We start from the raw sequence: 57,671 nt of genomic DNA, 5'->3' as shown, positions 1-57,671 counted from the left end.
TTCGTTGCTGGCCACGGGCGATGAGGTCGTCCTGCCCGGCGCACCGATCGCCGCAGGGCAAATTTATGACTCCAATTTGGCTGCGCTCGAGGCGGCGGTGCAATTGCTGGGATTGAAATTGGAGCATGCGTTTCACTGCAAGGACGACTTAAGCGAGATAGTGGAAAAAATCAACGGATTTACGGATACTTCGCAAATTATTCTTAGCGCGGGCGGAGTTTCGGCTGGAGACAGGGATTTCGTGCGGGAAGCCTGCATGCGGCTCGGAATGCGCATCGTGTTCCACGGCGTCGCCATAAAGCCGGGCAAGCCGACGTTGTTCGCGACCTATCGGTGCAGTGATGGCAACACGGGGCTGTTTTTCGGACTGCCCGGCAACCCCGTTGCTGCATTGCTGTCATTCGTTAAGCTGGTCTGTCCCGCGATCGAGCGTCTAACCGGAGCAATCCCTAAGTCGCACCGCCGCGGCTTTGCACGGTTGACCGGCGGCATCGCCAGGCAGGCCCAAAGACTGGAATTTGTCCGCGGAATCGCGGGGTACTCCGAAAACGGAATTGAAGTGCGGCCCATGGCTGGACGCGATTCGCATTTGCTGCGCGGGCTGTTTCAAGCGAACTGCCTGATTGCTTTTCCACGGGAGCGCGACATTCTGCAGGAGGGCGAGGTTGTGGAAATCGAGTGGTTGCCATGGAACTAAATATGAATCGAAAAGAAAATCGGCAAGGCAAAGTGGTTGCGGTTTCGATTAGCGAGAGGAAGGGAACGCGAAAACGCAACGTGGATTGGGCGTTGCTGGTGCCGGATTGGGGCATAGAAGGCGACGCCCATGCGGCAGACTGGAACCGGCAAGTAAGCTTTTTGGCCGTTGAGAGCATTGATAAGATACGCAAAATGGGGTTGGAAGTCGGACCGGGCGATTTCGCCGAGAACATAACGACCGAGGACATAGACCTGCCGGGTTTGCAAATAGGAGACAGGTTGAGGATAGGCGACGCGGAATTGGAAGTGACGCAAATTGGAAAGGAATGCCATTCGCGATGCGAGATATTCAGACAGGCGGGCGATTGCGTGATGCCGCGAGAGGGAATATTCGCCCGCGTTCTAAGCGGCGGAATTGTGCGCAAGGGTGATGCGGTTTTCATAAGAAGTGCGGAGTCGTCACATCGACCCGAATGACATAAAGAAGCGATTCAAAGTGGAATTAACAGGATTCAACCTATTTTTGCTGGCGGCGCTGGTTTTTGTTGCGGCCGCGCTGTATTCCTCCGTCGGCCACGGAGGAGCATCGGCGTACTTGGCCGTAATGGCGTTGTTGTCCGTTCCGGTCAACCAGGCCGCAACAGCCTCGCTCGTTTTGAATATATTGGTGGCGGGCGTGGCTGCCCTCACTTACATCAAATCCGGGAACTTGAAAGCATCGCTACTATTGCCCGTTCTGGCGGCATCGTTCCCCTTCGCATTAATCGGAGGATGGCTCGATGTTCAAACCGGCCATTTGGAGCTGCTTTTGGGGGCGGCGCTTGCTTTCGCCGCCTTTCGAATCGCCTTTCTCCATTATTTCGGTGGGGAAGACATATTGAAACCGGTGCGTTGGCCGGTTTTAACGGCGTCCGCGGGAGTTGTCGGCTTGATTTCGGGCATAATCGGCATAGGCGGAGGAATTTTTCTTAGTCCCCTGCTTGTTCTCACATGCTGGGCGCGGGTAAATCAGGCGGCGGCCATATCCTCCGTTTTCATCGTCGTCAATTCAATGGCGGGTTTGTTGGGGCGCGTATTCGCTTCCAGGCTTGATTTCGGCACATTTTGGCCGCTTCTTCCGTTTGCAATGCTGGGAGCGATTTTGGGAGCAAGATTCGGCGCAAAAGTGGCGGGTGTGAAAACCTTGCGGCTGTTGCTTGCCGCGGTAATGCTCGCATCGGCGGTTAAGCTTCTGCTTCCTTGAAAGTCGGGTAGGTTGTCGTTCGAAATCGTCAAGATGGCTGCAAAACGCCGGAGAGTGATCGGGGATGAAACTAATGACAGCCTTTCCCGGTTGTACAATAGCTTTGGCGGTCACAACTGGAGCGGAACTTTTCCCAATAATGTCTCATTCGGCTTTCCGCGCGATATTTGAGCTTTTTGTCTAAAAACATACCACCGATGAGCTTTTGAATGTGGCATATAGGTTGTTTCCGGCTTCGATTGCCAATTCATCAAATGCCCCATAGGTTATCAGCGCGCGCAATTCCAGCCTGCCGGCCCGAAGCTGCACGGCCACCAGTGTTCCCGTAGGAGACCATTCCGCAACCCTGCACGCGATTTGATTGCGAGCGCTCGATTCAAAGGGCACTCTCGACAGGATTATTTCTTCCGGCCTGATCCAGATATGGCTGAATGATACATTCCGCTTGCCGATATGAATTCGCAGTCCCGCCGCGAGGCAATATTCCTCATCGAGGCTTTCTACCGCTATCACATTGCGCATGCCGAGAAATTCCGCAACGGTTGGATCCTTCGGCGACCGGAACGCATCCGCAGGCGCGTCAACCGCGCGCAATTTGCCGTCCAGCAATACGCCGATTCTGTCTCCAAGCTCCATCGCCTCGTCCACGTCGTGCGTGACATGCAGGAACGTCCTGCCGGTGGTCAGGTGGATTTTTTTTAGTTCCCTGCGCAGCTCGCGCCGAAGGCGCATGTCCACCGCCGAAAGCGGCTCGTCCAAAAGCAGCAATTCCGGCGATACCGCGACAGCGCGCGCCAGCGCGACGCGCTGGGCTTCACCTCCCGAAAGTGTTCCGGGCATCCGTTCGAGAAGCGGCGCAATTCCCGCCAGTTCCGCAGCGTGCCTTGCGCGCTCGGCGATTTCATGCCTTCGCAGACCATTCGCCCTCGGCCCGAACTCGATGTTCGCCCGAACGCACATGTGCGGAAAAAGCGCGTAATCCTGATAGACGACGGCAAATCCGCGCGAATTCGGCGGAAGTCCGGTTACGTCAGTGCCTTTCCAAAGAATCCGTCCCGAGTCGGGAGGCAGCAGTCCCGCAATCGTTTCCAGCAACACCGATTTACCCACGCCGGACGGGCCGAGAAGCACGAAGTACTCCCCCTCCCCGACAGTCAGCGAGAAATCCCGCAGCTCGAACCCGCCGAGCCGCTTCGTTACATTCCGCAACTCCAGCGTCATCGCGGCTCGCCTCCATTGGCTCGGCCGATTGCGCGTAGAATCGCGAACACGGCCAGCGCCGCGACAACGAGCACTGCTGCCGCGCTGCGCGACGCGTTCAGCCCGAAGTCGCTGAAGCGCTGGAACACCAGCACCGGTGCGGTGGCAGGATGGTAAGCGATTATTATCACCGCGCCGAATTCGCTTATTCCGCGCCCCCACATCAAAGCCGCGCCGCCCAGAATCGAGCGCCACGCGAGGGGAAGGGAAATCGAGAAGAAAACTCGCGCAGGCGCCGCGCCGAGCGAGCGGGCCGCGTTCTCAAGCCGCACCGGAACGGCCTCGAATCCGGCTCGCGCCGCGTTCACCAGAAACGGGACGGAGACGAATGTCATCGCGAGCGCGATTCCCGCCTCGGTTCCGGCGAATTCGATACCCAGCGGCGCGGCGGCCTTTTGCGCCAGCGAATGCCTCCCCAGCACTCCAAGAAGCGCGATTCCCGCAGCGGAATGCGGAACCATGACGGGCAAATCAACGATGCCCTGTATAAGCGAGGAGCATCGGAAGCGCGAACGCGCGAGCACGTATGCAAGAGGAACTCCGAACAGAATGCCGAGAATTGCGGCCGCGGCCGCACACCTGAATGTCAGAGCGATGGAAGTCCAAAGCTCGCGGTCGCGGAAAATATCGGCAATCCCGCCCGCGGATATTCCCAATACAAGCCGGACAAGCGGCGCTGCGATGAATAAGATAAGCAGCGCGCCCGCGAATTCGACCGCAAGTTCAAATCCCGATATTTTGCGCAAGCCGATTGTCATTCTCGCCCTCCTATCCGCCAATCGGCGCTGTAAACGGCCAGCCTGCGGCCGCGCGCGAATCCGCAAAGTGCAATATTCGCAAGTGCCGCGATTTCAATGGCGCGGGACGTCGCGCACGACGGAGAGACGAGCAGGGGAACTCCAAGCCGCCAGCATTTTCCGACTATTTCGGAAGACAATCTCCCCGTCGTCACCGCGAACAGCGCCGAAGGATTTAGCTTGCAAAGCAGGCATGCTCCCGCGATCTTGTCGAATGCGTTGTGCCTGCCTACGTCGTCCGCACGCGCGACAAGCCGCCCGTCTGAATCGAACAGTGCGACGCTGTGCACCCCCCCCGTTTCCCGAAACAAGGCGGATTCCGCCCTCACTGTTTTCAGCGCATCGAGTATGTCGCTGGGCCGTACGCGTAAATCGGATACGAGCGCCGGCAATCCCGCTGTGGAAATCGCCTGCGGCTCGGCTCCGCAAGCGGTTCCCGGAGTTAAAGGCAGTCTGGCTTTGTAAAGGTATTCGTCGAATGTCTTCCCGTCGGTACTGACAAACGCGGCAGCCCCATCCCCTGCAATCTGCAAATCGGTCACATCTTCTGCTCGGGAAATCGCTCCGGAAGTATAAAGAAATCCGTAAACGAATTCCCTTTCCATGCCCGGAAGGATGCTTGCCGCCGCGTACTCCTCTCCGTTGAGCATGATGCGGAAAAGCCTTTCCACTATCACCCGCTCGTCGATGGCGATGGGCTGCGCCGAGTCGCCGAATCTGAGGGCAGGCAATGAAATAGTCGGATTTTCGCTTTCTTTGGTCATGTTCATTCGGCCGCGATGCAAAGCGGCTTCAGGGATTCAGGCAGCGCCTCGTACTGCGCGCACACTGCGGGCGAAATCGGCGGCTGCCCGCATTTTTCGATGATCGCCCCCCCTTCTGGCGACAGCAGGAATTCGAGATAAGCTGCGGCAGCCCTTGGATTTGAAGAGTTTTTGGGAATCGTCACGGCATAAACAATCGGCGCGCCGTAAAGAGTCGTGAATTCGCCCGGGGATTTTCCGACGACCTCGACGGAAGCGGATTTGTATTCCTGCGAGCGATCCACATCTCCCAGGTTCACCTCGCCGGGGAGATCGAGGTATTTAAGATTATGCTGGACGGCCACCGAGTAGTAAATGAAAAGGTAGTCGATCTCGCCGGATTCCAAGAGCGCAAGCAGGTCGGTCTCCTTGGGCCTTATGTATTTATCCCCGTCCTTTTTCGTGAGCGCGTCGGCGAGCCCCGGTTTCGCGTATAGCTTTTCCGCGAGCTGGAAAACCATGAGCGTGCGATATCCGCATGGATCGCGGTCCGGGTCGGCGCGGCCGAATTTTACTTCGTCCAAAAGTAGCAGCTCGTGCCAGTTGGTGGTCGTCAACTCCTGCGCGCGAAGCGATTTGTCGGTATAGGCGATAATTATCCTGTTTCGAGCGAATCTTATGTTGAACGATGCGTGATCGGGAATGAGCAGCTCGTCTATGACCTCGTAATCCGCGCAGGCGACTATGTCGCAGGTCTGTCCCAGATCGCTGACTTTGCGCGCGGTGTCGCGGCTTCCCGCTGCTTCGGCGAGCACCTTAACCTTTGGATGCTTCGCTTCGAACGCCTTCGAAACTTCGGCGAGCGGCACCGAGAGGCTTCCCGCATGAAAAATCGTTAATCTCCCGGAAAGCTCGTCAGCTGGCATCGCCGCTTGCGGTTGCTTGGGCGGGGGGGATTCCTTTTCTGGCGCGGGGCAAGACGTTGCAAGCGCCATCGCCGCCTGGAAAAGAAACGCCAACACAATACTTAAATTCCGGTTTACCATAAATGCACATCCTTTTACATCAACACTCGGCGTGTGTATCCACGCCGCGCACCATGAAAATCGCATGTTCGAGCGTGCAGAGAATTTCAGACGCGTACTCCGTCGCGGCGCGGGGGCTTCCGGGAATCGCGTAAAACAGGCGCGTGCCCGACGCTCCCGCGACGGCGCGGCTTAGCAGCGCGTTCGGATTGCCCGCGCCGAACTTCGCCCGCATCGCATCAACCACGCCGGTCATGGGCTTATCTATGAATTCAGCAACAACCTCTGGTGTTACATCTCGCGGGCCTATCCCGGTTCCGCCCACCGCGAATACGACGTCCGCACCAATGGAAATCGCCTCGTTCAGGGCCGCGCGGATATCCTTTGCGTCGTCGGGTACGACCCCGGCTGCAATATCGCATCGCCACCCAGCCACCTCGAAATGCTTCTTAAGCAACTCGCATACGGCAGGGCCGCTTTTGTCAACGTACTCGCCGCGCGATGCGCGGTCGCTTACCGTGATCACGGAAATGCGCAATCGCCGCGGCAGGTGAACGCCGCGGTCTCCCGCGCTGACGCGGCCTGTCCGCACAACGCGCGCGAACACACCATCATTGGGCATCACACACTTTCCTACATCGCGGAAAATCGCGCCCCCGCCGCCATGGCAGGGCTTTCCGATTTGCGTCACTTCCAGAAGCACGTCGCCGATTGAAATCTCGTCCAGCACGCGGACGTCTCCGAACAAAAACCCGCGCGTAGTCAGGTTTTCCGCGAACTCGCCGGGCGAGAACTCGCGCCCCTCTTCCCGCCCGAAGCGCTCGATGCTTTCGATCGCGAGCAGGCTGACCTGCCGCGCGCCCGCGCCCGCGTGCGCGTCGCCAACCACTCCGGCCGCGCCGATTTCGATTTCCCCTGCCGGATGCTTGCTTGTGCCCTTCTCGGTCGAGAGATTGACCGACAGTATTTCAAATTCACGCGATGTCATGCTTTGACTTCTCCACGAGCGAGATTTCGCCGATGCGCATGTTCTTGTCCGCGGCCTTGCACATGTCGTAGACGGTCAAAAGCGCGACGGCTGCGGCGGTCAGAGCTTCCATCTCCGCGCCCGTCCGATCCACGCATCGCACTTCGGTTTCCACCACCACTCCGTCAGATTCGGGCGACGCCTTCACCTTGACATCGGTCAGCCGAAGCGGATGGCAGAGCGGGATCAATTCAGACGCGCGCTTTGCGGCCTGAATTCCCGCGATTTCCGCGACACACAGCACGTCGCCCTTCTTGATTGCGTTTTCCGCGATGAGAGGAAGCGTCGAGGACGCAAGGCTTATTTTCCCCGTGGCGCGCGCGATCCTCAACTGGGGTTCCTTGCCGCTTACGTCCACCATCGCCGCCTTGCCGCCTTCGTCCACGTGCGAAAGTTTTGTCATCTTAGCCTCCGATCATGCTCATCGACGCGGTGACGCACCTGCGCCCCGATTCCGGCTTGCCCTCGATCGCGCGCATAATCGCCTCGCGCGCGCCCAGTGATTTTGCATCGAACGTGACGTCCGAAAAAAGGCAGGAGCGCACCGTGCCGTCCGGCCCGAGGCGCAGCCTGCTGCAAGTTCTGCAGTCGCCTCCGGAGCCGCCTTCGACCTTCGAAAATTCACCCGCTTCAAGGTTCATCCTTTTGATGAAGCGAACTTCCAGACCGCGGTCGTACGCGTATCTCGCGACCGCGCGCGCGTCCTCCTCGTAAGGCGAGCTTTGAACGACGCAGTTGATTTTCACAGGCGAAAGACCCGCATCTAGCGCCGCGTCGATTCCTTCCAAAACCGCACGGACGTCGCCTCCGCGCGTCAAGTGCGAAAAGCGCTCCGGGTCGACAGCGTCCAGGCTCACGTTCACGCGCATCAATCCTGCGCGCGCGAGATCGCGCGCGTATCGCGCAAGCAGAACGCCATTCGTCGTCATAGATAGATCGCGAATTCCGGTAATGCCTGCGAGCATCGAGACAAGCGCTGCGATTCCTGACCTTACAAGCGGTTCACCCCCCGTCAGTCGAACTTTGTGGAATCCCAAGTCCGCGGCGGAGCGCGCGAATTCCGCGATTTCTTCGAGCGAAAGCATCGCTTTACGCGGCATGAGAGGAACGCCCTCCTCCGGCATGCAATACCGGCAGCGCAGGTTGCAGCGGTCGGTGACCGAAATCCTCAAGTAGTAAATTTCGCGGCCGAAGCTATCGAGCATTACATCCCCCTCCCGCGGAAAATATAAAAATCCGCGAGGTCGCCCGCCTCAATCGGTCGTGAGCCGGACGGAATGAACACGAAACCGTCGGCCTTCGCGACCGCGCCTATGTGGGCGGAGCCGTGATAAGGCAGCGGCGCGACCGCGCCGGTGTCATCAATGCAGGCCGGAAGGAACGCGGCTCGCGACGCGGACGCGCCCGCGATCCGCGCGGCGGCAGGGACGCGCATCCGCGATTCGCGGTGAGGGATTCCGAGCATCCGCGCGGCTGCGCGCAACGCCATGAGTTGGAACATCAGATAAACAGCGACGGGGTTTCCCGGCAGGCCGAAAATGGCTTTTCCTTCACATGCCGCAAACGTCGTAGGCTTGCCCGGCTTCACGGCTACCCTTCTGAAGTGTCTTTGCAGCCCCAGACTTTCCATCGCCGCGGGTACAAAATCGCGTTCGCCCGCGGATACCCCGCCGGAAATAAGAATGATGTCCGCGCATTCCATCCCGCGCCCGATCGCTTCCCGCGTGTCGCGTTCGTCATCCCGAACGCTCTCGTCAAGTGCAACGGCGATGCCGTTTTCCCGGCACAGCGCCGCGAGCATTGAACCGTTCGTATTCATTATCCTCCCGGGGCGCAGGCTTGCCGGATCATCCGCGATTTCATCTCCGGTCGAAACGATTGCCGCGCGTAACGGCTTAAACACTTCCGCCTCGGTTATTCCGCATCCGGTCAGGTGCGCGATAACCGCCGCGTCGAGCCTTTGCCCGGCTTTTGCCACAACGTCCCCGGCGCGAGCATCCTCGCCCTTTGCGCAAATGTTTCGCGATTCGCCGAATTCCATGCGTTCAATATGAACGATTTCGTCAAGCCTGGCCGCGTCCTCGACCATCACCACCCGCCGCGTCCCCGGCGGCGCGGGCGCGCCGGTCATGACAAGCGCGGCGCAATCCGCGTCGAGGCAATACGAAGGCTCCTCCCCGGCATACATTGTTTTCAAAAGGCGGTATTCACCTCGTTCTCCGTCGTCCGGAATCGCGTAGCCGTCCACCGCGGACTTGTCAAACGGAGGTACGTCGAGCGCCGAAACAGCATCGGACGCAAGAATTCTTCCGAACGCCGATGGCAGATTCAGACGTTCGATTTGCCGCGGTCTCGCGGGCGTTCGCTCATCAATAATCCGGAGCGCTTTATCGAGCGGAACAATAGTGTCAGCCATCCGAATCCCTCTCTTCAGCGAGATAGAGACTCGCGAATTCCCGGTCGGCGTAATCCGCTACGCGCTCCGATAGCAGCCGGAATCTCGCGAGCACACGCTTTGCATCAACGGTGATTGACGAACGCCCTCCGCCAGGCCCGCCGGAACTCGCGGTCACGAGCGCGATTCCGAAGTGCTTTTCCGCGTTTCGAATCGCTCCCCATGCATGCCTGTACGAAACATTGTTTCGCATCGCTGCCGCCTTGAGCGATCCCAGATGCTCGATATCAGTCAAAAGGTCTGCCAGACCCGGCCCGAAAACGTGCTCCATTTCCCGGTTGACCAGCCATACTTTGCTGTGCACGGCCACCGCCGTGCGTTCCAGCCAGCGTTTCTGGGCAAGCAACTCGGCCAGCACAGCGTCCACGATGGGACCATCGTCGAGCTTCGCGGAAAGCACAGCGCGCCACGAATCGGCAGCCCCTCCCGCAACAACGCGGATATCCGCTCGAGTGAAAAGTTCGAAGGCGTCCAGCCTAGGCTCCCCCGGCCCGCCGTTGTCCCCGACAAAAATCCTCAAGCACGCGGCTTCCGGAAAAAGCGTCAAGTTGGTTTCGACCACGACATGCGAAAGCGCGGTTGTGCATTGCTCAATGAATCTAAGCAAATCCTCCGGCTGGGTGAAGTAATTGCGCGATTTTCCTGCGGCACGCGCGCCGTGCCCCAGCTTCGCGTAAGCAGAGTCCGGCAATACCGCGCAAAGCCGCTTGGCGAGATGCGTTTTGCCGACTTTTCTGTGCGCGCCGCTTATCATCCACAGAAGCATCAGAAACACCCCAGCTCGCAATCCCTGACCTTAATGTCGAGATGGTTCAACAGTTTCCCCATCTCGCCGCGGCCGATTCCGATCCTTTCGGCAAGCGCGCGGGCGGTGGCGCACTTGACGAACCCGCCTTCGAACAGCGAATCGAGCGTAGACTCCTTCCGTCCGTTCGCGGCCAGCGCCGCGACCGCCGCTTTGCCTGGAGGCGCGACGCGCAGCTCAATCTGCTCAGCCGCTGCGAAAGCGGCAATCTTCGCCGATAATTCGCCCGATGCCGAAATTAATCCCGCCATTTAAGATTGCTCCTTTCAAACTTGATTGCACGAAATAGACCGAATACTCTTCGGGAGTATCCTCTTCCGCCTACGCGCGATGCCCCTGAATTCAACATGCCGCGCGCCCGCCCGCGTCCAAATGTCAATCGCGGAGCGCAGGTTTTCCGCAGGCGCCGATTCGACTTCGCACATCGCGTCGATATGTACAACTGAACATAACGGAAGACAAAATAAGCGGCCCGTCTGCGGACGCCGCCCATCCTGAATCCCAGTCCTCCTGCAATAATGGCGCCGGAGATGCGCGTCATGTCACTCCCCTCCCGATACATGCCGCGCGGGAAAAGCCGCGGCGAGAGGTTGGTTGCGCCTAAGTCCTTCCTTTTCGGCAAGCAGGTCAAGATAAAGCGTGGCTGTTTCCTCGACGAACGGCAGAACGGTTTCGCCTTCCGGAAGCCGCCTTTCGTCGATCGTCTTAATGTAGAGCTCGCACTTTGCGCAGCTCTCGGCGAACCGCGGGCTTTCCCTTGATACGAAAAGCACTTTCAACGCAGCTGGATCGTCGTTGCCGCAATCCGGGCAGACGAGCCGCGGATGCTCCCAGTCCGCTCCGCATAGCGAGCAATATAGAACGCGCTTGCCGTCCCCCCGACGCAGCTTTGCCAGCGCGGGGCCGGAACCGCAACGAGGGCATCTTCCCGCGGATGCAGCCTTGCCGTTGGGAACCATTGCGACCGCAAACGGGGAGGCCAAAAGATGTGCGACAAATGCGAGAGCGGGTTCCGGAATTCCGATTTTTTCCGCGAGACGAGCGATTAATCCATCTTCCGCGCCGATAATTCCGCGCGCGGCAGCATCCTCAAGCAACGAGCGATCCTGCGCGGCAGCCTTTGCGATTTTGCGCAATTCCGCACTCTCCCCTCCGCAGGCGTTGGACGCAGACCGGATCGCATCGAAGTACTCTGCAACCAATTCTATATCGATCGAAGGCGGATCGCGGCCGCGGAGCTTTTCAAGCACATCGGCCTGCGCTCGCGCGACCGCGATCCTGAACGCGACGTAATCGTCAGCGACGTACTCCAGTCCCGCCAGCGCTTCGAGCTTTTCGACAAGCCCGGCAAGAGCGGCGTGATATTTGCCTGCAAGCGCTGCATCCTCGTCAGACATGCTTTATCGCGCTCCGATGCTACTGCTTCTTTCCTTCCGGCTCGATCCGCTCGAACACGGGGAAAGTCTTGACCGCGATGTTGTAAAAGAAAATCACCGCGGCGATGATTCCGGCCGTGATCAGTATCTCCATGAGGCTGGGGAAATAGCCTCCTCGGACCGCTCCCGCGGGAAGGCCCATTCCGCCCAGTACCACGTTGAACCGGTTGAAAATCACGCCGAAAATAACGAGCGAGGCTGCAGTGAACAACAGCCAGGTGCTTTTGCGCGTAACTTCGCTCGAAAGCATTATTGCCGGAATAAGCACTCCGGCAAGCAGCTCGAGGAAGAACAGGAGCCCTTTTGCGGAAAGCAAGTCGGCCGCGACTCCGCCCTGCATTGTTGCGTCGATAATCCGGACGACCAGGTAAATCCATAGTACCCAGGCGCACATTCTGCCCAGTCCCGCAAGAGGCTCCTTTTCCACCGGCCTTCCGAATGCCTTCGCGGCGAGCGTTCCCTCGAAAATGACCATCGCGAAGCCGACTGCTACGGCCGTGAGGAAGAAATTCACCGGAAGCATGGGCGACCACCAAAGCTTGGAAAGCCTGTCCTGCATAAGAAGGAACAACGTGCCAAGCGATGACTGGTGCGCGGTGGAGAAAAGAACGCCCGCTATTATCAAAATCACGGGTGTTCCCGGTCTTGACGTCGCCGCCGCGGGCAGCGCGATAGCGATCGCCGTCAATACAACGAGTGCGATCGCAGTCCAAATCACGCTGTGCGACATTATGTAGGTGAAAAAGGACAAAGCCAGCACCGTGTATACCGGAACCAGCTTGGCCCAAAGCGAGTGCGCAGCCTTCCATCCGAATTTTTCGAATACGGGCGGAGCGAACTCAAGCACCAGCACGGACAGATATAGCATTACGCACCACGCCACCTCGAACATCGCGGAGTGCTCCGGCCAGTATATGATCGGGTGCCAGATGTTCCACGGAAGCCCCAGGTCCGCCAAAAGCGCGATCGCGACGAACACGTAGCCCAACAGCGCGGTCAACACCGCGGGCCGCACGAGGGCATGGTATTTTTCGCCGCCGAAAAGATATGCCACAGCCGCTGTCGTAAAACCGCCGGCCGCCAGCGCGACTCCGCAGAGGACGTCGAAAGCGATCCAGATTCCCCAAGGATGATCGTCCGTAAGATTCGTCGCGGCACCCAGACCCGCGGCGAAACGGTAAACGGCGGACAAAAGTCCAAGCCCCATGAGAACCATCAAGAGCATGGTTCCCTTCGTAATGTAGCCGCGGTTTACGGATTCGTACTTTTCCGCGTTCATGCCGATTCCCCCTTTCTGGCGTCCCCGTTTCTATGCTTGGCGGCTATGCGCCTCTGAACTACCCAGTAAATCCCGGCCAGCACCGCGCCGCCGCCGGCGACCAGCACGGGAACCGATTCGAGGGCGGTCTCCGTGTAGGACGGATACGGGCGCTCGCCGACGTTTTCTGGAAATCCGAGATCTCCGAACGGAACGCCGGAAATGTACATCCAGCTCGTGCCGCCGGCCTCACGCTCGCCGTAAATGTGGTTGATGTACTTTGATGGATTGGCGGCAATCCTGCTTCTGGCTTCCGCGATCAACTCGTCTCGATCTCCGAATTTCAGAGCGCCGCTGCTGCATGTTTTTATGCAGATTGGTTGGCCGAGGCAAAGCTTGTACCGAAGGATTTCCTCTTCGGACATCGCCCGGCCGTTGAGGTTTTCGTCGAACCATTCGCCGCCGATTCGATTCGCGCAGAACTTGCACTTCTTAATGTACGGGACGGCCTTCGACCATTCGTACGTCGGAACTCCGAAAGGACAGGCCATCATGCAGTATCGGCAGCCCATGCACTTTTCCGGCTCGTAAACGACCGGGCCTTCGGGCATTTTTTTAAGCGCGCCAACGGGGCAGGCCGATACGCACGCCGGCTCCAGGCAGTGCATACACTGGCGCTTCGCGAACACCCATTTGAGGTCGGAGCCCTTGGATATCTCCGTGTATCCAACCAGGGTGTAGGTGTTTGCCGAAAGGCGCGGCGGATTCTGATATCCGCCGGTTCCGGCGAAGAATTTCGTTTTTTCCGCAGGGAGGTCGTTCCATTGCTTGCATGCAACCTGGCATCCGCGGCAGCCCATGCAAACGGTCAGGTCAACCAAACATGCTCGACTCATCGCGCACCTCCTTTCGCTCGGCGCGATTGCGGCGCAGATAAGGGCGAAATCGCTACCAGCATAGCTGTCCCCCCTTCTCGATGCTGCACAGGAAAGCCTTGTATTCCGGTATCTGCGAGTTCGGGTCGCCCACATGGGGCGTAAGCTCGTTGGCGCTCGCGCCGCAGGTATAGCCCGTGTATCCGAAGTGCCAAATCAGGCCTACTTGGTGGACGGTCTTTTCCTTAAGCTTGAACGGCCTTAGCCGCTTCGTGACGAGCGCCCGGATGGTAATGCCTTCCGGTGCCCTGGCGGATTTGATTGTCACCACGTCCCCGTGTGCGATGCCTTTTTCGCTTGCAAGCTCCTCGCTTATCATAACGAAAGGCTCCGGTACGAGCTCCGCAAGCCAGGGCAGATTGCGCGTCATAGCGCCCGCCTGCCAGTGCTCGGTGCTGCGGAACGTGGTCGCGACTATCGGGTAGTTTTCGGGAGTGCCCACTTCTTCCCGGCGCCATATCTTGACGATGGGATTGTTCTGCTGCGGTGAGAAGATATTTTCCACCGGGCTTTCGATGGGCTCGTAATGCTCCGGAAGCGGCCCGTCAGCAAGGTCGGCGAACAGGCACGCATGTCCTTCCGCGGCCATTATGAAAGAGTACTTGCCTTCGGGATTGGGAGTGCCGTCCTGTTTCGCGAGAGGCGGCCATGGACCGTCGGGCACGTCGCCCTTCCACTTGTTCTCCGCCCAGTCGAACCAAACCACCTTGCGCTTCGGATCGTACGGCTCGCCTTTCGCGTTGCAGCTGGCGCGATTGTAGATGATCCGACGGTTGACCGGCCAGCACCAGGACCAGTTGGGATTTAGGCCGATGGGGTCGTCCTCCGGTTTTGAAGCTTCCCGCCTAGCCATCTGGTTTCCGTCGTTCGTGTAGCTTCCGCAGTAAATCCAGTTGCCGCAGGCAGTGGAACCGTCGTCTTTCAGAAAAGCGAATCCCGGAACCAGGTCGCCCTTCTTGAAGCTTTTCTTCTTGTCGGGAAAATCACAATCCTTCAGGAAGTAACCGTTTATCTCCTTTGCGACGGCATGAGGATCCGGCTCTTCGCCGTCGCCGAAATTCCAGTTTAGATTCCGGATCGGCTCCGGGAAAACTCCTTCCTTTGCGTAAAGCTTTTTAAGCTCCAGCACTATGCGGTTGAGAATCCAAAGATCGCTTTTTGCATCTCCGGGAGCGTCAACCGCGGCGTACCGCCACTGCGCCCATCTTCCCGAGTTGGTTATGCTGCCTTCCTTCTCGACCGAAGATGCTGCCGGAAGCAGAAATACTTCCGTTTGAACTTCGGAAGGATCCGGGCTGTTGGGCTGTCCCTTCGATTTGCGATCCCAGAAGCATGCCGTCTCTGTTTCCCAAAGGTCCACGGCAACCAGCCAATCCAGCTTGTCGAGCGCAACGCGCTCAACGCGCGCGTTCGGGCCGCCGACCGCGGGATTCTGCCCAAGCGTTATCAGTCCTTTGATTTTGCCTTCGGCCATCGCCTCGAACAGCGCTATGTGGGTGCAGTCGCCTCCCGATTTTGGAAGGTACTGGTAGCAGTAGTCGTTTTCGGGAACCGCCTTTTCGCCGTAATACGACTTGAGCAGGCTGATTATGTACTTGGGATAGTTGCTCCACCAGTTCGCGCTTTTCGGATCCTTTGTTTTGGGCGTCCACTTTTCGAGGTACGCGGCCAAGTCCGTGTTGTCAGCCGCGGGGCACTTCAAATAGCCGGTCAGGTTGGTGGAAAGCAAGCCATGGTCGGTCGAGCCTTGGACGTTCGACTCCCCGCGAAGCGCGTTGATGCCGCCGCCTGCGACGCCCATGTTTCCGAGCAGAATTTGAAGGATCGAGTACGAGCGGATGTTTTGCGCGCCGTGCGTGCTTTGCGTCGTGCCCATCGCGTAAAGGATTGTCCCGGCCTTGTCTGGCAGGTGGGTGGCGCAGAAGGCTTCCGCCACTTCTTTGAGTTTTTCGGCCGGAGTTCCGGTAACGGCGGATACCGCGTCGAATGTGTATCGCGCGAAGTGCCGTTTGAGGAGTTGGTAAACGCAGTTCGGATCCTGCAACGTAGGATCCTTTTTAATTATGCCTGCGTCGTCCTTCTGGAACCCCCACTTTTCCTTCGTGTACTTGCCGTCCTTGATCTCTCCGAACAGCCCGTCCTTGAATTCGAATTCGGGATTGACCAGGAAGCTCGCGTTCGTGTGGAGGACCACGTACTCGCGATGGATGAGGTCATTCTCAAGCGCGTAGTTGATGATCGAGCCGATGAACGCGATGTCGGTTCCGGAGCGCATCGGCGCGTAGATGTCCGCCTGGAATGCGGTGCGCGTGTATCTCGGATCTACGCAGATCAACTTCGCGCCCTTTTCTTTGGCGCGGTTGATCCACTTGAACGAAATCGGATGGTTTGCCGCAGCGTTTGAGCCGATTACCATTACGCAGTCGGAGTTGCCGATGTCGATCCAGTGCTGGGTCATCGCTCCCCTTCCGAATGTGGCGGCCAAACTGGCCACCGTGGGGGAGTGTCATATGCGCGCCTGGTGTTCCAGGTACACGACACCAAGCGAACGTGCGAACTTGCTGTAGGCGTAGCATTCCTCGTTGTCCAGGGCTGCACCGCCGAGGCACGCGATACCTTCGGTTCGGTTGACCACCTGGCCCTTCGCGTCCGTTGCGATGAATGTGGCGTCCCGGGTTGTTTTGATGTTCTCGGCGATTTTTGCAATCGCCCAGTCCCAGTCCTTCTCCTCCCAGCTGGACGCGCCGGGCGCGCGGTACTTTACTTTGCTAAGCCGCCTGTCGCTGTTCGCCACCTGGAACAGCGCGCTTCCCTTGCTGCAAAGCGCTCCGAGATTGATCGGGTGGTCGGGATCGCCTTCGATGCTTATGACCTTTCCGCCCGATTCCGAAACGATCGCCCCGCAGCCCACGCCGCAGTACGGGCAAATCGTGGTAGACATCTTTCCGGACTTGGCCGGCGTGACCTGGGCGTAGGCCTTTGTCTTTGCGAGATCGAATCCGAACGCGCAAAGCAGCCCTCCCAAGCCGGAGTACTTGATGAATCTTCTACGATCGAGGCTCAACTGATCACCCCCTTCGGACGACAGTCCTCGATACCCGAAATGAATATGAACAAGTGAAGGAGATTACAAATCCCCAAATAGATTATTTCACATACAGCCTCAAAAGTCAAGTATTTCCCATGATCTTTGCTTGCGCAATACGTATCAAACTTCACTCTGTGTGGGGAAAGTAAAGGCCAAATGCGAGTAAAATAGTATTTAATATACGATTTACCGTAATACGAACCAGGTGAATTAAGCTCATAAATTGGCGGCTCCAGCGGACAACTTCAGATGCCGCCAAATCGCCGTATTGTGAACATATGTTTCATTTGTCACAAGCAACCGCTTACTCAGCCAATTTCATTCGATGAAAAATAAGGAATATAAAGAAATATTTCACATACATCCCCAAGCCATTTATTGGCAGTTCACATTGTGAAGAAAGTGTTAATGCTGAAAGAAGGAAGTCCAGGGGCAGAATCACTGAAATTCGCGAATACCGGCAACTATCATAAGGTTTGCGGGGGGCCGAATATTTGGGCAAATTGGACTCAAGCTGCCTTAAGCTTAATATCCCAAGCTTCCTCCACCAAACCATCAACCGCCTTTCAAACTCTTCATAAATCAGTTGACGACAATAGCCTTCAATCCCGCAATCCGCAAAACGCTGCCGGAGCTTGGCATCGAACTGGTGGACATGCACGGCGCGTCTTGCTGCCCGGACCCGATTTATTTCAAGTCCAAGGACAAGCTTGCTTGGCTGTCGGTCGCGGCGCGCAACCTTTCGCTCGCGGAGGAGCTGGGATTGGATATTGCAACAAACTGCAGCGGCTGCACCGCGACGTTGTCCGAAGCGCGGCACCTTCTGGAAAACCCGGAGTTGCGCGAAAAGGTAAACGCCAGGCTGGCCAAAATCGGACGCACTTACCGCGGCACTACGCGCGTTCGGCACGTGATTGCGCTCGTTCGCGACGAGGCGGGGCCGGAAGCGGTGAAGCTCACGGTCAAAAGGCCCCTCGACGGGCTGCGAGTCGCGATCCACTACGGATGCCATCTTCTTAAACCGAGCAAAATCATGAATGTGGACGATCCGAACGATCCGCATGTGTTGGAGGATTGCGTCGCCGCGCTAGGCGCGACTCCGGTTCGGCATTCGAACTGGTATCTGTGTTGCGGCAAGGCATGCCAGGACGAGGCTCCTCCCCTCGAAATGATGCGCGATCTGCTTTCGACAGTGAACGAGGCGGCCGCGGATATCCTTTGCTTGATTTGCCCCACATGCTTTTCGCAGTTCGATGCGGGACAACTGAAAATAGGAAAAAAGTTCGGGGAGGAATTTAGTAATCCGCCGGTTTATTACTTCCAGCTTCTCGCGTACGCGCAGGGAGCGCCCTATGAATCCTTGGGATTCGACCGCCACAGGCTTAAACCCGAGAGCCTGCGGTCGTACAGCGCGTGATGGATTGCAGGCGCGTACAGAGCGGGAAGCTCCTCGCCATTTGGAAATGCAAATATCTTTGCTTTTATTTCCGCACAGAAGTCCGTATGGCCGCGAGGAAATGTTGTCTTGGCCGCCGATGCCGGCTTTCGGCTGATTCCTTTTGAGTCTTAATCCCTAACGGGCTTGCGAAGGGAATTTGCTGCGCATGCCTTGATTAGTCCGTCGAACAGCGGATGAGGACGCGTCGGCCTGCTTTTGAACTCCGGATGCGCCTGGGTTGCGATGAAGAACGGATGCGACGGAATCTCAATCATTTCCACAAGGCTGCCGTCCGGGGACAGCGCGCTGATGGACATTCCGGCCTTCTCCAGCGCTTCCCTGTAAGCGTTGTTCACTTCCCAGCGGTGCCGGTGCCTTTCCACAATCCTTTCGCGGCCGTACAGCTTGTAAGCCAGCGTTCCGGGCCGCGTCACGGCGGTGTAATCTCCCAGGCGCATCGTGCCGCCCAGGTCTTTTACCTTAAGTTGCTCGCTCATCTTGGCGATAACGGGATTCTTGCATTTGGGTTTGTATTCGGTTGAATTCGCGTCTGGAAGTTTCAGCACGTTGCGGGCAAACTCGACTACTGCGCATTGCAGCCCGAAGCATATTCCAAGGAAAGGCATTCCGGTTTCCCGCGCGTATCGAATGGCTTCGATCTTGCCGTCCATCCCGCGGCTGCCGAAACCGTACGGAATCAGCAAACCGTCGCAACCTGCCAGTTTTTTCTTGACGTTTTCGCGGGTTACCTGCTCGGCGTTCACATATTCTATTTCCAGCTCCTGGCAGTTGTTGTATGCGCCATGCTTCAAGCTTTCGTTGATTGATAGGTATGCGTCTTGCAACGCCACGTATTTGCCGACCAGCGCAATCTTGACTTTCCCAACTGGATGCGTCCGGTTGTGACGGAGCTTCCACCATTTCGTCAGGTCAGGTTCGTTGAATCCAAGCCCCAGCTTGCTGCAGACGAGCTGATCCAGCTTCTCGTCTTTCAGCATCAGCGGAACGTCGTAAATGCTTTCCGCGTCGCAGCCTTGGATAACCGCTTCCGGCTCTATGTCGCAGAAAAGACTGATTTTCGCTTTGAGCGCTTCGTCCATCGGTTGATGGGTGCGGCAGATGATGATGTCGGGCTGGATGCCGATGCTGCGGAGCTCTTTTACGCTGTGCTGTGTGAGTTTTGTTTTCAATTCCCCGCCTGGGAATAGGTAAGGAATGAGCGTGACATGGATGTTTATCGCGCTTTCGCCGCCGCGCCGCACCTCGTTTCGGAACTGGCGGATTGCTTCCAGAAACGGCAGGCTTTCGATGTCGCCCACCGTGCCGCCGATTTCCACTATCACGACGTTCGCGCGGTGCTGCGCGGTGACGAGCCTGATTCTGCGCTTGATCTCGTCCGTTACGTGCGGAATCACCTGGATCGTGCTTCCCAGGTGCTCCTGGCCGCGCCTTTCGGACGCGATTACAGAGCTGTAAACCTGCCCGGTCGTAACGTTCGAAAGCCGCGTAAGCTCGGTGTCGATGAACCTCTCGTAATGTCCCAGATCGAGGTCGGTTTCCGCGCCGTCGCGCGTGACGAAAACCTCGCCGTGTTGCAGCGGATTCATCGTTCCGGCGTCCACGTTAAGGTACGGGTCAATCTTCATCACGGCAACCTTGTATCCCATCGCCTTCAGCATCGTGCCTATTGACGCGCTGGCGATGCCCTTGCCGATCGAGGACACGTTGCCGCCCGTTACAAATATGTACTTGGACATTCAAATCCGCCGGAATCACGCTTTCCGGCGGCTTTCCTCCTCGCGCACCTTAATAAGCCAATTCAGCAGAGATGGCAAGTCCGGCGCGAACAAATCCGGCTCAATCCCGCATTCCGGATCGTTGCCGCCCGCCATTTGCACTCCTGTTCCCACAAGGCAAGTCCACGCTCCGGCGTTTTTGCCGCAGGCGATGTCGGTCTCAACGCGGTCGCCGACCATCAGCGTTTCGTTTGGAAATGCTCCGCAGCCCCGCATCGCCGCCAGCAGAAGTCCGGGCTCCGGCTTGCCGTGGGTTTCCGGCTTGACGCCTGTAATCCGAGAAAGCATGTCCGCTATCGCGCCGTTTCCGGGCCAAAGGTAAATGCCTCCTACGGGAAAGGCGAAATCCGAATTCGTTGAAATGAAATCCGCGCCGTTTTTAATCGCGACAGCCGCATGACAGATTCCTGCGTACCGAAGATCGCGGTCGTACCCGACTATCAGCGCATCGTATTTGTATTCCTCGAGCTCGCGGCTTCGCAGTTCCTCAAGCGACTGAACCACCGGAACAGCATTGGCTCCGCCTTCCTGCACTGCTTCGAGCAGGTCGCCGCTTCCTAAGACTAGTACGTCCTTTCCGCGATAACGCTTGGCTGCTATTTCGGTGGCCAGATGATTCGTCGTGTAGAAATCGTCCGCCGACATCGGAATTCCGAGCCTTGCGGCTTTTTCTCCCAGGTTAGCCCTGCCGCGGCTCGAATTGTTCGTTACGCCGCACGCGCGAATCCCGTTCTTTCGGCACCATAAAACAAGTTCGTTCGCACCGGGCAGCGGCGATTCCCCGACCCAGATCACGCCGTCGCAATCAAGCGCGATCAACTTGAGTTTCGCCATTGCGGCGGCAAGTATTCTTTGATCGACGCTTGGCGAAATTCTGATTCCGCCTGCCGTGTCCGGGGATGAAACTCCCGCGGATGCAATCTGCGTCCGCGGAGCGCCTGTCACTTACACGAGCCCCTTCACGCTTTCCCAGTCGTCAAGGAAGCGTTTGAGTCCGATGTCCGTCAGCGGATGTTTGAATAGTTGCTCGAACACTTTGTAGGGCAGGGTTGCTACATCCGCGCCCAACATCAGAGCCTGCTTCACGTGAATCGGATGCCGGAGGCTGGCGGCGAGCACTTCGCAGCGGTCGATTCCGTAATTCTGGAAAACCGTGATTATTTCTTCAAGCAGCGCCATTCCGTCCTGGCCCGCGTCGTCAAGCCGTCCTATGAACGGGCTGACGTACTTCGCCCCGGCCTTCGCGGCAAGCAGCGCCTGGTTGACGCTGAATATCAGGGTCACGTTGGTGTCGATATCATGTTTGGACAACCGCTGGACGGCTTTCATTCCTTCGGGCGTCATCGGTATTTTGACGACGATGTTCTTGGCCCACTCGCTGATTTCGCGGGCTTCGTTCACCATTTCGTCCGCCGTCAGACCGGTTACTTCCGCGTTTACCGGGCCGTCCACGATCTCGCAGATTTCGATTATCCGGTCCTTGAATTTGACTTTTTCCTTGGCGACAAGCGTGGGGTTCGTGGTGATTCCGTCCACGAGGCCCATTTCCACGCCCTGCCGGATCTCGTCAATATTGGCCGTATCCAGAAAAATCTTCAACGCGCATCATCCTTTGAGCCGGAAACCGCCGCCCGGCGGGGGCATTATACCAAAGCCGGTTGTCCGGCGGATTTAATTCCGGAATCTCGATGCGGCATTTCTGTGATAATCTTTTTCCGCCGATGGCTGGGGAATACCGGCCGGACGGGAGGCGGCTTATGAATGATCCACAGATTACGCCGATTCTGGACGAGGCATGCGAGCAGTTCGGAGACGGCAGGATAGATTTCGACGCGATACTTGAGGCGGTCTGCGCACCGGGCGACGTGCCCGGCAATCCAGCGGGAAAGAACTTCCGCGGCCATCCGCGGCCTTCCCGCAGCTCGGTCCACGAGTGCGTGGAGATGCTCCGAAGCGTGCTCTTTCCCGGTTATTTTGGATACGGCCAGCTGACAGAGCGCACAATCCGCGCGTACGTATTGACGACGCTCGACCGTGCTCTTCGCCTTTTGCAAGAGCAAGTAATGCGTGCGCTCTGTTTCGAGTGCGAAAAGGACTTTGCAACCTGCGGCAAGTGCGTCCCGGATTCGCGCGATATGGTGGTGGCTTTCGCCAACCGGCTGCCCGAAGTGCGACGGATTCTTTCCACGGACGCGCAGGCCAGCTACGATTACGATCCGGCGACGACGATTCGCGACGAGCCGGTGTTCTGCTATCCGGGGATGTTCGCGGTCACGAACTACAGGATGGCGCACGAGCTCGCGGTGCTCGGCGTGCCGCTGATTCCGCGGATCATGACCGAGTACGCGCACGACATTACAGGAATTGATATCCATCCGGCCGCCGAGATCGGCGAGAGCTTTTTCATAGACCACGGAACCGGAGTCGTGATAGGCGCGACCTGCATAATCGGCAACCGCGTCCGGCTATACCAGGGCGTGACGCTGGGGGTAAAGAACTTCGAGCTGGACGAGCGCGGATTTCCGGTGAAAGGCGTTCCGCGCCATCCCATATTGGAAGACGACGTCGTAATTTATTCGAACACTTCAGTACTGGGCCGAATCCGGATTGGTAAGGGCTCGGTCGTCGCTGCGAACGTCCGGTTGACGACGGACGTCCCGCCGGGAAGCATCGTGTATCCCGCGGCCGTGAGAGTCAAAGTCGTGGATCCCAAAACCGGACTGCCCGCCGGCGTTGCCGGGGAAAGCGACGGCTAGCAAAACGGAGCCGCGCATCGTTCCTGGCAGTGATTGGCGGCGGACTATGTCCGCCTGCAATGCAAATGTCCGACAAACGAACAGCCGAGTTGCATCGGAAGATGAAATCCGCGGGCGATCCCGCGGACGCCGCGGCGCAGAAAGCGTATCACAAATCGCCGCTGAAATTTCACGGGCTGAAGGCGGACGTGCAGCGCGCGATCCTTCGGGAGGTATTTCCGAAAAAGCCCGCAATCCCGCGCGCGGAGCTTGAGCCTGTCATCCGCGAGCTCTGGACATCGGACTGGTTCGACGAACGCATCGCGGCGCTGTCGCTCCTGGACCGGATCGCGGGAGAACTGGAGGTTGGCGACCTGCCGTGGATAAAGGAGATGGCGAGCTTATGTGACGGATGGGCGCTTCTCGACACGCTGGCTTTCACAGCGCTCGGCCCGATGGGGATGCGGCTGGGCGAGCCGGTCTACCGCGTCGTGCGCAAATGGTCGGATGACGATTGGATGTGGACGCGAAGGGCGGCGATTCTGATTCACGCGCTTCCGGCCAGGCGCGGGATGCTCAATCACGAATACAGCTGGCCGACCTGGGAGGAGCGGCTGTTCGAAAAGGAGTTTTTCATCCGCAAGGCTATCGGCTGGGCGCTACGCGAAAGCTGCAAGCACTATCCGCGGGAGGTGTGCGATTTTCTTTTGCGCGTCGGCGACAGGGCGAGCGGCCTTACAAGAAGGGAAGGGGCTAGAACGCTGCCGGAAAAAATGCGCATTCGTATTTTGGGCAAATAGTGTAATTATCGATTTGTATGGGAGTGCACCGGCTTGCCGGTGTCCAAATACGGCGGCGGCAGGCTGCCGCACTTCCATACTCACGCCAAATCCGTCTCCGGGATGTCGGTTATCCCAAGCGCCCTGACCATCCCGACGATCTGGCCCTTGTGGTGGAATTCATGCGAAAACACATGGTTGAGCACCAGCCACGGCTTCATGATTTCCCGCGCATCCGGCTGCCACGGGAACGAGCATTCGATATCGGCCCAAAGATCCGTCTCGGCCGCGTACCTGGCCGTATCGGCGGCCAGCGCGTCCTGCAGCTCCCAGGTGCGCTCGAGGTCGCCGGCGTATCCGTTCTGGGGGCTGTAAATCCAGCCTGGCTTGACGGGAACCATCCCGTGCGGCCCGCGGAAACCCGGTTTGCCGTTCTGGCCTCGGCCCCGCAGCACGCCCTGCACCCAGAGCAGTTCGCATCCGACGACGTGGACGCAGGTGAGCGCGATCGTCTCGCATCCGCACCAGTCGAAAGATTGCGTAATCTGGTCGTGCGTCAGCCGCCGCAAAAGGCCGCGCAGGACTTCCCGGCTCCGCTGCCGCCGCTCGAGCGTGAAAAGCATCGCGGTGTTGATGGTCGCATTCATTTTTATCTATCGATCGGTTTTCTTCATTTCCAATTCGGACTTTATTCTGAAGTATAAATAATGTAGTCTGCTTGTAAATTTGTAGTGTCCGGGTCCGAATTCCGGCTCTGCTGTGATTATCTGCAGATCCTTCATTTTCGAAAGGAATTTCCCTAGGGCGGCACGTTCGCTGTCATTCAACAAATTCATAATATCGGCGCGCGCGAACGATTCTCGTCCCGGGACCATTACCAACTTCTTGAGTATACCTTTATACTTATCGCTTTTTATGGGAGCAAGAACTTGAGGCTCAAGGTACTTTGCACCAACTATTTCCGCGGCCTTTTTTATTCCTCGTGCCGCATCGAACTTGTCCACAATTTCGTCTGTATTATGCATAAAAACCGACTCGCCGATTTCGTGTGCAAGCATCGGCAGCCCTCCTGTGTACCAGCATAGGAGGTTCATTGCATCGTCGCTGACCGCCAGCGAAGCCTTGGAGAAAGCCTTCGAAAAAAAGTCCGCGGTATGCGCATCATCCCATGGTGCCAACTCAATCGGATCGAAAACGCGCGCCAAGGACGGCTGCAAAGAAATTAGGGAGCGCCTTCTCTGATCATATCCAACAAATACAAAAGTTACCGGTAATCGATCTCTTGACACCGCAATGCTGTCCACAAGGCTTTTGAACCAGTTCGCAAATTCCTGTGATTTGGCCAGCCCGTTAATATCGTCCAATATGATAAGCAAGCCCTTTCCGTTGTTTGACAGCTTTTTATTGAATCCGCGCAGGGATTCGGCAAAACCGCTGACCATTGAATGCAAAACTTCAATTGGCGGTCTGAATTCCAAGCTTACATTGAAAAGCCCCACGCCCCTAATATGTTCCTTGACCATGCTGAAAATTGAATCAAACCAGCTCTTTTCGCGGCTTTCCAAAATAAGCTGCTCGATCACCCGCCGCGCCATCTCTTCAAGCGTGGACACTCCTCCCAGAAATACATGTACACCGAAGACGCCTATATTCTGCTCGGAAACGTGCCTTAGAAAACTTGCCAATGATGTCTTTCCGATGCCACGTTCGCCAGATAGAAATTCCACGTTTACCGTACCGGTAGCCGATTGTTCGACTTTCGCAAAAAGCCTGTTAAGCTCGTTTTCCCGGCCGACAAAATAGTCTACTTGCACTGGCTGGCCTGGCGTGAAAGGACTGGATATGTCGTTTTGGAATGACATTTTTTCTTTCCAGACGAAATCCTGGGCACGGAGGGGCTCGAACCCCCGACCTTTTGGGTGTAAACCAAACGCTCTGACCGGCTGAGCTACGTGCCCGTGTGGGCCCAGCAGGATTCGAACCTGCGACCAACGGATTATGAGTCCGCTGCTCTAACCGCTGAGCTATGGGCCCGCGCATTCATTTTACCACCGCGGCGAAGGGGCTTGCGAGTATACTTTCGGTCGTGACCAAACCTCCCGAATTGCAGCCCGCGGCCCGAGTTGCGATGATACTTTTCATTTCATTCGGATTCTGGCTGGGCGTTTTAGCCGTTGCGGAAATGTATATAAGGGGATTTGGCGGCGTCGGTTCTCCCACTTGGCTGAAGCTGCTTTTTGCGGCGGTCGCAACAATTACGGCAATTCTTTGCATCCGCTCCAAGACGTTTTGCAGAAGGTACGATCCGGGGCTGCCTATTTATCGTTATCAATACGAGCGATTCCGCATTCCGCCTCCGCCCAGTCTTCCCGATATCTCCGAGCTTGAGCAATCGCCGGTATTCGACAAAATAATCGGCGAAAAGAGTTCCGTGAAGAAAAGCGCCAAACGGAAAAGACGCCCTCAAACAAAGAAGCGCTTAGGGGAGGCCCCGGCCCGCGGCGTTTCGCTATACTTCTTCCGTGATGGCCAATCCGTCCGTGTCGCCGTTTTCCACCGTCGCGCTTCATGCCAAGGGCATCCGGGCGAAATCGAAGGCGGCGGATTCCCGAAAGGCGCTTGCCCGCGTGCCGTTTTCGCGCGTGTTCCTGATTGTGCTCGACAGCGTGGGCGTGGGCGAGTTGCCTGACGCCGGGCATTTCGGCGACCGGGGCAGCAATACGCTCGGGAACATCGCGGCCGCGGCCAACGGCCGGGAATCGCTGCCAGACTTCGGATGGCCCAAGCGCGCCGCGGAATTCGTGAAGCCATTCGGCGCGGAGCTTTTGCCGAAAGGCTCCGCGGCGGGAGCGCCCCGGCTTACTCTCGCGACGCTGCAATCTCTCGGTATCGCAAACATAATCCCGCTCGCCGGAATCCCGCCTGTCAACCACCCGCGCGCGTTTTTCGGCAAGATGGCGGAGCGCAGCGCGGGCAAAGACACGACCAGCGGCCACTGGGAGATGATGGGCGTAATCCGCAGCGAGCCGTCGCGCACCTACCCGGACGGATTTCCTGCGGAAATGGTGAAAGAGCTTGAGGCTGCCTGCGGGACGAAATTCCTTTTGAACAAGCCCTACAGCGGCACGGAAGCCCTCAAGGATTTCGGACAGCGCCACTGCGAAACGAAGATGCCCATCCTGTATACGAGCGCGGACAGCGTGCTCCAGATCGCCGCGCACACGACGTTCATTCCCGTCGAGCGTTTGTACGAAATGTGCGAAGCCGCGCGCGCGGTCGCGCAGGGCAAGTGGCTGGTCGACCGCGTAATCGCGCGCCCGTTCCGCGGCGGAATCGCGGGACTCAATCCGCTGCGCGTCGAGCCGGAGAAGTTCGAGCGCGCGCACGAGCAGCGCAAGGATTACTCCATAATGCCCCCGCGCACGTATCTGAACGAGCTGCGCGACGCGGGCGTTAAGGTCACAGGCGTCGGCAAAATCGGCGATATATTCGCCGGAAGCGGGCTGGACGACTCCATCCACACCGAAGGCAATGCCGACGGAATGAAAAAGACGATGCAGCTTGCCAAGTCCGGCGGCAAGGGATTTTATTTCATCAATCTTGTGGATTTCGATTCGAAGTACGGCCACCGCAACGATCCCGCGGGATACGCCGCGGCCCTGGAGGATTTCGACTCATGGCTCGGCGGATTCCTGCAGAAGCTCAAGAACGACGACTTGCTGCTGATTGCCGCCGACCACGGCAACGATCCCACGACGCCCTCCACAGACCACAGCAGGGAGTACGTTCCGCTTATCGCGTATGTGCCCTCGTCAGCGCGCGTCCGCGCGGGAAGTCACCCGCGCTCGCTGGGCGTCCGGGAATCGTTCGCGGATCTCGGCGCGACGGTGTGCGAAAACTTTGGTATCCTGAAGGTGCCGGTCGGCGCGTCGTTCTTATCCGAAATCATCCGCCCGCTCGAATAAGAATAGCGCCGCCCGGAAAAACGGATGGTTCGCTTAAAACACAGCCGCCGCCCTGTATTTGCCGCTCATTTGACCGCGGCGGCGATGCTTTTGACCGCGATTGCCGCGCTAGCGGCCTCGGACGCGGTGCCGCGGCGTTTCCGGCTCACATGCGGCTCGCTTTCCATTTACAAAGGCCCGGAAATAACCGAAGTGGCGCTGTCCGGAGGCGTGCATCTGGCATCCCGCGACGGCAGGACGATAAAGTCCGACAACGGTCTGATCCGCGTAGTCAGCCGCGTTGTCGAAGAGGGTATCAGCGGTGCCGAATCCGGCATTGAAGCCGGAGCGAAGGCCATCGAGAAGGGCGCGACGCCCAGCGCCGCCGTCCAGCCGCCCCCGATTAAGCCGGAGGACGTGAAGCTGATAGAGCTTTCGGGGCGCGTGACGCTTACGGACGCGCAGGGCGTGCTCACCGCGGACGCGATATTCAGCGAGGACGGCGGGCGCACCTGGCGCACCCGCGGTGCCGCGAAATTCGCGGGAAGGGGCAAACAGGCCGGTACAACGTTCGCCGCGCGGACGCTTCAATTCGATTCGAAAGCGGGGACGGTTTCGGGCAGCAAGGGAGTGAATATTTCGCTGCCCGCGCCCAAGGACGCGAAATCCGATGCGGGGCCGGTTTCCGTCAGCGCCGAAAGCTTCGGCTACGACCTGGAAGACCGGACGCTGACGCTGTCCGGAAGCCCGCGCATCAAAAGCGCGGGCGCGGAAATGAGCGCGGATAGCATCACCTATCACGCGGGAACCGGTGCCGCACACACGACCGGCGGCGTTGCGGTTTCCTTTCCGCGGCAGGACGCCAGGGTGACCGCCGCCTCCGCGACCTACTCGCCCGACGGCGAGGTGCGTTTTTCGGGAGGCGTGCAGGTCACTCGAAAAGGCGGCGCGGCAAGGCTGAACTGCGAATCGCTCATTTATTCGACGTCGAATGGTTCGTTGACAGCCGAAGGCCGGTGCAGACTGGAATACCCGGAAGAAGATTCGGTGTTCACCGCGGACAGAATCGAATGGAACATCGATACCGAAGCGGGAAAGGCGATTGGGAGTCCGCTTCTGAAACGCGGCGGAAGCTCGGTATCCGGCGAGGAAATACTTTTCCGCAGGGCAGGAAATAAGGTGGTGGTCGAGGTGAAGGGCGGGGACAAAACTGAATACGTCATCGAGCCGGACGAATTCGGCGGGCTGAAATAAAGCGCCTGTTGCGCGGGGCGCACTGCGCAAGCGGGATCTTAAACGCAAAACGGGCCGGTTTCCCGGCCCGTTCCATTTGCTTAAGCGAGTTATTGAGGGGGCAAGCCCCTCGTTTACGGCTAATTCACGTTCACGTCGATGCTTCTTGTAATCACCGGCCTTATTCCGTCGTCCACCGTAAGTGTCACCGTGAATGTGCCGGTTCCGCTGTAACTGTGAATCGGGTTCTCCTCGGTGCCGTGCGCGCTGCCGTCTCCGAAATCCCAGTCGTACGCAGCCGAGCTGCCCGATAGCAGGTTGAACGGACTGGCGTGGAAGATGTAATCGGTGCCGAGCGCAAGCTGGATGGGATTGCCCGTAAGCCGCGGAGAGCCGACGGTCGCGGTGATGTGCGGATCCGCGCCGAGGGGGTTGCTCACCAATATCGCAACTACCGCGCTTGCAACATTGCTCTTGCTGTCGCGGGCGAACACCGTCACGCCGTAAACTCCGGGTTGGGTGTAACCTTCCGTTTTTTCGTAAATCTGCCCGTCGACGTAAGGCTCAAATTCCCCGGATGCGGGATAGGTGGTACCGTCGCCCCAGTCGATTAAGATTTCATAGGGCGGCTGGCCATCAGCGATGACAGGATCGACGCTGAATGGAAGGTTGGTAGTAACGGCGGACGGATCGACGGGCAGGTTGAAGCTAACGTCGAGTGCCGGGTAAATCAAGTCGTATCCGCCGTTCTGGGCGACTGCGACGCTTCCCGCGGCCAGGAGCCGCTGATTCGTGTTTGCAGGATCGCCATGCAGCAAGATCGTCAACGCAGCAGTATCAATGTCGGTAATTGCGGGATCCGCATCCCTTAGGGCGGAGTAGATCAAAAGCAGCGATCCCGCGACATAACCAGTGCTTACTTCTGGTCCGATCAAAATGGTGTACCAAGTAAGCGAATTCTCGGCATTCAAATTCAGGTAAAACGTTGAAAGCCCGAATCCCGGCGCGTAAATACTTGCATCCGCGGCGCAATATCCGGCTCTGCTGTTTGGACTTTCCCAGTAAGGCTCAAGGCCGCTAAGGTTTTCAATGGGGAAGTTAGGCGTACTGACCCCCGTTGAACCGACAGAAACAACACCCGTCAGCCCAGCCGGTACAAAATCGGCGGCTGTAAAGCTATCGTCGTAGATGAAGCTTGGCGGCACCGGTGGATCTCCGCTTGGGTCGCCGGGATCGTGGTAAGGTGGATCGGGGTTTTCGGGACTTGGCTGCGTTCTGTCCGATCCAACCGGCGCAACAACTACAACGTCATTTGCTCGAGCGTAATCGACTGCGTCCTGCATAATCTGCACGTCGGCTGGTTGGAAATCGCCAATCGGCGCCCACATTCCGCAGACGATTACGTCCGCGCCGTTATCAACGGCATAATTAATGCTGGCAGCAATTTCATCCGCGGTATATACCCACTCGGGGTCCGCGGCGCCCGTGTCGATCGTTCCCGTTGCGACCATCATATAGTCCGCCGCGGGAGCAATTCCGGGAAGCGATGTAGGGAATACTCTTTCCACCGGATCTCCGTCGGCCCCGGGGGCGTCAATAGGATAATTAATATTGAAGTCGAAGTTACTACTGGTAAGACCAAGTATGTAGTCCGCTGGCGTACGGTAAATGGTGTTGTCAATCACGTTTGTAATTATGTCGGCGTCATCGGCGATTGTAGTGAACGAGCCGTCGCCGTTAACTCTTGCACTCGTCATAAGCAAACGTTGAAGCTCAAGCGTTCCACCGTTGTTGTCAAGCAACTCCGCATGAACAAAAAGGTCCGCATACGTATCGCCGACTGCCAATATGCCTCCGTCAATCATTGCAATCGTGGTGTTGTTTCCGAATGAAAGATCCCAGGCGCCCGGAATGCTTGCCATATCAAGGAACATTCTGGCTCCGAAAATCCAGCGATTGTCGTTAGCAGGATCCGAGGGATCGCTGTCCCAATCCGGCTCAAGATAGGTATCTCCAAATAATGCATCCATCGGAGTGTATGAAGCGGCTCTGTTTTTAAGGTCCCCTAAAGGAACTCCGGTTGTCTTCATTCTGAACTGCCCGTTGAGTGTCACCGTGTAAATCGTCTGCTCCCTCGACAGCTTCGAAATCGCTGCCGCAAGGTCGCCGTCCGGCACGTGAACCTTCGCGTAATTTCTGTTCTTGTAGTCCACGGTGTAGCCGTACTTGCCGACGACCTCGGAAAGCTCGGTCGCGTCCAGCGGCGTTTTCACGAGGACTTCGTTTGGGACGTATCCGGAGGATGGCATTCTTGCGGCCGCCTCCTCGATTGAAATCGGAACCGAAAACTTGGGGGCGTCCTGGTCGTTGGAATTGTTCCCTCCCGGTGCCGGGACGGGCGTGCCTTTCCCTCCGCCTCCGCAGGCGAACAGGGACGATATGAGGACTAGAAGGATCAAAAACGATATCCGCTTCATTTGATGACAGCTCCTTCGCAAGTGAATGCGCGCGAACGGCCGCGCGATAGGGGATTATACCCAATTCGGCCCGCCGCGGCAAGCAGAGCAACAATTACTGACATTACTCCGGACATCCCAACTGCGCCTTTGCCCGGCCCGCCGGTGCATGGGGAGCGCGCGGGCGGTATACTCTGGCCGTGCAGGGGACTGGTCGAGCCGGGCAGAGAGCGATGGCGGACGAGCGCCGCCCGCTTTCGGCCGTGCTGGACGCGGGGCTGCGCAGCCTCGAACCGGTGGATTGGATGTTCGCGATGCTGCGTGCGGCGGCCGTGCTGGCCGTCGCGATCTGGGCGGTGTTCCATCCAGACCTCGAAAGCATGGACAGGGCGGTCTTGGCGGGAGTGGTGGCGCTGTTCACGGTTTACTCCGCGGTGGTGAGCGTCCTTGGAATATTGCGGCCCGGACGCATATTCAAGCTGGCCAGGTTCACGCTCGTTTTCGACATCCTTTTCGTAGAGGCGGTCGTGCTTGTAACCGGCGGAATCACAAAGAGCCTCTTTTACCTCGGCTTTTTCCTCGTCGTGCCGCTGTACGCGCTGCACTTCGGATTCCGGATGGGGCTGTACGGCGCGCTTCTTGCGATAGTAGCGTACACCGCGCCCGCGGGCGCGGGCGTGATGCGCCTTCCGTTCCTCGACTCGATTCTAAAGCTGGGCGTGTTTCTCTCCATTTTGTTTGCGACGGGCTACCTGCGCCGCCGCCAGGCGCTCGCCAGCGAAAGGCTCCAGCGCCTTACGGAGGAAGTGGAGCAGAAAAACCGGATGCTGGCGCACAAGACGATGGCGGAGCGCAACCGCATCCACGAGCTTTACGCGCTCAACAAGGTCGGCAAGCTGATTACCAGCGCGCTGGACACGCGGGAGCTGTTCAGCCATATTCTCGCCGCGGTTTCGACCGAACTTCACTTCAAGCACTTCTGCCTGTGGATATACGACGAATCGTCGAACGCTCTGGTTTTGAAGGCGGTGCAGGGTCTTCCACAAGAAGCCGTTGACAATGTCATCGTCGAGCCGGGCGCGGGCGTGGAAGGCGCGTGTCTGGAAAGAGGGACGCCCCAATTGATTCACGACCTGTCCAAAGTCGAGGCGTTCAACTACCTCGACAGCTACCTTCCGGGCGCGAAGTGCGCGATGTGCGTCCCGGTTATGATTCGCCGGCAATGCGCGGGAGTGGTCAGCGTTTATTCGGAGCACGAGGACAGCTTCAACGAAGAAAGGCTGGAGGTGCTTTCCGCGCTGGGCGAGCAGGTGGCGGTGGCTCTGGAAAACAGCCAGCTTTACTCACAGATGCGCTACCTGACCATGCAGGACGGGTTGACGCACCTGTACAACCGCCGGTTCTTCAACGATCAGATCGCGATCGAATGCGAGCGTGCGGAGGCGGGGAAGGGCGACTTCGCGCTGCTGCTGGTGGACGTGGATCACTTCAAGCTTGTGAACGACGAGCTGGGGCATTTGACCGGGGACGAAGTGCTGCGCCAGGTGGCCAAGGTGCTTCTGGGACGGACGCGCCAGACCGACTTCGTGTGCAGATACGGCGGCGAGGAATTCGCCATTATTCTTCACAACCTGGACAAAAGGAGCGCGCGCGAGCGCGCCGAGCGTTTGCGCAAGGCGGTCGAGGCCGAAGTGCGGGCAGGCTCGGATTCCGGCGCGCGCGCGGTGACGATATCCATCGGCATCGCGCATTACGAGCCGGGTATGTCCCAGGACAAGATAATCGAGCTCGCGGATAAAGGGCTTTACCTGGCAAAGGAGCGGGGGCGCAACCGCGTCGAAGCGGCTTGATTGTTTTACAGCCATGGGATCGCGCCGAAAACTGGTAAAATCCCGGCGGGCGGGGCGCGCATTTAAAAATAAGCCGGCTCCGCGTTGCGGACCGCAATTAAACAGGGGTGCCGGGGATGGGTATTCGGAGATTTCGATTTGCAGCCATCGGCCTGCTTGCGCTGGCCGTCGTGATAACAATTTTCGCCTGCTCTAAGGGCGCGCGGCTTTCGGGCATGCCCGCCGCGCGTGGCGTGGGACCGGAAGGCGCAACAGGCGGGCAAACGCTTTCCGATGCGCTTCGCTATCTTCCGGATTCGCAAGGAATCGCTTCGGACGGATTCGTTCTGTTCGCTCTGGATGCGGAAAACTCGCCGGTGAGTGCATCGGGATTCGCGCTTTCGGTCAGCGGAGAGGGCTTCGAGCGCACGGTGGAGGTTTTATCACGTGAAGGGCATACGTTCACGGACGCGTACCTTTATCTGAAGTACGATGCGAACGCGATGCACCCAAAGAGCATTGCCGCGGGCGGGATTGTTGAAGCTGAAGGCGCGCTGTTTGTCGGTTTGGACGAAATTCCCGGTTACGTGAGCGCGGGGATAGCCGCGATATCGCGCGGCGGCATGCGCGAGCCTGTTCGGGGAGCGGGGGCGGTGTTCACTGTGCTGTTCGGCGCGGGGGGACGCGCGCCCGGAAGGAGCGTGCTTCGTGCGGCGTCCGGGGATTCTAACAAGGTGGCCGACCTGACGGCGACGGTTGCGGGAAACGTCGTTACGCTGGGCTGGACCGAGGTGAACAAAGGCGACTACGACATGAACGGCGAAGTGGGCGTGGCGGACATCACGCCGATAGCGCTGAATTACCTCGCGAGCACCACCGACGGAATCGGGAACGACGTGCAGCAAAGGTGGATAGACGGCGATGGAAGCGGCGAAATCGGAGTGTCGGACATCACGCCGATAGCAATCAACTATCTGGTGAGCATGGCCGGCTATCTCGTGGAGCGGGACGACTTGAACAGCTTCGCGTCTGCTGTCAGGCTGCCGACGGCGGGGACTGTCGTATCCGCAGCCCGGCCCGCGGGAGCCCGCACAACGCCGGTTGCATATGAGTATGCGGATGCGCCGGGGAACGGGACATGGTGGTACCGCGTGACGCCGGTGAGCATCGAGAACGAGTTCGGTGTTGCATCCGCGGGAGTATCCGCAAGCGTAGGGGGGGCGGTTGTGCTGGCGCCGCCGACGAATGTCCAGGCAGGCAGCTATGCGGGATACGTAGAGGTGACGTGGACGGAGGCGGCGCAGCCCGAGGTGACTGGGTACAACGTTTACGTGAACACATCGGCCGCGCCATTGTCCGCAATAAAACACAATCCGGTTCCGGTGGCAGGTGATTCCTACAAAATAACGGGGCTGCCGATTGCGGTCGAGCATTATTTCTGGGTGACCTCTACGGACGGGATATCGGAAAGCGTATTCAGCTCTCCTCCCGTTTGGGGGAGGGTGCTCCCGCCGGACGGCACGGCGCCGGATGCACCGACGGGGCTTGGCTGGAACAGGATGGGGGCGGATGCGGAGTTGCACTGGACGGCGAACGCCGAGCCGGACGTGCGCGGATACAACGTTTACAAAAATTCCGCGGACGATTTCGGGACGGCCGCCAAACAGAATGGCGAGCCGGTCGAGGCGGTGACTTATCTCGCGACGGGGCTCAATCCTGAAACGAATTACTTCTTCTGGGTTACGGCTCTGGACTATTCGGACAACGAGAGTGCGCCTTCGGGGTCGCTTCTGGTGAGGATAGACGACCAGGCGCCGGGCGCGCCGCTCGACCTTTCGGCCGTGCCGGGAAGCGGAACGGTCTCGCTCGATTGGCTGGACAATCCGGAATTGGATCTTGCGGGATACAATGTATATTTCAACACTTCGAACGATCTTCCGACGGCGACGATCGCCAACATTTCCGGATTGCTTGCAAGTTCGGATATGGTGGTGACTGGGCTGGAATACGAGACTGAATACTGGTTCTGGGTGACTGCGGTGGACATAAGCCAGAACGAAAGCCCTGCGAGCCAGCCGGCCAATGCGACCACGCTTGCAGAGGATGCGGAACCTCCGGCGGTGCCTGCGGGATTCACTGCGGCCGGCTTGGACGGAGCGGTGTATCTTAACTGGCTGGACAACACCGAGCCGGATTTGCAGGGATACCGCGCGTATTATTCGACGAATCCCGGTGATCCGGATCCTCCGGCGTACAACGGGGGCGAGGTGCTTACGGTATCGGAGGTTACGATAGGCGGACTTGTGAACGGCACGCCGTACACGTTTTGGGTGGATGCGGTTGACCTGGCGATGAACGCCAGCGCCAAGGCCGGTCCGCGTACTGCGACGCCGAACCAGTCGGGACTTGCGGACAGCGACTGGCCGATGTATATGCACGACCCGAAACACACAGGGCGCAGTCCTTACGTCGGATGCAAGTACGGAAATCTCCTGTGGAGCGTCGCTCCTGAAACGGACGACGGCGGAACACAGAGAATTGATTTGTCGCCGGCAATAGCACCCGACGGATCGGTTTACGTATTCGGCGATCAGGGTTGGTTTTGGGCGGTTGATCCTGCGACCGGTGTGTGGACGATCGATTTCGACATAGATCCCGGAATAACGGACTTGGTTGATTCCAGCCCGGCCGTGGGGCGTGATGGAATCGTATATGTCGGAAGGAACAACGGCTCGTTATATGCGGTTGATCCGGTGAACCGGACAAACAAATGGACGTTTCCCACCGGTTCGACGATGCACAGCTCGCCTATGATCCTGCCGGACGGCTCGATTCTGGTCGGTTCCAACGATGATTACATTTACTCGATCAGCCCTGCGGGTGTCGAAAATTGGAAATACAACACGGGCGGGGATGTAGGATTCGCCTCGCCCGCAGTTGCCGGGGACGGCTCGATTTACGTTGCCGGAGGGCAGTTTTCGACGTCCATTTTGATCAAGCTTGATCAATCAGGAAACGAGTTGTGGACAAGGCCGCTCGGTGCGGAATCGGATTCGTCTCCGACAATTTTGGACAACGGGGACGTTGTCATCGGTTGTTCCGACGATCAGGTGTACTGCTTTTCCCCTTCGGGCAGCCCGAGGTGGCAGTTTATACCGGAGGATGCGGGGCACAGGTACGATTTCGACTGTCCTGTCGCGGTCGGCCCGGACGGCACAATATTCGCGATGAACTACAACGCGTACGTATTTGCGATTGATCCCGCTGATGGTTCGCAAATCTGGGAGTACGACGGAAACGTTTACGGCACGAATTCATACGCTTCTCCGACAGTGGATGCTGAAGGAAACCTGTTTTTTTGCGCCGGAAATTACATCGTCGCGGTGAAGTCGTCCGGCGGATTTCCCGAAGAGCTGTGGGCTTATGAAATGGACAGCTCGGGCGGATGGTCCATACCGGTTATCGATGCGGATGGAAGAGTGTTTGTCGGTTGTGCGACGGGCGGCGATACTTTGTATTGTTTCCAGGATCCCTAACCTGCTTTGGCGCGATAAAATTGCTTGCCTTCGCATTTATGGGATATAATGTCCACAGCTGTCCCCAATGGGGACGGTTCCGGTATTCAGGGAGGAATGTCGGGCGGTTTCAGGGGGTTGCTTATGATTGAACTTAGCCGGGAACATGACCTTGATTTTCTGATGGAGCGGTATCACAACCTTCAAAGGTATCGCGAGAAGAGCTTGACCGCCGCGCCCGGACCCGAAAATTCCGCCACGGACAGACGACACGAGAATCACTTGCGCGGCCTGGTGGATGAGGGAAGCTACGACGCGGCGGTGACATACCTCGAAGACATGGCGAGGCTGTGCGAGGCGATTGAGGATTTTGCGGCAGTGGAGTTGTATCGAGGCTACCAAGAACGGATAAAGGATTTGAGGGCGGCCGCCGTATAAGGGAGGCGGCTTCTGCTCGCAATTTTGCGTATCCGGCCTGATATAATCCGCCCGTGCGTCCTCCCAGAGTCGCTATTCTTCACGACTGGCTCACCACTTGGGGTGGCGCCGAGCGTTGCCTTCTGTTGTTTCACAGGTTGTTTCCGACCGCTCCCATTTACACGCTGGTCTGCGACAGGAAAAGCCTTCCGCCGGATTTGAAAAACGCCCGCATCATTACCAGTTCAATTCAACGGCTTCCCGACGCCGTCAGGAAATACCCGAACTATCTGCCTTTGATGCCGAAGGCCGTCGAGGAATGGAATCTATCGGGTTACGATTTGATTCTTTCCTCGTGCCACTGTTGCGTGAAAGGCGCGCTGACGCGCTCGGATCAGGCCCACGTCTGTTATTGCTATACGCCCATCAGATACGTTTGGGATCTTTACCATACTTACACGAAACACACCGAAATGAGCGGGATGAAGCGGAAGGTGTTCGAGTGGTCGGCGCACTACTTGAGGATGTGGGATTTCGCGGCCGCCCAGCGAGTTGACCAGTTCATCGCGATCAGCGAGACCGTCAGGCGCAGAATTGAAAAAACGTACAACAGGAAAAGCTCCGTCATTTATCCGCCGGTGGATACCGAGTTTTTCGTCCCCGACCCGGATGGAGCGCGGGATTACTACCTGGTAGTCAGCAGGATGGTTCCTTACAAACGGGTTGACCTGGTACTTGAGGCGTTTGCGACGAGGTCCAGCCCTCTTCTCGTGGTGGGCACCGGACCGCAGGAGAAAAAGCTCAAAGCGATGGCAACGCCGAATGTCGAATTTCTGGGGCAGGTGGACGACGACGAGCTTAGAGTTCTTTATCAGAACTGCAAGGCCTTGATTTTTCCCGGCGTGGAAGATTTCGGTCTGACGCCGGTGGAAGCGCAGGCATGCGGCAGGCCGGTTATCGCCCGGGCGAAAGGCGGCGTGACCGAAAGCGTTATTGATGGAGTCACGGGTCTGTTTTTCAGGGACGATTCTCCGGAAGCGCTTGCCGAGGCGGTAGAGGCGTTCGAAAAACTTGAACTGTCGCCCGAAAAGTGCCGCGAAAACGCAGCTCATTTCGACCAAGGTAGATTTCTCGAGCAGATCGTGGCCGCGTTGCGCCCTTACTTGGTTGAAAGAAGCGAGACTCTGGTTCCGCCAAAGGCGACGTCCGCTTAGTCGCCCTTTGTTTTCTTTCCAGGCTTGGCCGCCGTTTCCTTTGCTTTGGAGGACGCGTCCGCGCCGCCTTCCCTGCCGTTGTCAGCGCCGCTTTCAATCGTGGAATGGCGCGCGCCTTTGTGGTCGGTCACGTAAAATCCGCTACCTTTGAATACGACCTGGGCCGGGCTAATAAGTTTGACGAGGACACCCTTTCCGCTCGCGCCGCAATGTTCGCATTTGTGCGGAGGTGGATCGTTGAAGCTGTGTATGGCCTCAAACGATCTGCCGCACTTTTTGCACTCGTACTCGTAAATCGGCATGCAAACTCACCAACCGCCTTAGGGATGAAAGGGAATTATAGCGCGAAAGGCGGGTTTCGCCACCAGAATGAGCGGCAATCCCGCAAATAGCCCGTTTTTAATTCCCAATGTCGAATCAGGCGAACAAATCCGACAACGCGTCTTTGGGTGAATCGGCGTGCGCGCTCGAGAACTTGTATTCGCTCGGATACTTCACTATGCCAGCCTTGCAAGGCAAGTATTCTATTTTCCTAAGCAGCTCCGCCAGCTGCGTCGCATCCTTTACCAGCGTATCTGTAACTGCATCGTCCCAAACTTCGCCGGTCCGGTTGAGCTGCCTGTTTATCAGCCGTTCGCTAGCGCGCCTCACGTAGCGAGTCACAGTCTCGCTTGTATGGCTTCCTTTTGGCGCGAAAACGATATGCACTTCATCCGGAAGCACCGCATATCCGCCAAGAAGGCATTGGTTGAGCTCCCTCGCGTTCGTGATGAAGCTCATCACAATCGCGGCGAGTTCCTTCTCCGCAAGCTGCTTAGCCCGCCTAATCGTGGTCCAGCTTACATGATGTATCTTGCTGGGCTTCAAGTGCCACCTCCCTTTGATGATTATAGCGCGAAATTTGTCCGCGTGAATGTTTTTCCTTGGAAATTTTCACGTAGACGTTGAATCTGTCGCCTATATCCTCGGCATCTTGTCAAATCGGCGCGCGCAATTTAAAATCCGTCCTACCGAAGCCGCGCGGCTTCGCGCGCCCTCGGCGGAGGAATGTGATGCAAAAGCGCGCCAAACTGTATGAAGGCAAGGCCAAGATTCTCTGGGCGACGGACGACCCGTCGTTGCTCGTCCAAGAATTCAAAGACAGCCTGACCGCGTTCGACGGCGAGAAAAAATCGTCTTTGGGCGGCAAGGGCGAAATGAATTGCGAGATATCAAGTCATCTTTTCAGTATGCTTGCTGATGCCGGCGTGGCGACGCACTTTGTGAAAAAGCTCTCGCCGACCGAGCAACTCGTCAAGCACTGCAAGATGATCCCCCTTGAAGTAATCGTGCGCAATTATGTCGCCGGATCACTGAAAAAGCGCACCGGCCTGCCCGAAGGCAAAGAGATTGAGCGTCCGATAGTCGAGTTTTACTATAAGAGCGATGAACTCAAGGATCCGCTTCTTGCGTTCGACCATATTTTTATGCTCGGATTCGTCAGTATGGCCGAGTACAACCACTTGAGGAAAGTCGCGCTCGAAGTCAACGAGCACTTGGGGACGTTTTTCGCGAAGTGCGGGATTAAGCTGGTTGATTTCAAGCTCGAATTCGGCTGGTTCGAGTCGAACATTTTGCTTGGCGATGAAATAACACCGGACACCTGCCGGCTTTGGGACGCGGCGACGGGCAAAAAGCTCGACAAAGACGTTTTCCGGTTCGACCTGGGCGATGTCGGCTCAATCTACGAAGAAATCCAGAAAAGGGTCAGCAGCCTTACGGAAGAGGCTGCAGGTTAGCTGATGACCTTCAACGTGGAAGTTTTCGTGTCTCCAAGGAAAGATATACTCGATCCGCAGGGAAAAGCCGTGGAATCGGCGCTTGCCAACATCGGCTATCGCGGTGTGTCGGGTGTAAGGGTGGGAAAGTATCTGGCCTTTATTTTGGAAGCCGAAAGCGAGGCATCGGGCAAAAACGCCGTAGACGAAATGTGCAGGAAGCTGCTGGCGAATCCGGTCGTGGAAGATTTCGAAATCAAGATTTCGCCTGCTTAGGAGCCCCCGCCGGCCGCGGAATGCTTATGCTTCGTCAGGGAAACGCCGGTCATTTCTTTCGGCACCGCGATTTGCATCAATTCAAGGATGGTCGGCGCAAGGTCGCAGAGCGCGCGCCCGTCTTCCCTTACGAATTCAGGCCTGGGCGCGCCCTCAGGTGTAATTGCGATAACTGCGACGGGAAATTTGCTGTGTTGAGTTAAAACGTTGCCCTCGGCGTCAAGCATTTCGTCGCAGTTGCCGTGATCTGCCGTCACAATAAGCGTTGTGTCGCTTTCCATACAAGCGCTTAACACCATCGCGAGGCACTTGTCCACATGCCCGACTGCTTGCAGCGCGGCTTCGAACACGCCTGTATGGCCGACCATATCCCCGTTCGCGAAGTTGCAAACGTAAAAATCGAACTCCTTTCGCTTAATCCTGAAGCGCAGCTCGTCCGTTATTTGATAAATGCTCATTTCGGGTTTTAGGTCGTACGTCGCTACTTTCGGCGACGGCACAAGCACGCGCGCTTCGCCCGGATAAGGCTCCTCCCTCCCGCCGTTGAAAAAGTAAGTGACGTGCGCGTACTTTTCGGTTTCAGCCACCTTGAGAACGGTCAAGCCCATATCCGTTAGATACTCGGTTATGTGATTGCCCACCGTGATTTTCGGCAGCAAGACAGGATTTGAAAACTCGCTGTCGTACTGGACAAAGCTGAAATAGTCGATATCCGGAAAAACCGGACGCTCGAACCTCGAAAAGTCTTTCTGGGTAAGAGCGCGCGTTATCTCGCGCATCCTGTCGGAGCGGAAATTGAAAGCGATTATCCCGTCGCCGCTTTTGATTCTGCCTGCGGGCAGCCCCGTTTCGTCCAGAATCACTGTCGGCTGCACGAATTCGTCGGTTTCGCCCCGTTCCCAGGCTTTCCTGAACGCCTGGATGCTTCCGATATCTCTCAACCCTTCTCCCATTACCATCGCCCGCCAGGCCCTTTCCGTCCGCTCCCAGCGGTTGTCTCTGTCCATTCCCCAATATCTGCCCATGATTGTTGCAATCCGCGCGTCGGGATGGGTGCCGAAATAACGCTCCAAAAGCTGCAGGAACTTGACCGCGCTGCCCGGCTGGGTATCGCGGCCGTCCAGCATGCAATGCGCGCGGATGCGCGGCACTTTGCGCATTACGGCGAGCTTGATGAGGGTTTGCATCTGCTCCTGGTGGCTGTGCACGCCGCCGTCCGAAACCAACCCCATGATATGCAAAGTTCCGCCCCGGGCTACGACGCGGTCGATGAACTCGCAAAGCGCGGGATGCCGGTAAAACTCTCCCGACTCCATCATGTCGTTTATGGCGAGCAAGTCCTGCTTTACAATGCGCCCGGCGCCGATGTTAAGGTGGCCCACTTCGCTGTTGCCCATTTGTCCGTCGATCAGTCCCACCAGCCTGCCGTCGGTTTTTATAAGCGTATTCGGATACTCCGCCAGCAGGCTGCGCCATGTCGGGCAGTCGCCTTGGGCAATAGCATTGCCGTAATCGGACGGATTGACCGCCCAGCCGTCCAAAATGAGCAAACAAAGTCGTCGAGGCATACAGAATCCCCAAATGTTGCAATGTCAAGATAGGCTGGCGCGGCCGAGCCTGTCTCTATTCGGTTGCGATCCTCCAATTGCGGATTTGCCACTTGTTCGAGGTTTTGATCAAATCGAATTCGGTCTGGGCCGAGTTCTCGAAATGCTGAAGCGGCCATTCGGCGATGTAGTCTCCGGAGATTGTGATTTCGGCTCTGGCATAAGCTATCTCGGCAAGTTCGCCTATCAATTCAGTCGCTGATTCGTCCGGGATTACGGACACTTGAAGGTTTACGTTTTCAGAGAGGAATGTGTTCAAGTGATCCGCAAATACGGCACCGGGAGGATCCTCCTCCGTATGATGGGTCTTGAATAATAACGCGATTTGCGGTTCCAAGGAAAAATCGGGATGAAACATAGCGGAAGCGGCCGCCGAATCACGATCTTGTATCGCGTCGCCTAGCGCGGTCAGCATCGCGTTGATTGCGCCGGCATCGTCCGGCTTCTCTTCATGTGGAAGCCAAAGAAAGATTTGCCAAACACCGTCGGGGCTGCGCAGAAATTGAATCCGGTCGCCGGTTTCCGTTACGGTGTATGTCCGCGGGGGCACCGACAGGATGTAGGTCGCGTTCAAATTGAAACCAAGCTCCCCCGTCGCGACATCCCCGTTTTGCTCGAAATTAGTAAGCAACAGCTGGAAGTCAACGTTCACGGTTTCCGAAAAGAAAAGTGAAATCGTAGAATTGAACGAGGTCGAGGGTTCGCCCCCGCCGTCGGTGACGTGGGTCAAAAACCTGCGTCCGATTCCCGTGTGAAGCGAGAATCCATCCGCAAGCGCGGTTCCCAGAAGGGACAGATCCTTTCCGCGTATCGATTCCTGGAGATTCAACACCGCGAGGCGGCATAAATCTTCCGCGCTCGGCTCCGGTGCGGAGGAAGGAGCTTCCGTCCAGCTGATTATCCGCCAGAATCCGTCGTCCTCCTTGCGCAAAATGAACTGGTCGGTCGCCGTGGCGTCGTAAACCTGCGGCGGAATCGCGATTATGTACGTCGCGAGCAGGCTGAATTCGGCGGTGACCGTCGCGATATTCTCTTCGATATCGTACGCGCTGACTGTCAGCGAAAACACAATGTTGTCGTTGTCCCTGAATACTTCGGAGAAAAAGTTCGAAAAACCGGATGGCGGATTGCCTCCGCCCACCGTGGTGGCGGTTTTGAATCGCTTTCCGACAACCGGATTCATCGAAAAAAGCCCGCTTATCACCCGCGCCTGGTTCTTGAAGTCCCTTGTGTTCACTATTTGCGCAAGGTCCTGAATGGCGCGATTTACCGCGACTATCGGTTCGAGGTTTCCGGGATTGTCCTCGTCGCCGGATTGCACTTCCTCGATTTCTTCCCAGCCGATGAGCTTCCACGCCCCAAGGTCTCGTTCGAAAGTTGCGCGGTCGAGCGCGTCCACGAAATAATTTATCGGCGGTGCTTCGCGCGCATATGTGGCGCTAAGGTGAAACTCAAGATCCGCGGTCGCCAGGTCGCCGTTCCTTACCACGTTCGACACGCGCAGCTCGAAGTCGATATTTTCGTTGTCGCGGTTGAAATCGTTCAACAGCGAAACAAAAGACTTCTGGTCAAGGTTGGCAGTCGGCTGCGCGGGAGCGTTCGCCCGCCTGAAGCGGAACGCGACAAGTCCGTCGAGCGACATAATCTCCGAAATTTGGTTGCTCGCGAGAACGGGGTCTTCCGTGTTGACCGCACGCTCCACCAGAGCGATGGTTTGCTCGATCGCCCGTCGGGTCGCGCTGTCCGTCCCGTCGGGAGGAGTGATTCCGCCGCCGCCGCCGTTGCATGCGGAAACGAGCAACATCAGCGGCGGCAGGATCGCACGGCCCAGAATTGCACCTGCGGATTTCTTCATTTGAAGCATTGCGAGTGATTTCCCCACGTCTCAATTCTATCACGAGGCGTTCGCGCGATCCCCGGCGCCGGGCGGCGATAAAACGCCGGAACACGGGTATCCGTCATGGCTGGACGGTGGCGGCATGCGCAAACTCCCTTTGTTGATTACGGTATCGGCCTTGACCATATTTGCCGTTTGGAGCATCGGCCGTCTGGCGGGCGAAATTGCCCCCGAAGTGGGCATGAAGCTCCTGGCACAGACCAAGGACGGTTCCGAAATGGCACATAATTTCAACTTCACGATCACCGCGCCGGACCTGCCGCGCGGTTTGACTTGGATTAATTCCAAGCCGCTCTCTCCCGAAGATTTTCGAGGCCGGGTTGTTTTGCTCGATTTTTGGACGTATTGCTGCATCAACTGCATGCATATAATTCCGGACCTAAAGTATCTTGAAGACAAATATGCGGACGAGCCGGTGGTCGTCGTCGGAGTCCACAGCGCGAAATTCGACAACGAGGAAAACGCGGAAAACATCAGGCAGGCCGTTCTGCGCTACGGCGTCAAGCATCCGGTCGTGGTGGACAAGGGGATGGCAATCTGGAACAGCTTCGGAGTCCACGCTTGGCCGACTCTGGTGCTGATAACGCCCGACGGGAAAATCGCGGGATCGCTGTCCGGCGAAGGGCATCGCGAGACACTTGACCAGGCGATTGCCGCGCTTTTGAACCACTACGAAAAGGAGGGAAAGCTGGCTTCCGGGCCTCCGCCCATTGTTCCCGAGGAATTCATTTCAGATACGGGGCTGTTGTTTCCCGGAAAAGTGACGGTAGCTCCCGATTCCGGAAATGTTTTCATCGCCGATTCCGGCAACCATCGCATAGTCATCGCAGACAAGTCGGGGAACGTGATGGACATCATCGGAAACGGATTGGAGGATTTCAAAGACGGCGCATTCGCCGAATCCTCATTCCGGCGGCCCCAGGGAATGGCGCTGGACGGAAGGTACCTTTACATCGCCGACACCGAAAATCATGCGATAAGGCGCGCTGATCTTGTTTCGAAAACCGTCGAAACGATCGCCGGAACCGGAGAGCAGATGATGTGGGGAGGGCAAGGCGGCCCCGGAAACAAAACCGCGATCTCATCTCCTTGGGACGTGTTGTTGAAAGGAAATGACCTGTTTATCGCGATGGCCGGCTCGCACCAAATTTGGGTTTACAACCTCGATACGTGCAGGATCGATCCCTACGCCGGTTCCGGACGCGAGGCGAGAATTGACGGATTCAGATTGAATGCCGCGTTCGCGCAGCCTTCGGGCTTGACCTTAATCGGTGACAAACTTTACGTCGCCGACAGCGAGATTTCGTGCATCCGCGAAGTGAATCTTTCAACGGGAAACGTACTTACTATCGCGGGAGGAGACCTTTTCGATTTCGGCGACGCGGACGGCAGGGGAGACAAGGCGAGATTTCAGCATCCGCTTGGAATCGCCGCATTGGGCGGAGCACTGTACGTGGCGGACAGCTACAACCACAAAATCAGAAAGCTAGATCCGAATACGAAAGAAACCGCGGCATTTTCGGGAACGGGTAAATACGGAGATTCAATCGGCAGTATTGCCGATTCCGAGTTCTACGAACCCGGGGGGATTTGCTCTGCTGTGGGAAAGCTGTACGTTGCGGACACAAATAATCACAAAGTGAAGGTTATCGATCCGAAGTCCGGAAGCGTTTCGTATTTCGAGATTTCCGGCCTTCCTTCCACGGCCGCTTCGCCGCGAGGCGAAGCGCGGGAAGCTTACTGGACAGGCTCGGGCGATTTCGAATCTTTCTGGAAGAACGCAAGGCCGGTTCCGGCCCAACCGGCCGGCGTATCATCGAATCTGTTGATTTCCCTCGATCTTCCGGCCGGATGGCATCTGAACGACCAGCTTCCTGTGACGGTTATCGTCGAGACAGCTCGCGCGGCGGGAATTGGGGAGCAAAAAATCGCTGAATTTCCTGTCGAGGGCATCACGTTGCCGATTCGGATTCCGCTTGAGATATCCGGAGATGTATCGGGCGAGCTTCTCGTTTCGGTGTCCGGAATGTTTTGCGACGATGGCGAAACTATCTGCGTCCCGTTCGAAGACAAGCTGCGCATTCCGCTCAAGTCCGGCGCTGGCGACCTATCGGTAACCGCCGTACTCGAGGAACCGATTTAATCCGGCAAGGCGGCCGAAATCGCGTTTTCAAGCGCCGCGTATTCTTCGGGCGATTTCCTGTCCCAATGGTGTCTGCCGAACACCATTTGCCGCTCGTACATCCGCTGCACCACGGAGTCCCGCTTGTCGCGATCAACGGGAATGTCAAGCTCTCCCGTGCGCCCGTTGTCGTAGTGCACCAATACAACGTGCATATCGCCGCGCCTTTCCAGATAGGTAACGGCGGTGAAATTCGGCTTTCTGCAATTCCTGGAATCCATACCGAATCGTGATACCGCCCAAATTGCTCCATAATCGCGGCGGATTCGGCTTTTCCGGTTGTTTCATCATCCTTTAACCACGATTTGAAGCAGCCTGTCCTGGCTGAAGTATCTCTGCGCGGCGGTCTGGATTTGCTCCGGAGTCACGCTTTTGACCGCAGCGTTGAACTGCGGCAGAAAGGCATACCCGGCTCCCGCCATTTCCCACTGGCCGAACCGCGCAAGCTTGTCTTCTGGAAGCTCAAGCGAAAGCGCCTGGTATCCGGTCACGAATCCCTTGACGCCCGCAAGTTCGGAATCGCTTGGCGGCGCGCCCGCAAGGCGCGCGATTTGATCCGAAACGGCGGCGAAAACGTCGGCTTCACGCTGCGGCGAATAGCCGACCGTAAGCATCAACAGCCCCGCTTTGCGCCATGGAACGAACTCCGCCACCGAGCGATACGCCAGCCCTTTTTCGTAAACGATCTCCCGGAACACGCGCAGGTTGAGCAGAGCGGACGCGGCCATAAGCGCTCCGTAATCCGGATTGCCTCCAGCGCCGCCCGTACGCGCTCCTAGCACGAGAAGGTTTTGCTCTCGCGCCATATTCACTTGATACGCGCCGCGCAACCCCGCGCCGTCCGGCAGATCGGGAGCGGAAAACGGCTCGCCGGTACCGTATAGGATTTGACCGATTGATGCGGGGTTATCCAATCCGGCTTTCGCAGCGTCGCCCACGAACATAAAAACCGCGCCGCGCGGCGCGGCCGTCCGCTCCCAATGCGCGCTAACGTCCGCGATCGTAATCGCGGCAAGCGAGCCGGGAGTACCCAAAGGTGGCTGCGCGTACGCGGTTCCCTGAAACGCGGCCTGTCTGAAGGAATCCTGGCCGACTGCAAAAATATCCTCGCTTTCGCCTGCCAGTTTGCCCAGCTGGGTATTGCGCGCATCTTCAAGATACGCGGAATCGAACGCGGGGCGCTTGAGCATCTTTTTGAGCATTTCAATCGCCCTTTGCGCATTGTCGGATGTGGTTGTGATTGCGACCTGTCCGTAATCCCGCGCCACGCCGTAACCGTACCTGTCCCCGAGCGCGGCAAGCGTATTGACGATTTCGTTGCGTTTCAAGGACGCGCTACCGTATTCGAGCATTCCGAGCGTCAGGTTCGTCAAGCCTTCTTTGCCGGGCGGGTCGCTCGCGCTTCCGCCCGCGAAAAACACGCCCATCGAGCAAATATCGCTTCCCGGTTGATTGACTATGATTACTTTCATTCCGTCGGAAAGCGTCGCGTCACGCATGCCGGAAGCGCCGGGCGCGGCCGGAGCGCCCGCGCCTTTTTGCGGTTTTACTTCATCCGGATAAAGCGTTTTCGTAAAATCAACCGTTCCCGCGGCAGGGAGTGAAGAAAGCGCGGTGTCCAGCTCGGCCTCGCCGCCCGCCGCCGTTCCGGGCCGGGGGCGCATATACAAAATCGTGCAATTATCCTTTACGAAATAAGAATTGACGACTCGCTTGACATCGGCGGCCGTGACTTTCGAAAGGTTGTTCAGGTATTCCGTGTAATAGCGCGGATTTCCGTAAACGATCGCGTTTCCGATAAGCGTCGCGCGCTCCCGCGTCCCCGCCTGGTAAAACCTTAATGCCATTTCGAGTTGTGTAATCGCGTCCGCAACCTCCGCGTCGCTTGGCCCCGTTTTCGCGAATTCGGCGATGCCGGCGATCACTTTTGCCGCGGCGCCGGACAGCCCCGTGGATTGATCCGGCGTGACATACAGGATGAAGGTTCCCGCGTTTCTGTACTGCTGGTAGCCGCCGTAGACCGAAAGAATGCCGTTGCCGATCAGGTTCTTAAGCCGCGCCGCGCGCCCCGTCGCAAGCAGATGCTCCGCCACTTCGAGCGCGTACCTGTCCGGATGTTTGAATCCGGGCATCCGCCATCCGACGTTCACCTGCGCGCCGGAATATTTGCCCGTTTCCTCGTCCGCACTGAATCCGGCGAACGAATTGGCGGGAGACGGCCATACCGCGGGAGCGCTTTTACTGGTCCACCCCGCCAGCTTGGACTTGGCGAGCGAAATGGCGGCCTGGGGATTGACATCGCCCGCGATTACGATCGCGGTGTTTTCCGGCGAATAATGCGCCCTGTAATACGCGTCCACAGTCGAACGATCGAAATAGCGTATCGAGTCTTCCGTTCCGATGACGCGCTTGCCGTATTTCGATTCCGGGAAAATCCGCGCCATCATTTCTTCCCATGGATAAAGCGACGGATCATCCAGTCTCTGCTTGATCTCCTCGTTAATGACGGTGCGTTCGAGATTTATTCCGTCTTCCGGCAGCGTCAGGTTCATCAGGCTGTCCGTCAACGTGTCGAGCGCAAGGTCGAGCTGCTCGCTCGATACCGAATTGTAGAAGTGGGTATAGTCGTACCACGTTCCCGCGGATGTCATCCCGCCGACATTGATAATCTCGTCGCGGTTCTGACGCGGCCCGCGCTTTTTCGTTCCGCGGTAAAAGCAATGCTCAAAAAAGTGTGCCAGCCCCCAGTGTTCATCGCCCTCGATCAGACTGCCCGTGTTGATCCAAACATCAACGGTGACGATCGGGCTTTTGTGGTCCTCCCACACCGCGACGGTAAGCCCGTTTTGCGCGCGATCGATTGTAAGCGCTTGCGCCGCGCCGGTCTGCGCGAGAGCGTCCCCGGCAAAAATCGCCGATAACGCCAGCCAGGCCGCCGCGATGACAAGACTGAAACAAAATGTAATGCATGACTTTCTGTACACGCCCCGGTGCTCCACGATGCGGGATAGGAGATTATATACCGCGCACGGCGCGGGTAATTCGAACGAATAGATGTTAATATTTCCCCGTTGACAAGGCGGTGATTCTTGTGTATGGCTTGATTCGCTCGATTGTATGGGGGTTTGTTCTCGCATTCGCGCTGATAATGCACGTCGCGTGCAACGCGGGCAACGGAGTGCGTTCCGGCAATACGGCCGCAGGGGGCTCGCAACAACTTTCTAAAGTCGACCTCGACGCGATTGCAGGCTATGTCCCGCCGGACGGGGTTGATCCCGCGTTGTTCGAAATGCTGCGCGACAGGCTGCTTGACGAGCTGCGCGCTTTGCAGAGCGGTGCCGTCCGCAAAGCCAGCGCAACGCTTCCGCTGGTCGGATTCCGCGTCTCGGAAACCCCCGCGGTTGCGAATTTTTCGTGGCGCTATTCATTTCCCGGTGACAACGACATCAACGGCGAAGTATCTATAGCGGACATCACTCCTATCGCACTAAATTATCTCGCCAGCACATCCGACGGGACGGATGACATAGTCCAGTTTTTCATCGACGGGGATCAAAACGGCGAATTAGGAGTCTCCGACATAACGCCCATCGCGCTGAATTACCTGAATATTTACGACGTGAACATTGCGATTTTCGATTCCCAGCCGAGCGCCGGATGGACCCTCACCGAATGGCGCGAGAACGCGCGTCTTTCCGTAGATGCTTCGATAACGGGCCTTACCGGCGCGCTGCCGCTTCTGATGAACCGCACCACAACGTCCGTCGAATACGGAAGAGTGTCCTGCAATTTGGACGTGGCCTCGTATGAAATTGGCCCCGGATCGTATTACTTCGGCTTGCGCACGCTTTCCGATCCGCCCCGGCATTTCCAGTCTGCGCAGTTCACCCTCGGCGCGCCGCCTCCGGTTGTGGAGTCCGTGTCGCCGACATCCGGCGCCGCGGGAGCGCAGGTCGCGTTTTCCGTGGTGGTTTCGTCGGGCCAAACGCCTTTCACTTACTTTTGGGATTTCGGGGGGGGAGCGGATCCAAGCACTTCATCCGCCGCCGCGCCGGTTGTGACGCTTTCGACTGCGCCGGGCGATTACGCCGCATCGGTCACGGTTTCGAACTTAACCGGATCGGATACATTCGAATTTACGCTTTCCGTCACGGGGCAGCCGAACGAACCTCCGGTGGCGCGGCTCACCGCCGATCCGCTTTCTGGCGAAGCGCCTCTCACCGTTAATTTCGACGCGGGAGGCAGCACCGACCCCGAGTCGCTCCCGCTTGCATTCGAGTGGGATTGGGAGGGCGACGGCACTTACGACTTCAGCTCGGGGCCCGTCGCAACGGCGCAGCATGTTTACGCCGGGGCGGGCGATTTCAATGCGACGATGCGCGTTACCGATTCCGCGTTCCAGTCGGACACCGCATCGGTATTGATTTCCGTTTCCGAAGCAGGCGCGCCGGAGTGGCATATTTCCGTCTTGGATGGACTATCGGATGACGCGTCCTACAGCGCGAGTCTTGCGGAGATCAACGGCCGTCCCGCTGTCACATATTGCGGATTCGAGCCGTACGAATTCAGGTATATTCGAGCTTTGGATGCCGTCGGCCAAAATTGGGCGGCGCCGATAGTGCTGGATACCGATGGCGGCGATTGGAGCACGCTTTTAATGGTAAACGGACGGCCCGCGGCTTCGTATTATTATCGGACGGCAGGCGACCTTAGATACATTCGGGCGGAGGATCCGGACGGCGAATCCTGGGGCGAACCCGTTACGCTCGCGGATGAGGGGGATCTCGGCCAGTACTGTTCAATGGCAATTATTTCCGGAAATCCCGCGGTGAGCTTTTGGTTGAACGGGGGAAACGGAATGGCATACGTCAGGGCGGCGGATCCCGACGGAAATGTTTGGAACGAACCGTTGTTTGCGGATTCAAGGCAGTACGCGGGCAAATTTACATCGCTCAAAGAAGTGGACGGAAAACCTGCAATTTCGTACATTTGGGAACAAGACCAATTTTTCCCGCGCGTGTGTTACGTCCGCGCACTCGATGCTTATGGCGATACTTGGGGCGAGCCGGTTTTGATCGATCCCGACAGCGACGGCTGGGTGGGACACACATCGCTGCAAATAGTCAACGGCAACCCCGCAATCGCTTATTTCGGCAAGTCGCCTGTATCGCTTAGGTATAGTCGATCGCTCGACGCGCAGGGACAGATTTGGCCCGCGGGAAAAATATTGGACGAGGACGGCATAGTGGGAATGATGGCTTCGATGGCCGTTATGAATGGCAATCCCGCCATCGCATATCACTGTCAGGACACGCGCGAACTTCTTTTGATCAGGGCGGACGATCCCGACGGCGAAATCTGGGGCGGGCGCGAGGTAATCGACACCGAGGACGAGACAGGAGTCTGGCCGTCATTCAAAATAATTAACGGCATTCCGATGATTGCTTACACAAATCTTACCAATCTGGATTTGATGTTCGCCGTCTACTACTGAGCGCCAGGCGTATAATCCCGCCGTGGAACCTGTGATGTACCTGGTAGGCGGCGCGGTGCGCGACGCGGTTGCCGCCGCGCGCGCTGCGGGCGCGGATCCGCGCGATCCCGCCCGATTTCGCCTATACATCGAAGGCGAAGCCGGCGCAGGTTTCGAATCGGAAAGTGATACGGAACGGGATTACGTCGTTTGCGGGCTTCCGCAGGACGAACTCGCATCCGAGTTATCGAAGCTGGGCAAATGCGATTTGGTCGGCAAAAGTTTCGGCGTGCTCAAGTTCAGCCCGGATGCCGATTGCGAATTTCTGGGCTGGAAGTTTCGCGCGCGTGCGCGCTGCGACATCGCGCTGCCGCGCAGCGAACGGTCTACGGGGGAACACCACCGCGACTTCGCGGTTACTTTCGACCCTTCGCTTCCCATAGAGGCGGATCTGATGCGCCGCGATTTCACGATAAACGCGATGGCGGCTTCGCCGGACGGCGGGCTTGTAGACCCGTCCGGAGGAGCGGCCGATTTGGAAGCGAAAATCCTTCGCACGGTTTTTCCGCGCTCGTTCGCCGATGACCCGCTGCGCATACTTCGCGCCGCGCAGTTCGCCGCCCGGTTCGAAATGGAGCTTGACCAAAAGATGGTAGAGGAATCCGAGCACGTCCCGCTTGAGCATATTTCGGCGGAGCGCATCCGCGACGAATTGCTAAAGGGGCTGAAGCTGTCCCCCCGCCCTTCCATGTTTTTCAGGCACCTGGAGCGCATGCGAAAGCTGGCGGATGCGTTTCCGGAACTCGCGGCCAAATGGGATTCCCTTCCCGGGTTTTACGACGCGCTTGACAGGTGTCCCCCGCGGCTAAGGGCCGACGCGCTGTTTTATTTCCTCGATTCGGATTCCGCCGTCTTTCCCGGCTCCGGCAAAGGCGAGCCTGCAAGCGCGGCGCGCGTATTGTTCAACAGGCTGCGCTTCTCGAACGATGAAGTTATCCGCGCGTCGGAGCTTTCCGCGGGGGCGCGAATATTCTCGATGACGGCTCAATCTGTGGACGGGGGGGGGGCTTCATCGCGCCCCGTAGTCCGCCGCGCGCTGAAGCGCGCGATTCAAGGCGGTATCGCGCCTGCGGAACTGCTTGAATTTTGCGGATGCGTAACGCCCGATGCTTTCGCGAAAATCGGAGGTCTTTGGCAATCGGAAGTGCCCGCCGCGCGCGATTACGTTTCCGCGCCGCCGATTACCGGAAAGCGCCTGCTCGAAATGGGGTATGAAACCGGCCCGCTCATCGGCAGAATTCTCGAAGCGGTTTCGGAAGCGCATGACCGCGGCGAAATCGCCTCCGCAATAGAAGCCGAGGCGTTCGTCGCGGAAAACTATCCGAAATAGCCGCGCGCGACGCGCGCCGCCAGGCCGTCCGACCGAACCGGTGGCGCACCCGCGCCGTTCTTACCCTCATCCGCCGCCGGGCGTAGCGCTGGCCAGTGCGGGAAACTTCTCGCCGAGCCTGGCCTTGATCGCCTCGTCGCAATTCCATATATAATCCCGCCGACTTCAACATCGGAGCGATTATGCCTAGAACACTCTCGCGGCGGGTGACTGACTCGCCGCCTTATCTGTTTGCCGAGCTCGATAAGGCCGAGCAGGCCGCCCGTGCGCGCGGGATCGACGTAATCCGCCTGTCGATCGGCGATCCCGATTTGCCCTCGCCGCCCTTCGTCATCGAGGACGCGGCCAGGCGGCTTTCGGATTCGAAATACCACCGTTATCCTCCTTACCGCGGCACTTCGTTTTTCACGGAGAACATAATCGAGTACATGAATCGCAGGTTCGGGGTCGAGCTCACTCCGGAAAACGTGCTCTGCCTTATAGGCGCGAAGGAAGGCATTGCGCACTTGACGTTCGGTGTCGTGGATCCGGGCGGATTGTCCATCCACCACGAGCCGGGATACATGGTCGCGTCCATCATTTCCGGATTTGCGGGGGGGGAGGCGTACTTCCGGCCGCTTCTTCCTTCGAACGGATTCCTTTTGGATTACCACACGATCCCGGCGGACGTCACGGCCCGCGCGAACATACTTTGGGTCAACCATCCCGGCAATCCCACGGGCGCGGTCGCTCCGAAGGAATACTACGACGGCCTTGTCGAGTGGGCGCAAAAAAACGACGTTTGGCTGGGCAGCGACCTCGCGTACAGCGAGAATTATTACGGAATCGAGAACCGGCCCGCGAGCCTTCTTGCCGCGCCGGGCGCGATGGACTGCGCGATAGAATTCCACAGCTTTTCGAAAATATTCAACATGACCGGTTGGCGGATCGGCTGGGCGTGCGGCAACGCGGAGCTTGTCGGCGCGCTGGCGGCGATTAAAAGCAATCTGGACACCTCGCAATTCGGCGCGATCGCGGACGCCGCGGCCGCGGGGCTGAACCATCCCGACGCCTCGGGTTGGATGAGCGAAAACCGGGAGCGTATGCGCGCGCGGCGCGACATGGTTTGCGGCGCGCTTCGGGAATGCGGAATAGAAGTGACGCCGCCCGCGGCCTCGCTGTATGTATGGAGCCCGCTTCCGCCGGGCGTCACCGACAGCATCGCGTTCGCGGCGGAGCTGCTGGAAAAAACCGGCGTGCTGATCGCTCCGGGCCGGGGCTACGGCCCAAGCGGCGAGGGCTTTTTCCGCATCAGTCTGACCTACGCCGAAGCTGAGCTGGAAGAAGCGATGCGCAGGCTTCGCGAATACTTGCGAAAGTGAAACCGAAGCTTGACAAACCGGTCCTTCGTAAATACAATGTAAATACGATGTATCTCCAATGGTGATACATCGTACATACGGAGGTGCGCGATGCGCAAGAAACTGGTGAAGCACGGAAACAGCCTGGCGATTGTGATTGACAAGCCGATTCTGGAGCTTGTCGGCTTTAACGCGGATACCGAAGTTGAAATTCGAACCAACGGCTCCGAGCTTTTGATTCGACCCGCGGAAGCGGCAATAAGCGAAGAAGAATTCAAGACAGCGCTCGCGGAGCTCACGGCAAGGCATTACGAAACCTTGAAGAAACTCGCTGAGTAGCAAATGGTTCGCATCAAATTCGTTTCACGCGAGCAGGTATTGGCAATTCACGGGGAGATGATTAGGCAATTCGGCGGCGAACCTGGACTTGCCGATTTCGGCATGCTGGAATCCGCGCTTACGATGACGAAAGCTTCGTTCGGCGGCGAGTATCTGCACAGGGATATTTTCGAAATGGCGGCGGCATATGCATTTCACATTGCGAAAAATCATCCTTTCATTGATGGGAACAAAAGAACGGCATTTATGACGGCGATGGTTTTCCTGAAGGTCAACGGATTCGAATTCAACGACGTCGGCAGGACGCTTGAATGCGCGATGCTCGCCATCGCTTCGTGAGAAATGGCCAAGCGGGAATTCGCCGATGTACTGCGTGGCCCGCCCGGCGCGCAAACACACGCGCAGGATGCTTTTGAGGAATGACTCCGGCCGGCGCGGTATAATCCCGCTTCGACATGTCCCGCCCTTCGATGCCACCCCGCGCAAGGATCGCCCGGTTGTTTTTCGGGAATTACTTCCTTTGGATCTGCCGCATTCTCGGCGGCGGGGCGGGCGTCGCGATGCTCGTCTCGTTTCTCCCGCAGATACTCGCCGGCCCGCAGCCGATTTGGCGCTCGCCCGCCCGCGAAGCCGTTCTGATGATTCTTTTCCTTTTGTCCCTTCTGGGGCTGATCGCCGCGGCGTTCCGGCCGTTCGGCTCCGGCATCTTCACCTGCGCCGCGATGATCGCGTGGCTCGCGGTCGAAGGGACACCGCCCGGCAAGCCCGCGTTTTTCCCCGGAATCGCGCGGTATTTCATGTTCCATTACATCTTCATCTTCGGCGCATTCTATGCCCTCGCCGGATGGATGCTCGGCCCGCGGAGCCGCACGCCCGCGCCGATCGCGCAGCCCGCGGTCGAACCCGCTGGACCGCCCGATTCGCCAAATCCTCCTCCGGAGGGGTAGTATTAGCTTTCCCAATCCACAATCAAGGGGCTACACATGATTTCGCTTCGCTTTATTGCACCCGCTCTGGCGCTCGTTCTTTTCGCAGCCGCGCCCGGGTTCGCCGACCAGCACATGGAGCATCCCGACGCCGCCTCCGCCGCCGAAATGCACGGCGGCCACCAGGGCGCGCCGATGTATATGAAGCCCGCGGGCTTCGCGGGCCCGTCCTTCGCCTACCCGGACGTGTTCATCCTCTGCGACGACTACGAGATGATGCGCAAGTGGTACGCCGAAACCTTCGGCCTTTCCGTTTTCATGGATTACGGCGCCCAGCACGGCGTCTCGATCTACTGCAGCGAGGGCGACACGACCGTGTGCTTCGGTGACGCCAAAAAGATGCAGCTAGAGCTTCCGGCCGACCGCACGAGCGCGTTCGTCCTGCAGTTCGTCGTGTACGAGCCGCAGGCCGCGTACGACTGGGCGGTTGCACACGGCGCGACCGGCTGGATGCCTCCGATGGACGTCGGCCCGGCCACGGTTTCGGCCATAGGCGACCCGGAAGGCAACCAGATCTGGCTGGTTACGCCCAAAGGAATGGACGGAATGGAAATGTCCGGCGGCCACAACTGCATGTGCGGGGACGGCTGCGCCTCGATGTGCGGCGGCAACTGCACGTGCCCCGAAATGGAAGACGACGGCGAAGACGACGGCTAGGCCGCGTCCTCCCGTTTGTTTTTTCCGTGGGACCACGTGAATAAAAGGTACTCGATCGCGTCGCCGACCGTCGCGTCCAAATAAGGCATATCCTCGTCCGGCTCGAACAGGATTTCAAGCGACTCGTCGTTGCGCACGCCCAGCGCGCCCAGCGGCATCGCCAGGATTCCGCCCGCCCGGAAGTGGCAGAACACGAGGCTTGCAAGCGCCTGCCGGCGGCGCATATTGGCTCAAAGCGTTGTCAGAATGGATTCGCCTTCAAATCTCGGAAGCATCGTTAGGAATTCCCGTGCATGAATTGAATGCGCGGGTGGGGTCGGGGGTGGGAAAGGTCGTTTGGTGCGGGGCTGGACTTGTGAACCAACACGTATCTTGATCCTATTAGATCAAACATCATATAGATTATATTCTAAGGCAAGCTTCGGTATTATGCCTTGTCTGGGCTTATCCAGATAATTCGTATTCAATGGAGCCATCAGATGCGTAAACGTGATTCCGAGTATCATTGCCGGGTTTTCAATACCGAGCACTATCTACTTGAATTAAATGTCAAGGCTGCAAGCAAGCATGAAACCGTGTCGATAGTTGCCAATAGAGTTCTCGAATTGTGGAATCGCCAGTGGGATTACATTGACTGCGAATACGACAAGGTGCAGATCTGAGCCGATAGTGGTAAAGTACGCGCCCAGAGTCCCACGGGTCACAATTTATTTCTGAATTAGCGATTGATTGAATCCAAGGATGTGTGAAATGAAATTCCATTGCGAAGTTTTGAAGTCTGAATACTATAGGGTTCGAGTTGAAGTAGATTCTGATAGCAAGGAATGTGCCTGTGAAAAGGCCATATACAAGGCTTCACTTCTTGAGGATAGCGCATGGAAATATCTAGACTGCGACTATACTTTTGCAGACTGCGTATCGGAAGAGGAGTGGAATAAGGGAAAAAGGCCTATGCCATAAAAAAGAGGGTAATTATGGCTACTCAGCAATTTGGTCCGTTTCTGGACTCTGGATGTAATAACCACCAATTAAGCGGCAAAACGATATTTGAGCTTATTTCTTTATTACATTTACGACATGCACACACCAAATTCCAAATGCTATTAGTCTTTCCTACAGAGTATGGCAGCACATGGTGAACTTCAATGTATCTTTTGGCGTTGCAATACTGGCATTGATTTCTATCTCGGATAATCACAGAGGTTTTTACGCTATTTGTGAATTTGCAACGTGCTTTAGAACTATATAATTTATCCCATCGCTCTGAGTAATAATCTGGATCTAGTTTTAGTGAATATTTATCGCATAGATTAATTATTGTTCCTTTAACTTTATGCCGGTTTGGTAAATACCGCAAGGATGCTAGAAATAGTAGTTCCTGCTTTTCCAATGCTTCCTTCATAAACCGATTTGGGTTTTGGCTTGGAATAAGCAATGACAATTCCAATAGTCGAACCAATAGTCCACTTTTGTGCGCCCCATTTGCAAGCTTTTGAATTTGTGAGTGCACCTATTTTGGCCGTTTTGCCAATCTATCAAGCTGTACAACTAGCCTTCATGTCTGACGTATAATAGGTTTTCAGGCAAGGAGGTATGGAATGGCAGAAGCAGCGGTGAAGGCGAAGGCGAAGGTTGGATCC

General features: G+C 57.5%; 51 protein-coding genes and 2 tRNA genes (1 of these 53 running past the window's edge). 23 read left to right on the top strand and 30 right to left on the bottom strand.

The window, feature by feature from the left end; translation table 11 throughout:
* The 3 genes in view from HRF49_00265 to HRF49_00255 are tightly spaced (at most 2 nt apart) and all read left to right on the top strand, a layout consistent with a single transcriptional unit that may run on beyond the window.
* Positions 1 to 697 carry the 3' portion of a molybdopterin molybdotransferase MoeA gene (locus HRF49_00265; GenBank protein ID MEP0813084.1) on the top strand. It extends 533 nt beyond the left edge of the window, so only the last 697 of its 1,230 coding nucleotides appear in the window; the start codon falls outside the window, past its left edge; the stop codon is at positions 695 to 697.
* Positions 698 to 699: 2 nt separating this feature from the next.
* Positions 700 to 1,176: an MOSC domain-containing protein gene (locus HRF49_00260; protein MEP0813083.1), complete on the top strand. Its 477-nt coding sequence runs from the start codon at positions 700 to 702 to the stop codon at positions 1,174 to 1,176.
* Positions 1,148 to 1,942 carry a sulfite exporter TauE/SafE family protein gene (locus HRF49_00255; protein MEP0813082.1) on the top strand — a complete coding sequence of 265 codons (795 nt, stop codon included), beginning with the start codon at positions 1,148 to 1,150 and terminating at the stop codon, positions 1,940 to 1,942. Before HRF49_00260 ends, HRF49_00255 begins: the two co-directional genes overlap by 29 nt.
* A gap of 180 nt (positions 1,943 to 2,122) precedes the next feature.
* On the opposite strand, the gene HRF49_00250 is transcribed toward HRF49_00255, so the two are convergent.
* From HRF49_00250 to fdnG, 14 genes are all read right to left on the bottom strand, one after another.
* Positions 2,123 to 3,163, bottom strand: coding sequence for an ATP-binding cassette domain-containing protein (locus tag HRF49_00250; protein ID MEP0813081.1), 1,041 nt, complete (start codon positions 3,161 to 3,163; stop codon positions 2,123 to 2,125).
* Entirely contained in the window at positions 3,160 to 3,960 is an 801-nt protein-coding gene (locus HRF49_00245; protein MEP0813080.1) for an ABC transporter permease, read from the bottom strand. Before HRF49_00245 ends, HRF49_00250 begins: the two co-directional genes overlap by 4 nt.
* Positions 3,957 to 4,763 carry a formate dehydrogenase accessory sulfurtransferase FdhD gene (gene fdhD, locus HRF49_00240; GenBank protein MEP0813079.1) on the bottom strand — a complete coding sequence of 269 codons (807 nt, stop codon included), beginning with the start codon at positions 4,761 to 4,763 and terminating at the stop codon, positions 3,957 to 3,959. The genes HRF49_00245 and fdhD overlap by 4 nt, the downstream gene beginning before the upstream one ends.
* A 2-nt stretch (positions 4,764 to 4,765) precedes the next feature.
* Positions 4,766 to 5,788, bottom strand: a complete 1,023-nt coding sequence (gene wtpA / locus HRF49_00235; protein ID MEP0813078.1) for a tungstate ABC transporter substrate-binding protein WtpA — start codon at positions 5,786 to 5,788, stop codon at positions 4,766 to 4,768.
* A gap of 19 nt (positions 5,789 to 5,807) precedes the next feature.
* The gene (locus HRF49_00230) at positions 5,808 to 6,755 is read right to left on the bottom strand and encodes a molybdenum cofactor synthesis protein (GenBank protein ID MEP0813077.1); all 948 of its coding nucleotides are present in this window, start codon (positions 6,753 to 6,755) and stop codon (positions 5,808 to 5,810) included.
* Complete coding sequence (gene moaC / locus HRF49_00225) at positions 6,742 to 7,197, bottom strand: cyclic pyranopterin monophosphate synthase MoaC (GenBank protein ID MEP0813076.1); 456 nt, start codon at positions 7,195 to 7,197, stop codon at positions 6,742 to 6,744. The genes HRF49_00230 and moaC overlap by 14 nt, the downstream gene beginning before the upstream one ends.
* Before the next feature lies 1 nt (position 7,198).
* Positions 7,199 to 7,999: a radical SAM protein gene (locus HRF49_00220; GenBank protein MEP0813075.1), complete on the bottom strand. Its 801-nt coding sequence runs from the start codon at positions 7,997 to 7,999 to the stop codon at positions 7,199 to 7,201.
* Complete coding sequence (locus HRF49_00215) at positions 7,999 to 9,210, bottom strand: molybdopterin molybdotransferase MoeA (protein ID MEP0813074.1); 1,212 nt, start codon at positions 9,208 to 9,210, stop codon at positions 7,999 to 8,001. The genes HRF49_00220 and HRF49_00215 overlap by 1 nt, the downstream gene beginning before the upstream one ends.
* Positions 9,203 to 10,015 carry a LysR family transcriptional regulator gene (locus HRF49_00210; protein ID MEP0813073.1) on the bottom strand — a complete coding sequence of 271 codons (813 nt, stop codon included), beginning with the start codon at positions 10,013 to 10,015 and terminating at the stop codon, positions 9,203 to 9,205. The genes HRF49_00215 and HRF49_00210 overlap by 8 nt, the downstream gene beginning before the upstream one ends.
* The gene (locus tag HRF49_00205) at positions 10,015 to 10,305 is read right to left on the bottom strand and encodes a hypothetical protein (protein MEP0813072.1); all 291 of its coding nucleotides are present in this window, start codon (positions 10,303 to 10,305) and stop codon (positions 10,015 to 10,017) included. The genes HRF49_00210 and HRF49_00205 overlap by 1 nt, the downstream gene beginning before the upstream one ends.
* Before the next feature lie 291 nt (positions 10,306 to 10,596).
* The gene (locus HRF49_00200; protein ID MEP0813071.1) at positions 10,597 to 11,451 is read right to left on the bottom strand and encodes a formate dehydrogenase accessory protein FdhE; all 855 of its coding nucleotides are present in this window, start codon (positions 11,449 to 11,451) and stop codon (positions 10,597 to 10,599) included.
* A 19-nt stretch (positions 11,452 to 11,470) separates the two neighbouring features.
* Entirely contained in the window at positions 11,471 to 12,769 is a 1,299-nt protein-coding gene (gene hybB, locus HRF49_00195) for a Ni/Fe-hydrogenase cytochrome b subunit (protein MEP0813070.1), read from the bottom strand.
* The gene (locus tag HRF49_00190; protein ID MEP0813069.1) at positions 12,766 to 13,644 is read right to left on the bottom strand and encodes a 4Fe-4S dicluster domain-containing protein; all 879 of its coding nucleotides are present in this window, start codon (positions 13,642 to 13,644) and stop codon (positions 12,766 to 12,768) included. The genes hybB and HRF49_00190 overlap by 4 nt, the downstream gene beginning before the upstream one ends.
* 52 nt (positions 13,645 to 13,696) lie before the next feature.
* A complete protein-coding gene (gene fdnG / locus HRF49_00185; protein ID MEP0813068.1) occupies positions 13,697 to 16,624 on the bottom strand; it encodes a formate dehydrogenase-N subunit alpha in 2,928 nt (975 codons plus the stop codon).
* Between the two features lie 733 nt (positions 16,625 to 17,357).
* Here fdnG and HRF49_00180 point away from each other — a divergent pair.
* The gene (locus HRF49_00180) at positions 17,358 to 18,188 is read left to right on the top strand and encodes a CoB--CoM heterodisulfide reductase subunit B (protein ID MEP0813067.1); all 831 of its coding nucleotides are present in this window, start codon (positions 17,358 to 17,360) and stop codon (positions 18,186 to 18,188) included.
* 149 nt (positions 18,189 to 18,337) lie between these two features.
* On the opposite strand, the gene HRF49_00175 is transcribed toward HRF49_00180, so the two are convergent.
* Genes HRF49_00175 through fsa form a run of 3 tightly spaced genes read right to left on the bottom strand, consistent with a single transcriptional unit; the run spans position 18,338 to position 21,604 of the window.
* Entirely contained in the window at positions 18,338 to 19,966 is a 1,629-nt protein-coding gene (locus tag HRF49_00175) for a CTP synthase (protein MEP0813066.1), read from the bottom strand.
* Between the two features lie 15 nt (positions 19,967 to 19,981).
* On the bottom strand, positions 19,982 to 20,950 hold the full coding sequence (locus tag HRF49_00170) for an HAD-IIA family hydrolase (GenBank protein ID MEP0813065.1): 969 nt from the start codon (positions 20,948 to 20,950) through the stop codon (positions 19,982 to 19,984).
* Entirely contained in the window at positions 20,951 to 21,604 is a 654-nt protein-coding gene (gene fsa / locus HRF49_00165) for a fructose-6-phosphate aldolase (protein MEP0813064.1), read from the bottom strand. It abuts the gene before it with no gap.
* Positions 21,605 to 21,762: 158 nt separating this feature from the next.
* On the opposite strand from fsa, the gene HRF49_00160 reads away from it, so the two are divergent.
* Together HRF49_00160 and HRF49_00155 are read left to right on the top strand one after the other, a co-directional pair.
* A complete protein-coding gene (locus HRF49_00160) occupies positions 21,763 to 22,761 on the top strand; it encodes a serine acetyltransferase (GenBank protein ID MEP0813063.1) in 999 nt (332 codons plus the stop codon).
* Between the two features lie 65 nt (positions 22,762 to 22,826).
* A complete protein-coding gene (locus tag HRF49_00155) occupies positions 22,827 to 23,540 on the top strand; it encodes a DNA alkylation repair protein (protein MEP0813062.1) in 714 nt (237 codons plus the stop codon).
* A gap of 80 nt (positions 23,541 to 23,620) precedes the next feature.
* On the opposite strand, the gene HRF49_00150 is transcribed toward HRF49_00155, so the two are convergent.
* The 4 genes from HRF49_00150 to HRF49_00135 all read right to left on the bottom strand — a co-directional run bounded on the left by HRF49_00150 (position 23,621) and on the right by HRF49_00135 (position 25,553).
* Positions 23,621 to 24,142 (bottom strand): DUF664 domain-containing protein, encoded by a 522-nt coding sequence (locus HRF49_00150; protein MEP0813061.1) that lies wholly within the window; start codon positions 24,140 to 24,142, stop codon positions 23,621 to 23,623.
* Between the two features lie 30 nt (positions 24,143 to 24,172).
* Positions 24,173 to 25,381, bottom strand: coding sequence for an ATP-binding protein (locus tag HRF49_00145; GenBank protein ID MEP0813060.1), 1,209 nt, complete (start codon positions 25,379 to 25,381; stop codon positions 24,173 to 24,175).
* A 22-nt stretch (positions 25,382 to 25,403) separates the two neighbouring features.
* Positions 25,404 to 25,477, bottom strand: a tRNA-Val gene (locus HRF49_00140).
* Between the two features lie 3 nt (positions 25,478 to 25,480).
* Positions 25,481 to 25,553: transfer RNA gene (locus HRF49_00135), tRNA-Ile, on the bottom strand.
* Positions 25,554 to 26,044: 491 nt separating this feature from the next.
* Between HRF49_00135 and HRF49_00130 the strand changes: the two genes are divergently transcribed.
* Together HRF49_00130 and HRF49_00125 are read left to right on the top strand one after the other, a co-directional pair.
* On the top strand, positions 26,045 to 27,484 hold the full coding sequence (locus tag HRF49_00130; GenBank protein ID MEP0813059.1) for a phosphopentomutase: 1,440 nt from the start codon (positions 26,045 to 26,047) through the stop codon (positions 27,482 to 27,484).
* A gap of 24 nt (positions 27,485 to 27,508) precedes the next feature.
* Positions 27,509 to 28,717, top strand: coding sequence for a hypothetical protein (locus HRF49_00125; protein ID MEP0813058.1), 1,209 nt, complete (start codon positions 27,509 to 27,511; stop codon positions 28,715 to 28,717).
* Between the two features lie 119 nt (positions 28,718 to 28,836).
* On the opposite strand, the gene HRF49_00120 is transcribed toward HRF49_00125, so the two are convergent.
* Positions 28,837 to 31,173, bottom strand: a complete 2,337-nt coding sequence (locus HRF49_00120) for a PKD domain-containing protein (GenBank protein ID MEP0813057.1) — start codon at positions 31,171 to 31,173, stop codon at positions 28,837 to 28,839.
* 212 nt (positions 31,174 to 31,385) lie between these two features.
* Between HRF49_00120 and HRF49_00115 the strand changes: the two genes are divergently transcribed.
* The 4 genes from HRF49_00115 to HRF49_00100 all read left to right on the top strand — a co-directional run bounded on the left by HRF49_00115 (position 31,386) and on the right by HRF49_00100 (position 38,127).
* On the top strand, positions 31,386 to 33,002 hold the full coding sequence (locus tag HRF49_00115) for a diguanylate cyclase (protein MEP0813056.1): 1,617 nt from the start codon (positions 31,386 to 31,388) through the stop codon (positions 33,000 to 33,002).
* 116 nt (positions 33,003 to 33,118) lie between these two features.
* Positions 33,119 to 36,517, top strand: coding sequence for a PQQ-binding-like beta-propeller repeat protein (locus HRF49_00110; GenBank protein ID MEP0813055.1), 3,399 nt, complete (start codon positions 33,119 to 33,121; stop codon positions 36,515 to 36,517).
* A gap of 123 nt (positions 36,518 to 36,640) precedes the next feature.
* Complete coding sequence (locus HRF49_00105; protein ID MEP0813054.1) at positions 36,641 to 36,934, top strand: hypothetical protein; 294 nt, start codon at positions 36,641 to 36,643, stop codon at positions 36,932 to 36,934.
* A 53-nt stretch (positions 36,935 to 36,987) separates the two neighbouring features.
* Positions 36,988 to 38,127, top strand: a complete 1,140-nt coding sequence (locus HRF49_00100) for a glycosyltransferase (protein ID MEP0813053.1) — start codon at positions 36,988 to 36,990, stop codon at positions 38,125 to 38,127.
* Here HRF49_00100 and HRF49_00095 read toward each other — a convergent pair.
* Complete coding sequence (locus HRF49_00095) at positions 38,124 to 38,429, bottom strand: zinc ribbon domain-containing protein (GenBank protein ID MEP0813052.1); 306 nt, start codon at positions 38,427 to 38,429, stop codon at positions 38,124 to 38,126. The genes HRF49_00100 and HRF49_00095 overlap by 4 nt on opposite strands.
* A 115-nt stretch (positions 38,430 to 38,544) precedes the next feature.
* Positions 38,545 to 38,994: a transposase gene (locus HRF49_00090; protein MEP0813051.1), complete on the bottom strand. Its 450-nt coding sequence runs from the start codon at positions 38,992 to 38,994 to the stop codon at positions 38,545 to 38,547.
* A 185-nt stretch (positions 38,995 to 39,179) separates the two neighbouring features.
* Here HRF49_00090 and HRF49_00085 point away from each other — a divergent pair, with 185 nt between their 5' ends.
* On the top strand, positions 39,180 to 39,905 hold the full coding sequence (locus HRF49_00085) for a phosphoribosylaminoimidazolesuccinocarboxamide synthase (GenBank protein ID MEP0813050.1): 726 nt from the start codon (positions 39,180 to 39,182) through the stop codon (positions 39,903 to 39,905).
* A 3-nt stretch (positions 39,906 to 39,908) separates the two neighbouring features.
* Positions 39,909 to 40,160, top strand: a complete 252-nt coding sequence (purS, locus tag HRF49_00080) for a phosphoribosylformylglycinamidine synthase subunit PurS (GenBank protein ID MEP0813049.1) — start codon at positions 39,909 to 39,911, stop codon at positions 40,158 to 40,160.
* Here the strand turns inward: purS and HRF49_00075 are convergent.
* Positions 40,157 to 41,728: a 2,3-bisphosphoglycerate-independent phosphoglycerate mutase gene (locus tag HRF49_00075; protein MEP0813048.1), complete on the bottom strand. Its 1,572-nt coding sequence runs from the start codon at positions 41,726 to 41,728 to the stop codon at positions 40,157 to 40,159. The genes purS and HRF49_00075 overlap by 4 nt on opposite strands.
* A gap of 55 nt (positions 41,729 to 41,783) precedes the next feature.
* On the bottom strand, positions 41,784 to 43,631 hold the full coding sequence (locus HRF49_00070; protein MEP0813047.1) for a hypothetical protein: 1,848 nt from the start codon (positions 43,629 to 43,631) through the stop codon (positions 41,784 to 41,786).
* A 250-nt stretch (positions 43,632 to 43,881) separates the two neighbouring features.
* On the opposite strand from HRF49_00070, the gene HRF49_00065 reads away from it, so the two are divergent.
* Positions 43,882 to 45,807 carry a redoxin domain-containing protein gene (locus tag HRF49_00065; GenBank protein ID MEP0813046.1) on the top strand — a complete coding sequence of 642 codons (1,926 nt, stop codon included), beginning with the start codon at positions 43,882 to 43,884 and terminating at the stop codon, positions 45,805 to 45,807.
* Here the strand turns inward: HRF49_00065 and HRF49_00060 are convergent.
* Together HRF49_00060 and HRF49_00055 are read right to left on the bottom strand one after the other, a co-directional pair.
* A complete protein-coding gene (locus tag HRF49_00060) occupies positions 45,804 to 46,067 on the bottom strand; it encodes a hypothetical protein (protein ID MEP0813045.1) in 264 nt (87 codons plus the stop codon). The two genes, HRF49_00065 and HRF49_00060, sit on opposite strands and share 4 nt — an antisense overlap.
* Before the next feature lie 66 nt (positions 46,068 to 46,133).
* Positions 46,134 to 48,830, bottom strand: coding sequence for an insulinase family protein (locus HRF49_00055; GenBank protein ID MEP0813044.1), 2,697 nt, complete (start codon positions 48,828 to 48,830; stop codon positions 46,134 to 46,136).
* A 107-nt stretch (positions 48,831 to 48,937) separates the two neighbouring features.
* On the opposite strand from HRF49_00055, the gene HRF49_00050 reads away from it, so the two are divergent.
* The 7 genes from HRF49_00050 (at position 48,938) to HRF49_00020 (ending at position 56,031) form a co-directional block, all read left to right on the top strand.
* Positions 48,938 to 51,340: a PKD domain-containing protein gene (locus HRF49_00050; GenBank protein MEP0813043.1), complete on the top strand. Its 2,403-nt coding sequence runs from the start codon at positions 48,938 to 48,940 to the stop codon at positions 51,338 to 51,340.
* A 22-nt stretch (positions 51,341 to 51,362) separates the two neighbouring features.
* Entirely contained in the window at positions 51,363 to 52,709 is a 1,347-nt protein-coding gene (locus tag HRF49_00045; protein MEP0813042.1) for a hypothetical protein, read from the top strand.
* Between the two features lie 182 nt (positions 52,710 to 52,891).
* Positions 52,892 to 54,070 carry an aminotransferase class I/II-fold pyridoxal phosphate-dependent enzyme gene (locus HRF49_00040; GenBank protein MEP0813041.1) on the top strand — a complete coding sequence of 393 codons (1,179 nt, stop codon included), beginning with the start codon at positions 52,892 to 52,894 and terminating at the stop codon, positions 54,068 to 54,070.
* 90 nt (positions 54,071 to 54,160) lie between these two features.
* On the top strand, positions 54,161 to 54,388 hold the full coding sequence (locus HRF49_00035) for an AbrB/MazE/SpoVT family DNA-binding domain-containing protein (GenBank protein MEP0813040.1): 228 nt from the start codon (positions 54,161 to 54,163) through the stop codon (positions 54,386 to 54,388).
* A 3-nt stretch (positions 54,389 to 54,391) separates the two neighbouring features.
* Positions 54,392 to 54,727, top strand: a complete 336-nt coding sequence (locus tag HRF49_00030) for a type II toxin-antitoxin system death-on-curing family toxin (GenBank protein MEP0813039.1) — start codon at positions 54,392 to 54,394, stop codon at positions 54,725 to 54,727.
* 158 nt (positions 54,728 to 54,885) lie between these two features.
* On the top strand, positions 54,886 to 55,335 hold the full coding sequence (locus HRF49_00025; GenBank protein ID MEP0813038.1) for a hypothetical protein: 450 nt from the start codon (positions 54,886 to 54,888) through the stop codon (positions 55,333 to 55,335).
* Between the two features lie 36 nt (positions 55,336 to 55,371).
* Entirely contained in the window at positions 55,372 to 56,031 is a 660-nt protein-coding gene (locus tag HRF49_00020; protein ID MEP0813037.1) for a hypothetical protein, read from the top strand.
* Here the strand turns inward: HRF49_00020 and HRF49_00015 are convergent.
* Positions 56,028 to 56,255, bottom strand: coding sequence for a hypothetical protein (locus HRF49_00015; GenBank protein ID MEP0813036.1), 228 nt, complete (start codon positions 56,253 to 56,255; stop codon positions 56,028 to 56,030). The genes HRF49_00020 and HRF49_00015 overlap by 4 nt on opposite strands.
* Positions 56,256 to 56,510: 255 nt before the next feature.
* Here HRF49_00015 and HRF49_00010 point away from each other — a divergent pair, with 255 nt between their 5' ends.
* Positions 56,511 to 56,693 carry a hypothetical protein gene (locus HRF49_00010; protein MEP0813035.1) on the top strand — a complete coding sequence of 61 codons (183 nt, stop codon included), beginning with the start codon at positions 56,511 to 56,513 and terminating at the stop codon, positions 56,691 to 56,693.
* 320 nt (positions 56,694 to 57,013) lie between these two features.
* Here HRF49_00010 and HRF49_00005 read toward each other — a convergent pair whose 3' ends face one another.
* Positions 57,014 to 57,421, bottom strand: a complete 408-nt coding sequence (locus HRF49_00005; GenBank protein MEP0813034.1) for an HNH endonuclease — start codon at positions 57,419 to 57,421, stop codon at positions 57,014 to 57,016.
* Between the last annotated feature and the right edge of the window lie 250 nt (positions 57,422 to 57,671).

The organism is bacterium (genome assembly GCA_039961635.1).
In the GTDB taxonomy this organism is placed as follows: Bacteria; 4484-113; 4484-113; order JAGGVC01; family JAGGVC01; genus JABRWB01.
The sequence above is the reverse complement of the archived record's forward strand: the minus strand, read 5'-3'. Positions and strand labels throughout refer to the sequence as shown.

What these genes read in the sequence shown, in the direction of transcription:
- HRF49_00115 (MEP0813056.1), top strand. Translation starts at nt 31,386, where the DNA reads ATGGCGGACGAGCGCCGCCCGCTTTCGGCCGTGCTGGACGCGGGGCTG.
- fdhD (MEP0813079.1), bottom strand. Translation starts at nt 4,763, where the DNA reads ATGACCAAAGAAAGCGAAAATCCGACTATTTCATTGCCTGCCCTCAGA.
- HRF49_00040 (MEP0813041.1), top strand. Translation starts at nt 52,892, where the DNA reads ATGCCTAGAACACTCTCGCGGCGGGTGACTGACTCGCCGCCTTATCTG.
- HRF49_00060 (MEP0813045.1), bottom strand. Translation starts at nt 46,067, where the DNA reads ATGGATTCCAGGAATTGCAGAAAGCCGAATTTCACCGCCGTTACCTAT.
- HRF49_00120 (MEP0813057.1), bottom strand. Translation starts at nt 31,173, where the DNA reads ATGAAGCGGATATCGTTTTTGATCCTTCTAGTCCTCATATCGTCCCTG.
- HRF49_00260 (MEP0813083.1), top strand. Translation starts at nt 700, where the DNA reads ATGAATCGAAAAGAAAATCGGCAAGGCAAAGTGGTTGCGGTTTCGATT.
- HRF49_00205 (MEP0813072.1), bottom strand. Translation starts at nt 10,305, where the DNA reads ATGGCGGGATTAATTTCGGCATCGGGCGAATTATCGGCGAAGATTGCC.
- hybB (MEP0813070.1), bottom strand. Translation starts at nt 12,769, where the DNA reads ATGAACGCGGAAAAGTACGAATCCGTAAACCGCGGCTACATTACGAAG.
- HRF49_00070 (MEP0813047.1), bottom strand. Translation starts at nt 43,631, where the DNA reads ATGCTTCAAATGAAGAAATCCGCAGGTGCAATTCTGGGCCGTGCGATC.
- HRF49_00010 (MEP0813035.1), top strand. Translation starts at nt 56,511, where the DNA reads ATGCGTAAACGTGATTCCGAGTATCATTGCCGGGTTTTCAATACCGAG.
- HRF49_00250 (MEP0813081.1), bottom strand. Translation starts at nt 3,163, where the DNA reads ATGACGCTGGAGTTGCGGAATGTAACGAAGCGGCTCGGCGGGTTCGAG.
- HRF49_00130 (MEP0813059.1), top strand. Translation starts at nt 26,045, where the DNA reads ATGGCCAATCCGTCCGTGTCGCCGTTTTCCACCGTCGCGCTTCATGCC.
- HRF49_00020 (MEP0813037.1), top strand. Translation starts at nt 55,372, where the DNA reads ATGATTTCGCTTCGCTTTATTGCACCCGCTCTGGCGCTCGTTCTTTTC.
- HRF49_00095 (MEP0813052.1), bottom strand. Translation starts at nt 38,429, where the DNA reads ATGCCGATTTACGAGTACGAGTGCAAAAAGTGCGGCAGATCGTTTGAG.
- HRF49_00215 (MEP0813074.1), bottom strand. Translation starts at nt 9,210, where the DNA reads ATGGCTGACACTATTGTTCCGCTCGATAAAGCGCTCCGGATTATTGAT.
- HRF49_00125 (MEP0813058.1), top strand. Translation starts at nt 27,509, where the DNA reads ATGGTTCGCTTAAAACACAGCCGCCGCCCTGTATTTGCCGCTCATTTG.
- HRF49_00110 (MEP0813055.1), top strand. Translation starts at nt 33,119, where the DNA reads ATGGGTATTCGGAGATTTCGATTTGCAGCCATCGGCCTGCTTGCGCTG.
- HRF49_00190 (MEP0813069.1), bottom strand. Translation starts at nt 13,644, where the DNA reads ATGAGTCGAGCATGTTTGGTTGACCTGACCGTTTGCATGGGCTGCCGC.
- HRF49_00030 (MEP0813039.1), top strand. Translation starts at nt 54,392, where the DNA reads ATGGTTCGCATCAAATTCGTTTCACGCGAGCAGGTATTGGCAATTCAC.
- HRF49_00175 (MEP0813066.1), bottom strand. Translation starts at nt 19,966, where the DNA reads ATGTCCAAGTACATATTTGTAACGGGCGGCAACGTGTCCTCGATCGGC.
- HRF49_00230 (MEP0813077.1), bottom strand. Translation starts at nt 6,755, where the DNA reads ATGACATCGCGTGAATTTGAAATACTGTCGGTCAATCTCTCGACCGAG.
- HRF49_00035 (MEP0813040.1), top strand. Translation starts at nt 54,161, where the DNA reads ATGCGCAAGAAACTGGTGAAGCACGGAAACAGCCTGGCGATTGTGATT.
- HRF49_00245 (MEP0813080.1), bottom strand. Translation starts at nt 3,960, where the DNA reads ATGACAATCGGCTTGCGCAAAATATCGGGATTTGAACTTGCGGTCGAA.
- HRF49_00150 (MEP0813061.1), bottom strand. Translation starts at nt 24,142, where the DNA reads ATGCTTTTCACGCTCGAGCGGCGGCAGCGGAGCCGGGAAGTCCTGCGC.
- HRF49_00220 (MEP0813075.1), bottom strand. Translation starts at nt 7,999, where the DNA reads ATGCTCGATAGCTTCGGCCGCGAAATTTACTACTTGAGGATTTCGGTC.
- HRF49_00155 (MEP0813062.1), top strand. Translation starts at nt 22,827, where the DNA reads ATGTCCGACAAACGAACAGCCGAGTTGCATCGGAAGATGAAATCCGCG.
- moaC (MEP0813076.1), bottom strand. Translation starts at nt 7,197, where the DNA reads ATGACAAAACTTTCGCACGTGGACGAAGGCGGCAAGGCGGCGATGGTG.
- HRF49_00105 (MEP0813054.1), top strand. Translation starts at nt 36,641, where the DNA reads ATGATTGAACTTAGCCGGGAACATGACCTTGATTTTCTGATGGAGCGG.
- HRF49_00065 (MEP0813046.1), top strand. Translation starts at nt 43,882, where the DNA reads ATGGCACATAATTTCAACTTCACGATCACCGCGCCGGACCTGCCGCGC.
- HRF49_00085 (MEP0813050.1), top strand. Translation starts at nt 39,180, where the DNA reads ATGCAAAAGCGCGCCAAACTGTATGAAGGCAAGGCCAAGATTCTCTGG.
- wtpA (MEP0813078.1), bottom strand. Translation starts at nt 5,788, where the DNA reads ATGGTAAACCGGAATTTAAGTATTGTGTTGGCGTTTCTTTTCCAGGCG.
- HRF49_00160 (MEP0813063.1), top strand. Translation starts at nt 21,763, where the DNA reads ATGAATGATCCACAGATTACGCCGATTCTGGACGAGGCATGCGAGCAG.
- purS (MEP0813049.1), top strand. Translation starts at nt 39,909, where the DNA reads ATGACCTTCAACGTGGAAGTTTTCGTGTCTCCAAGGAAAGATATACTC.
- HRF49_00210 (MEP0813073.1), bottom strand. Translation starts at nt 10,015, where the DNA reads ATGCTTCTGTGGATGATAAGCGGCGCGCACAGAAAAGTCGGCAAAACG.
- HRF49_00075 (MEP0813048.1), bottom strand. Translation starts at nt 41,728, where the DNA reads ATGCCTCGACGACTTTGTTTGCTCATTTTGGACGGCTGGGCGGTCAAT.
- HRF49_00200 (MEP0813071.1), bottom strand. Translation starts at nt 11,451, where the DNA reads ATGTCTGACGAGGATGCAGCGCTTGCAGGCAAATATCACGCCGCTCTT.
- HRF49_00145 (MEP0813060.1), bottom strand. Translation starts at nt 25,381, where the DNA reads ATGTCATTCCAAAACGACATATCCAGTCCTTTCACGCCAGGCCAGCCA.
- HRF49_00015 (MEP0813036.1), bottom strand. Translation starts at nt 56,255, where the DNA reads ATGCGCCGCCGGCAGGCGCTTGCAAGCCTCGTGTTCTGCCACTTCCGG.